This window comes from Mesorhizobium sp. WSM4847 (assembly GCF_055811335.1).
Genome location: NZ_JBVVPY010000008.1, coordinates 226,072 through 282,249, shown reverse-complemented (window position 1 = coordinate 282,249; position 56,178 = coordinate 226,072). Strand labels below are relative to the sequence as shown.

Genomic DNA, 56,178 nt, shown 5'->3' with positions numbered 1-56,178 from the left:
CCTGACCGGCGACGATTTCAAAGCCGGTTTCGACGGGACGATCGCCAGCGCGCCACAAGGCGCCACCGCCAAGGGCAAGATCAGCCTGGAAGCCGCCGATATCGAGCCGTGGCTGATGACGACAGGCGTCGGACTGCCGGGCCTGGGGACAGGCATGTCGACTTGGCTTGCGGCCGACGCCGACTTCGGCAACGGCCGTCTGGTGCTGTCCAGCCTCAGCGGCGCCATCAACGAGGCTGCGGTTTCCGGCGACCTCAATGTCGGCGTCGCCGACGGGCTGCCGCATCTTGCCGGCGCGCTGGCGCTCGATGATCTGGATCTCGACCCGATGGCGGTGGCAGTGTTTGGCGACCAGGCCTTTCTGGGCTCCGGCAAGGCTTGGCCGGCCGCCCCATTCAGCCAGAAACCCATCCTGCCGTTCACCGCCGAACTCGAGTTGACCACGGCGTCGCTGGTCGCCGGCCCGTTGGCCACGGCCTATGACGCGGCGCTTTCGCTGAAGCTCGACCACGAAGGCATCCGCGTTTCGGACCTCAAGGCAAAGTTCGCCGGCGGCGCGCTTTCCGGACTGTTCGAGCTGAAGAACAATGACGGCACCGGGTTTTTCTCCGGCCAGCTGAAACTTGCCGGCGCCGATCTGGCCACCGTGCTGCCAGAGACTGGCATCAGCGGAGCCGGCGATTTCTCGGCGGCGCTCTCGACCAGTGGCAAATCGGTCGATGCGATGGTTGCGGCGTTGTCCGGTTCCGGCACGGCGGCGCTGAAAGGCTTGACCATTGCCGGCGTCAATCCCGCCGCCTTTGGCGCCTTCATCGCCAAGGCCGACGCCATTGGGCGCGATATCGACGCGGCCAAGACCGCCGGCTTCGCGCCGCAGATCGCCGCGGACGGCAGTTTTCCGGCTGGGGATGCCGACATCGCCTTCACAATCGCTGGTGGCACGCTGAGGGCGCCGCCGGTCAATCTTGAAAATCCGGCGGCGACGCTGTCGGCCGACATCATGGCGGACCTGAAGGCCAGCATGGTCGCTGCCATTGGTTCGATCACTTATCAGCCGGGCGACGAAGCGCTGGTCGGCTCCGATCCGACCGTGAATTTCAGCGTTGACGGGCCGTTCGGCGCCGCGAAGCGGCGGTTCGACAGTGAGCCGCTGGCGCAGTTCCTGACCCAGCGCGCGCTGGAAAAGGAGCAGCAGCGGGTCGAGGCGATGCAGGCAGCGCTGCTTGAAAAGCAGCGGTTGCGGCGCGAGGTGCGTTACTACGCGGCCCTGCAAGCCGAGCGCGACAGGGCAGCCGAAGAATTGCGCAAGCAGCAGGAGGCGGCGCGGCTGAAAGCCGAGGCAGATGCCAGGGCGAAAGCCGAAGCCGAGGCAAAGGCTAAAGCCGAAGCGGAGGCGAAGGCCAAGGCGGATGCGCAGGCGAGGGCTGAAGCCGAGGCTAAAGCCGAAGCCGAGGCGCAGGCGAAGGCTGAAGCCGAGGCCAAGGCTAAGGCGGATGCCGAAGCGAGAGCCAAGGCGGCGCAAAAAGCGGCGGACGAGGCGGCGAAGGCCGAGGAACAGCGACGTCGGAAAGCGGAAGAGGCGAGGCGGGCGGAAGAGGCGAGGCGGATCGCTGCGGAACAAAAGGCAAGGCTCGACGCCGAGCGCAGGGCCGCCGCCGAGCAGGCGCAGAAAATCGAGCGGGCGCGTCAGCCGCCGACCAATGACAACCCGCCGCCATCAGGATCCGCGCCAAAACCCACGCTTGAACCCTCGTCGATCGACAATCTGCTGAAGTCGCTCGGCGGCGGATAGCCCCTAGCTAACCATCCGGGCTAGACCGGTTTCATCCCTCGCTTCGCCCAATCCAGGACGTAGAGCCTGAGCGCCGAGGACAGGTTGGCATCGCGCGGCCGGGCCTCGTCGATTTCGGCGACGAGGGCGGCGAGAGTCAGTTTGCGTGCGGCGGCGATGGCGACGAGATCGTCGAAAAACGGCTTTTCGAGCGAATAGCTGGTGCGATGGCCGCGTATGGTCACCGAGCGTTTCTCGACCGGGCTCACCGGACCTGACTCATTTCACTTCAGGCATCGGACTTGTCCGAAAACCCCGCCGCATTTTTCGGTCTGACTTCAGGGCAATCCGCATCGCCCGAGGTTTCGCGGCGATGGCCGGCGACAAACCTTTCTGCCTTGTCGGCGATCGAACGGTCACGCTCCCGGTCGGCCTTGGAGCGGCCGTACAGCGCCCGGTTCTGTTCGGCCAGGCGCTCCTGCTCGGCTCGTGCCTTCTGCTTGCGGGCCTGGCGGAGGTTGACGATGTCGGCCATGTCGCGCGGCCCGTCGGATCACTTCTTGCGGAAGGCGTCGAGCGATACCACTTCGGCGCCCTTGGCGGCGGCGTCGGCTGCGGCCGGCTTCTTTTCGGCCTCAGCGGTCTTCTTCTTCTCGGGCTTTTTCTCGGCGACGACCGCCAGCGGTTCGGAAGCGGGCTTGCCGGTCAATTCTCCTTCTGCCGAGGTTTCCGTCTTCACGTCGAATTCGAGCTCGAAATTGACGGACGGGTCGTAAAAGCCGCGCACGGCCGAGAACGGGATTTCCAGCTTTTCCGGCACGTCGGAGAAAGACAGCCCGACCTCGAAGCCGGTGTCGGTCACCTTCAGGTCCCAATACTGGAACTGGATGACGATGGTCATCTGTTCGGGATAGCGCTCCCGCAAGCGGGAAGACACGCGCACGCCGGGGGCGCCGGTCAGGAAAGTGATGAAGAAATGATGGTTGCCGGGGAGGCCGGTGCGCGCGACTTCGGCCAGGACCTTGCGCATGACGCCGCGCAGTGCCTCCTGGGCCAGAATGTCGTAGCGAATGTGGTCGTCGGCCATGTCGCTGTCGGGTTCCGTTGAATCGTCCGCATAGCTGTAATCAAGCTTGAGCGCGGCGTAAACCGGATATACATGCCGGCAGCACAGATGCGAGAGGGCATGCCTCAGATTTTATCGCTTAGGCGCCAGCGAGCGCGCTGTGCTTTTGCGCATCGGCCGCCGGCTGCCGCTTGGCGAAGGCGCGCAGGAAGGTGCGCACGCCATGTGTCGCGGATTGCAGCACTTCATCATCGGTCGGCGTGCCGCCGAGCATGAAGGTCGTCTGCAATTCGGCATTGGCGAGGGCCTGGAACTGGCGCGCCGCGACATCGGGGTCCTCGATGTCGAGGAAACCGGCATGGGCGAGGCGGGCGAAACGGGCGGCGATCGCCGGCCATGTCCTGCCCGGTCCCAGTTCGCGCCATTCGGCAAACAGCTCGGGATAGCGCTCGCCCTCGGTCTGGATCAGCTTGCGCAGGAACTTTCCGTCGCGGCTGCAGATACAGTTGCGGGTCATGCGCACGGCGAAGGCGATCAGATCGGCCTCGAGATCCTTCGGCTGGTCGGGAAAGGTTGAAATGGTGGCGAAGATGCCGGCATTGCAGCGCTCGGTGAGGTCGCGGACGATGGCGACGAAGAGTTTCTCCTTGTCGCCATGGTGATTGTAGATCGTCTGGCGCGACACGCCGGCCTCGGCGGCAATCATGTCGATATTGGCGCCGGCGAAGCTTTCGCGGCAGAACACCTCGCCGGCAGCGTCCATGATCGAGGCGCGCTTTGCCTCATGGCCGCGTGGCGGGATGCTGTCAGGAGAAACGTCGTGCTTCATGAAAACTATATATAGGTGATTGACGAATTAGACAAGAGTGTCTAAATTTATGGACTTAGATTTAGAGGAATTCCCCCTGCAGGAATTCCACGGGATGGGACGTCCCAGGATTACACGCCGGTCGGCAAACCAGATTGAAAGAAGCCCGCTATCATGAATCCCCAATTCCTCCGCATCGCGGTTGTGCTCGGCCTGTTGTCGGCCATCGGTCCGTTCGCCATCGACATGTATCTTCCGGCGCTGCCTTCGATCGGCGCAGATCTGCAGGCCAGCACCGCAGCCGTGCAGATGAGCTTGCTGATCTTCTTTCTGTCCATGGGTTTTGGCCAGATCGTCGTCGGACCGATCTCCGACATGGTCGGGCGCAAGCTGCCGCTCTATGGCGGCCTCGCCCTGTTCATGGTCGGCGGCATCGGCTCGGCGCTGGCGCCCTCGGTCGAATGGCTGATCGCCTTCCGTTTCCTGCAAGGGCTCGGCGCCAGTGCAGGCATGGCGGTGCCGCGCGCCATCGTGCGTGACCTGCACACCGGCACCGAAGCTGCCAAGCTGATGTCGCTCCTGATGCTGGTGTTTTCGGTGTCGCCGATCCTGGCGCCGCTGACCGGCAGCGTCATTATCGAGAATTTCGGCTGGCGTGCCGTGTTCTGGACGGTGACCGGTGGGGCGGTGCTCGCCACCATCCTGCTGGCGACCTCGCTGAAGGAGACGCGGCCGGTCGAGGCGCGTGCAGGCAGTTCGTTCGGCACCGCGCTGTCGGCCTATCGCTTCCTGATCGGCGACCGCAACTTCCTTGGCCTGGCGGCCATCGGCGGCTTCGGGCTGGCGAGCTTCTTCGTCTATCTGTCGAGCTCCTCCTTCATCCTGATAGAACACTACGGGCTGTCGCCGTCGGTCTACAGCGTGTTCTTCTCGATCAACGCGGTCGCCTTCATCGGCATGTCGCAATTGACGGGAACGCTGTCCGAAAGGTTCGGGCTGAGGCCGGTGGTGCGCGTCGCGGTGGTCGGCTATGCGACGACGATGGTGGTGCTGTTCGCGGTGATGGCGTCCGGCGTCGATCGGCTCGACGTCATGGCGGCGCTGCTGTTCGTCGGCTACGGGTTCCTCGGCCTGGTGATCCCTGCGACTTCGGTGCTGGCCATGGAGGAGCATGGCGCGATCGCCGGCACGGCCTCGGCACTGATGGGCACCCTGCACTTCGCCATCGGCGCGGTCGCCATGGGCATCGCCGGGGTGTTCTTCGACGGCACGCCGCTGCCTATGGTGGCCGGCATCATGCTTTGCGCGGTGATCTCGTTCACGCTGGCCAAGGTGACGCTCGGCCGCGGACGGCAGGTTGTCGAAGCGCCGGCAGAATAGATGCTTTCCAGTGAGAGCAATGAAAAAGGCCGGGTCAGTCCCGGCCTTTTTCGCGTCTGGGCGCGGCCGCGCGGCCAGCAAGCCTGCTGCCGTCACAGTATCGAGGTGAGATGGGGATCGGAGGGAAAGTTGGAATCGAAGCAGGAGAAGTGGAGGTTTCTGTTGCCAGGTACCTCCGAACCCCGCCTAGAAGTGCGAACCACTAGGGCTTGATTTGAAGCTGTCGCACCGCTTACGCGGCGAGACGTGCTTCCGCATAGTTGTCGTTGGCAACTATAAGTTCAGCCCGATAACGGTGGTACAATGCCGGGCAAAAGTACGATCTTTACACCTTCGTCGATCCTATTTCGCCCCCAGCAAAAGCCGCTCTTCGCAGAGCGGTTTTTGGTGGAGGCGCCGGGTACCGCCCCCGGGTCCGAACGGCTTATTTCATCGCCTGTTTATCGCCATAGTCGGTCGAGCCGACGAAACAGATATAGGGACCGATCGTGAAAAATGAAAGGCCTCAATGATGCTTTGTCCGCTGTCTCAAACAGCATCGCCAAAGGCTTGACTTGTCAACGCTCTCAACCGAAGCTTTGCGGCGGTGAGGAGTTACCGACTAGCGCACATTTTGCGGCAGCGCGCCACAACCCTCATCGACTGGATCTCGTGGCGCCGACGAGGGGAAAATTTGATGGCCGATTATCTCGCAGACGTGAAGAAGTACGACGCCGCGGCGGATGCCGACGCGGTCGCCAAGATCGTGAAGCATTTGGGCATTGCGCTCAGGAATCGTGATTCCTCGCTGGTCTCCTGCACGGATCCCGACGAACTTGGTCGCGTCAAGGCCAGCTGGGTTGCCAAAAAGCTTGGCGTCGACGACGGCAGCAAGGCGGGCGCCGCCATCGAAAAGACCTGCAAGGCGATGGAGGCCGATAACACCAAGAGCCGGGTGACCTTTTATTACCTGGTTGCCAAGGAGCTGGGCAAGCTCGCCAGCCTCTGAGGATCGCATGTCAATTTGCGGATGCTGACGCGGGCAGCTCTTTCTCCCCGTCACTATACGGGGAGAATTGCCCGGCAGGGCAATGAGGGGCGGCGCAAACGAGCGGTAAGAGAAAGCGACTCTGGTGCCGTTTTGACATATTCGGCCGGCAGCCAGTCGGTTATGATTGCCTAACCCGAATCGAGCCCCCGAATCGCCGATGCGCCAATATCTCGACCTCTTGAAGCACGTGCTGGAAAACGGCGCCGATCGCGGTGACCGCACCGGCACCGGAACGCGCTCGGTGTTCGGCTACCAGATGCGCTTCGACCTCGCGCGCGGCTTTCCGGTCACCACCACCAAGAAGCTTCACCTGAAGTCGATCGTGCATGAACTTCTGTGGTTCCTGGCCGGCGACACCAATATCAAATATCTCAACGACCACGGCGTCTCGATCTGGGACGAATGGGCCGACGAGAATGGCGACCTCGGCCCGGTCTACGGCAAGCAATGGCGCTCCTGGCCGGACGGCCATGGCGGCGCCATCGACCAGATTGCCAATCTCTTGAAGGAGATACGCAAGAATCCTAATTCCCGACGGCTGATCGTTTCGGCGTGGAACCCGGCCGAAGTGGAAGCCATGGCGCTGCCACCCTGTCATTGCCTGTTCCAGTTCTATGTCTCGGAAGGCAGGCTCTCCTGCCAGCTCTACCAGCGTTCCGCCGATATCTTTCTCGGCGTGCCGTTCAACATCGCTTCCTATGCGCTGCTCACCATGATGGTGGCGCAGGTCACGGGGCTGAAGCCCGGCGATTTCGTCCATACGCTGGGCGATGCGCATCTTTATGCAAACCATTTCGAGCAGGCGCGCGAACAGTTGCAGCGCACGCCCAAGGCGCTGCCGACGCTATGGATCAATCCGGAGGTGAAGGACTTTTTTGCCTTCCGCTTCGAAGATTTCCGGCTGGAAAACTACCTCGCCGATGCGACGATCAAGGCGCCCATCGCGGTGTGAGCCGCAACATCGGGCTTTTTGCTTTGTCTCAAATTGCTCGCCGGTGCTGTGTCGTCCGCCCGCGAGCGGTGGCGGTGTCATGCAGTGCCGTCGGCGGGCTATTGGGCTAAGTCAGGCAAAAAGCCTTCCCTTGTTATATTCAGGCGGATATATCGACTGGCAGGGTCGCGCCGATCGGATTTCAAGCTCCGGGAGAGTTTCATGCTGGTGCGCAAGGGTTTCGGATTGAAGGCGGCCGCCATTGGCGGTCTTGCGATATTGATCGCCGCCATGCCGGTTGCCCATGCCGATGACAGGCTGATCGTCTTTGCCGCCGCAAGCATGAAGAACGCACTGGATGCAGTGAACACCGCCTGCGCCGCCGATGTCGGCGAGGCGGCGACCATTTCCTATGCGGCAAGCTCCGCATTGGCCAAGCAGATCGAGGGCGGCGCGCCGGCCGACGTCTTCGTCTCGGCCGATCGCGACTGGATGAACTATCTGTCCGACAAGAAGCTGACCAAGCCGGGTTCCGAAGTGAAGTTGCTCGGCAACCAGATCGTGCTGGTGGCGCCGAAGAATTCGACGGTCGAAACCAAGATCGAAAAGGGTTTTGATCTTGCCGGGCTGATCGGTGACGGCAGACTTGCCATGGGCGATTTCAAGGCGGTGCCGGCCGGCAAATATGGCAAGGCGGCGCTAGAATCGCTCGGCGTCTGGTCCTCGATCGAAGGCAAGTTGGCACAGGCCGAGAATGTACGCGCAGCGCTCAAGCTGGTGTCATTAGGCGAAGCAGCACTCGGCATCGTCTACGCCACCGACGCGCATGCCGAGCCCGGCGTCAAGGTGATCGGCACCTTCCCGCAGGATTCGCACCCGCCGATCGTCTACCCGGTTGCCCAGATCGCGGATTCGAAGCACAAGCATGCGTCGGCATTCCTAAAGTGCCTGCAATCCGCCAAGGCAGGCGACCTCTTCAAGGCGCAAGGTTTTACGGTCCTCACGCCGAGCAACTGAGGCACGCCAAAGGATGGATTGGTTGCTGGACCTCACTCCCGACGAATGGAACGCGGTCCGGCTGTCGATCAAGGTGGCGACAGTGGCGATGGTCGCCAGCCTGCCGCCCGGCATATTGATCGCGCTTGTGCTTGCCCGTGGCCAATTCTGGGGCAAGACGCTGCTCAACGGGCTGGTGCATCTGCCGTTGATCCTGCCGCCGGTGGTTATCGGCTATCTGCTGCTGCTTTCCTTCGGCAGGCGCGGCCCGGTCGGGGCGTTTCTGGCCGAGCATTTCGGCATTGTCTTCTCCTTTCGCTGGACAGGTGCCGCATTGGCCTGCGCTGTCATGGGCTTTCCCCTGATGGTGCGGGCGATCCGGCTGTCGATCGAGGCGGTCGACCGCAGAATTGAGGCGGCGGCCGGGACGCTTGGCGCCAATCCGTTGTGGGTATTCGGGACGATCACGCTGCCGCTGATCCTGCCCGGCCTGATTACCGGCGCGATCCTGTCTTTCGCCAAGGCGATGGGCGAATTCGGCGCAACGATCACTTTCGTTTCCAACATCCCCAACCAGACGCAGACGCTGCCGTCGGCGATCTACACGTTCACGCAGGTGCCGGGCGGCGATGCCGGCGCGCTCAGGCTGACGCTGATCTCGATCGTCATCTCGATGGCAGCACTTGTCGCATCGGAGGTGCTGGCGCGGCGCGTCGGCAGGCGGATGGATATCGAATGACCGTTGTGGTCGACATCAGCCATCGGCTTGGCGACTTCGAGGTCGACGCCCGCTTCGAGAGCGCCGGGCGGCTGACCGCACTGTTCGGGCCCTCGGGCTCCGGCAAGACGACGCTGATCAACATGATTGCGGGCCTGATCCGGCCGGACAAGGGGCGGATCGAGGCCGACGGCCGCGTGCTGGTCGATACGGATGCGGGTCGGTTCGTGCCGAAGCACAAGCGCCGCATCGGCATGGTGTTCCAGGACGCGCGGCTGTTTCCGCATATGAGCGTGGCCAGCAATCTGCGCTACGGCCGCTGGTTCACGCCGACGGCCGAACGCTATGCGGACATCAAAGCGGTGGTCGACCTTCTCGGCATCGGTGCTTTGCTCGACCGGCGGCCGGCAAAGCTTTCCGGCGGCGAGAAACAGCGCGTGGCGATCGGCCGGGCGCTGCTCGCCAGCCCGAAACTGTTGCTGATGGACGAGCCGCTGGCTTCGCTTGACGAGGCCCGCAAGGCAGAAATCCTGCCTTACATCGAGCGGCTGCGCGACGAGACGAAAATCCCGATCGTCTATGTCAGCCATTCGGTCTCGGAGGTCGCGCGGCTGGCAAGCGACGTCGTTGTGCTGGCGCAAGGCAAAGTCGCTGCTTGCGGCCCGACCGGGGCGATCATGCAGCGGCTCGACCTGTTGCCGGCGGAGGAGCGCGGCGAGGGCGGCGCGGTGCTGGATACCGCGGTGCTGCGCCACGACAATGTCTTTGGCATGACCGTGCTCGGCTCGGTGGCGGGCGAGATCCGCGTGCCGCTTCTGGCCGTGCCGGTCGGTGCGCCGATGCGCGTTCGCATCCGTGCCCGCGATGTGATGATCGCCACCGAACAGCCGACGGGTCTCAGCGCGCTCAACATCCTGCAGGGCACGATCGTGACGATGGCGCCGGGCGAGGGTCCCGCAGTCGAGATCGGCATCGACTGCCATGGCGCAACCGTGCTTGCCCGGATCACCGAGCAATCGCGACAGACGCTGAAACTCCGGCTTGGTCGAGTGGTCTACGCCGTGGTCAAGACGGTGAGCTTCGACCCGGCGAATATGAGCGCCGGCCTGCCAGTCGAGGCGGATGGATGACCCGCGGATGATCGTCGCTATATCATTTTGGAATAGCGGTATTGCCGGAGAGCTTCTAGGATGGATGACGGGACTGCGGAGGAGCGTATGCCGTCGCTGAGCTTGCGGATAAACCTCGATCCAGAAGGGCGCATCGGGCCGGGCAAGATCGAGCTTCTGGAGCAGATCGCCGCCTTCGGCTCGATCTCGGCGGCGGCGCGCGGCATGGAAATGTCCTACAAACACGCCTGGGATCTGGTCGAGGACATGAACCGGGTGTTCGGCAAGCCGCTGGTCGCGGCGCAGACCGGTGGCAAAAAGGGCGGCGGCGCCCAGTTGACTCCGGCGGGGCTTGCGGTGGTCAGCCGCTTTCGCGCCATCGAACGGGCAGCGGCTTCCGCGGCGGCGGCGCATCTGGAAGCTTTACAGGCGGAGATCGATGCCGGGTGAGGTCGGTGGAACCTGTATTGGCGGAGCCTACTCCTCCGGCTCGCCGGGCTTGCGCAGCAGATAAGTGTCCAGGATCCAGCCTTTTTTCCGGCGCGCCTCGTCGCGGGTCCTGACGATCTCGTCGCCGACGTCGCCAAGGCGGCCGGAAATGAGGATCTCGTCGGGCGTGCCGAGATAAGCGCCCCAGTGGATAAGGAGGTCGTTGTCGTCCAGCGTGTTGAAGGCGCACTTGCCGTCCAGCATGACGACGGTGCTGCCGGCATTGTCGGGCAAGCCTTCCTCGGTGAGCCGGCGGCCGGTGGTGATCTGAACCGCATCGCCGATGCGGTTCAGCGCCATCTTATGGCTTGCGGCGAGCGCCTGGACGGCAGTGATGCCGGGGATCACTTCGAGCTCGAACGCGACATTGCCTCTCATGCGCACCCGCTCCAGGATGCGTAGCGCGCTGTCGTAGAGCGAGGGATCGCCCCAGATCAGGAACGCACCGCAGCCATCTTGCGAAAGCTCGTCGCGGATCAGGCTTTCATAGATCGCGGCGATCGCCTCGTGCCAGTCATCGACGGTCGAGCGATAGGAGGGCGCTGGCTCGGCCCGCACCGGCACGTCGAATTCGACCCGGCGCGAGTTTGGATTGGTGACGAATCGGTCGCAGATCTGGCGGCGCAGTTCTGCGAGATCGTTCTTCCTGGCGCCCTTGTCGGGGATGAACAGCACGTCGGCGCGGTTCAAGCCGTCGACCGCCTGCACGGTCATGTGGTCGGGATTGCCGGCGCCGATGCCGATGACGAGAAGCTTGCGCATGGGCGATCTCCTGCCCCATCGGAACGTCGCTGTCCAGACTGGCCCGGCGGGTGGGCATGGCATGTGCGCAAGCGCGGAAGGGCTTTGAAACCCAACATTGAAACGGCTAGAGCGACGTGCGTCCACTTGGACGCACAAAGTACGCTCTAGCACCTTGAATCGTCGCATCGTGCTTTCCGAAAATCGATTCCGATTTTCGGGCCGATGCGATAGAGGGACGTGCGTCCACCTGGACGCACAAAGTACGCTCTAGCACCTTGAATCGTCGCATCGTGCTTTCCGAAATCGATTCCGATTTTCGGGCCGATGCGATAGAGTCATCGGCATCTCGCCCAGGGAGCTTCCATGTTCCGTTATGTCCTGACCGCCGCGCTGGCGCTTTCGGCCACGCCCGTGTTCGCCAATGATTCGATCGCCGAATTGGGGACGGGCGGCCTGATCCTGTCGCGCAGCGACGCGGTCGCCATGGAAAGCGAGGACCTCTACATCTCGCCGGAAAAGGTGACGGTCGACTATGTCTTCCGCAACAACACCGACAAGGATGTCGATGCGATCGTCGCCTTTCCGATGCCTGACATCGAAGGCGATCCGAACGAGATGCCGGCAATTCCCGACGGCCAGAGCGATAATTTCCTCGGCTTCGAGGTGACCATAGACGGCGTGGCGGCAAAGCCGCAGCTCGAGCAGAAGGCATTTGCGCTCGGCATCGACATCAGTGCCGATCTCGAGTCGCAGAACGTGCCGTTCTACCCGTTCGGCGATGCGGCCAGGGCGGCATTGGCGAAGCTGCCGCAAGCGGTTGCCGACGACTGGGTAGACCGCGGCCTCATCATCGAGGACACCGCCGACGACGGGTCTGGCATGAAAACCGTCTATGTGCCGTTCTGGCAATTGCGCTCGACTTATTGGTGGCGCTCGACCTTTCCAGCCAACAAGGCAGTCCGCGTCGCCCATCGCTACAAGCCCAGCGTCGGCGGCACCTCCTCGGTCAGCTTCTTCTATGACGGCCAGTTCCAGGGCCAATACGCCGCCTACAAGACCCGTTACTGCATGGACGGCACGTTCGAGAATGCGATTCGCAAGGCGGCGAAGGGCACTCCCGACGGCACGCCGAGATATTTCGAAAACCGCATCGCCTATGTCCTGACCACTGGCGGCAACTGGGCGACTGGCTCGATCGGCAAGTTCAAGCTGACCGTCGACAAGGGCGATCCGAAGAACCTGGTCTCGTTCTGTGGCGAAAACGTCAGCAAAGTCGGGCCGACGCGTTTCGAGATGACGGCAGAGAATTTCTACCCTGAGCACGACATCGACATAATGCTGCTGGTACCTTCGGGCGGGAGCGGCGGCTGATGGACGTCGCGATCTATGTCGCCATCGCCGAAAACGGTGTGATCGGGCGCGATGGCGGTTTGCCGTGGCGGCTTTCCAGCGATCTCAAGCGGTTCAAGGCCGACACGATGGGCAAACCTGTCATCATGGGTCGCAAGACCTATGAAGGCATCGGCCGGCCTCTGCCGGGCAGGCTCAATATCGTGGTGACCCGCGACAAGGCCTGGCGCGCCGAGGGCGTCGAAGTCGTGCATTCGCTCGACGAGGCGATCCGCCTGGCGAAGGTGCGCGGGCGCTGCATGGCCGGCGCCGACGAAATCTGCGTCATCGGCGGCGGCGAGATCTATGCCCAGGCGCTGCCGCTGGCCGACCGCTTGCATGTCACCCATGTCCTTGCCGCAGTCGACGGCGACGCGCATTTCCCGCCGATCGACCCGGATTTGTGGCGCATCGGCCGCTCGCAGGACGTTCCGGCCGGTGAAAAGGATAGTCATGCGACACGCTATTCGGTTTACGAGCGACGCCGCGACGTGCATTGAGAGACGGTAAAGGGTCGCGACGGTCCAAAACGGACGGTGACGACGACCGATCGCGTTGAAAGCGCGCCGTCGCATCCCTATAGAAGAACAACACCGGATTTTGCGTCGTCAGGCCGGCGCATGAGGGAGCGAAAGGACATTTATGCCCTGGAATGACAAAAGCGGCGGAGGCGGCGGCCCATGGGGCGGCGGCAACAATCCAGGACCCTGGGGGCAGGGACCAAAGGGGCCTAGCGGTCCGCAGGGCTCGCCTCCCGATCTCGAAGACATCATCCGGCGCGGCCAGGACAGGTTGCGGCGTGCTTTGCCGGGTGGCACTGGCGCCAGCCCAGCCGTGTTCGGATTGATCGCGGCAGCGCTTATAGCGCTGTGGGCGTTCAAGGCGGTCTATACCGTGCAGCCCGACGAGGTTGCGGTCGAACTCAGATTCGGCGTGCCAAAGGCAGAGTTCTCCCAGCCCGGCCTGCATTTCCATTGGTGGCCCATCGAGACGGTCGAGACGGCCGTGATTGCCGAACAACTCGTCAACATCGGCGGCGGCACGGCCTCCGGCAACGGTTCAGGGCTGATGCTTTCGGGCGACCAGAACATCGTCAACGTCCAGTTCTCGGTGGCCTATCAGGTCTCCGATCCGAGGGCCTATCTGTTCGACGTGTCCGATCCCGACGGCATGCTGCGCCAGGTCGCCGAAAGCGCCATGCGTGAAGCAGTCGGCCGGCGGCCGGCGCAGGACATCTTCCGCGATGATCGCGAGGGCATTGCAGCGTCCGTGCGCGAAATCATCCAGACGACGCTGGACGGCTACAAGGCCGGCCTGAACGTCAACGCGATTTCGATCGAGGATGCCGCACCGCCGCGCGAAGTGGCCGACGCCTTCGACGAGGTGCAGCGCGCCGAACAGGACGAGGACAAGTTCGTCGAGCAGGCCAACCAGTATTCCAACCAGAAGCTCGGCCAGGCGCGCGGCGAGGCCGCACAGATCCGCGAGGAGGCGGCCGGCTACAAGAACCGGGTCGTGCAGGAGGCCGAAGGCGAGGCGCAGCGCTTCATCTCGGTCTATGACGAATACGCCAAGGCGCCGGATGTGACGCGCCAGCGGCTTTATCTGGAAACGATGGAGAGGGTTCTGAAGGATTCCAGCAAGGTCATTATCGAGCAAGGCAGCGGACCAGGGGTCGTTCCCTATCTGCCGCTGCCGGCATTGCAGCAGAAGGCGCCGGCGCCGGCGCCGGTGCTGGGAGGAAACCAGTGATGGCCAACCGTCTTCCCATCATCGCCGTCATCGCCGCGGTCGTCCTGTTCCTGCTCTATTCGTCGGTCTTCGTTGTCAATGCGCGCCAGCAGGCACTGGTGCTCAGGTTCGGCGAGATCGTCGACGTCAAGAGCCAGCCGGGCATCTATTTCAAGGCGCCGTTCGCCTTCTTCGATGCCGACAGCGTGCAGTTGATCGAAAACAGGGTGCTGCGCTTCGACCTCGACAACATCCGCGTCCAGGTTTCGGGCGGCAAGTTTTATGAGGTCGACGCCTTCATCGCCTATCGGATCTCGGATCCGCGCGTGTTTCGCTCCGCGGTTTCCGGCCAGATCGAGCTGGCCGAGGCACGCTTGAGGACGCGTCTCGACGCCGCCTTGCGCCGTGTCTACGGTCTGCGCGACTTCGAGGCGGCGCTCTCGGAAGAGCGAGCCGTGATGATGCGCGAAGTGCGCGATCAGCTGAGGCCCGACGCCACGTCGCTCGGCCTGCAGATCGAGGATGTCCGCATTCGCCGGACCGATTTGACGGCGGAAGTCTCGCAACAGACATATGACCGCATGAAGGCTGAGCGTCTGGCCGAAGCCGAGCGGCTGCGGGCGCGCGGCAACGAGGCGGCGCAGCGCATCAGGGCGCGCGCCGACCGCGAAGTGGTGGAGATCGTCGCCGAGGCACGGAGAGAGTCTGAAATCCTGCGCGGTGAAGGTGAAGCTCAACGCAGCGCCACCTTCGCGAACGCCTACCAGCGCGATCCAGCCTTCTTCGACTTTTACCGGTCGATGAATGCCTACGGTACGGCGCTGAACAGTACCGGGACGACGATGGTGCTGTCGCCGAATTCGGACTTCTTCCGCTTCTTCCGCAATCCCGCCGGCGCGGACACGCCGGCAGCGCCGGCTGCACCGGCAGCGCCTGGGCCAGCAGCTGGGCCCCGTGCACCCGCTGCACCGACAGCGCAGCCAGGCACCGGCCAGTAACGGCCGGTGCAGGACTTTCTGGCGGCAATAGGCCTGGTTCTCGCGCATGACCCCGAAAATCGGAATCGATTTTCGGAAAGGATCATGCGCCAAATCAAAGTGCTACAGCGTCCTTTGCGCGTCCAAAGGACGCGCGGCGCTGTAGTGTCGAGGGCCTGGTCTTTGGCGGCTTTCCCGGTCTCGCCAAGAAATTTGCCGGCGAAGTTCTGTCGATGCCGGAAAATACGCTGCGGGTCGCCGGGCTGATTGCAATCGCCGTTGGTGTCGGCCTGGTCTGGCTGGTGCGTGGTGGATGACGATGATTTCGGGATAACGGAGGATTTATCCTCTGCCGATAGCCATAGCCGCAAACGTGCCGTATTTCTTGCCAACATGGCTCGACGCAGCGTTTTCGGCGAGCGCTTTTCTTCTCAGAGACACCGGGAGACTTCTCGATGACATCCAACAGCTTTTTGCGCGCGGCGAGGCGGACATTCACCGCGGGTGCTGCAGCACTTCTTATCGGCGTCGCTACCGTCCCGTCGCTGGTGACGCCCGCGGCCGCCGACGACGGCCCGGCTTCGGTCGCCGATCTGGCGCAGGGCCTGCTCGGCGCCGTGGTCAATATATCGACCTCGCAGAGGGTGAAGGGCACGGAAGGCCCGGGCGCGGTGCCGATGCCGCAGCTTCCAGAGGGCTCGCCCTTCCAGGACTTCTTCGACGATTTCTTCAAGAACCGTCCCGGCGAACAGGGCAACCCCTCGCAAAAGGTGCAGTCGCTGGGCTCAGGCTTCGTGGTCGACGCCGAGCAGGGCATCGTGGTGACGAATAACCACGTGATCGCCGATGCCGACGACATCGAGGTGAATTTCTCCGACGGCGTGACGCTGAAGGCGACGCTGGTCGGCACCGACACCAAGACCGACGTGGCGGTGCTGAAGGTCGATCCGAAAGGGCACAAGCTGACGGCGGTGAAATTCGGCGATTCCAGCAAGATGCGCGTCGGTGACTGGGTGATGGCGATCGGCAATCCGTTCGGCCTCGGCGGCACCGTGACGGTCGGCATCGTCTCGGCCCGCAACCGCGACATCAATTCCGGCCCCTATGACGATTTCATCCAGACTGATGCCGCGATCAACCGCGGCAATTCCGGCGGGCCGCTGTTCAACAGCGCCGGCGAGGTGATCGGCATCAACACGGCGATCATCTCGCCGTCCGGCGGCTCGATCGGCATCGGCTTTTCCATTCCCTCGCAGCTGGCGTTGGGCGTCGTCGACCAGCTCCGCCAGTTCGGCGAGACGCGGCGCGGCTGGCTCGGTGTGCGCATCCAGCCGGTGACGGACGACATTGCCGAGAGCCTCGGCATGGCGACCGCCAAGGGCGCACTGGTCGCCGGCGTCATCAAGGGCGGGCCTGTCGACAACGGCACCATCCTGGCGGGCGACGTCATCATCAAGTTCGACGGCAGGGACGTCAATGAAATGCGCGACCTGCCGCGCGTCGTCGCCGAGAGCACGGTCGGCAAGGCTGTCGACGTGGTCATCGTGCGCAAGGGCGTCGAGCAGACCGTGAAGGTGACGCTTGGCCGGCTCGAAGATGGCGAAAAGCTTGCCAGCGGCGAGAACGGCAATACCGACAAGGACACTGGCGACGAGGCGCCTGCCGTCCCGACGGCCTCCGTGCTCGGCATGACCGTTGGCGACCTCAACGACGAGACGCGGACGAAATTCGGCATTGCCGCCGAAGTCTCCGGCGTGGTCATCACTGAAGTCGCCAAGGATTCGGCCGCTGCCGAACGCGGCATTCAGGCCGGCGAGGTGATCACCGAGATCGCGCAGGAATCGGTCGCCACGCCCAAGGATGTCATGGACCGGATTGCTGCGTTGAAGGAGCAGGGACGCAAGAATGCGCTGCTGATGCTGGCGTCGAAGAGCGGCGAATTGCGGTTTGTGACGATCCGGATGGACTGAGTCCCGGAGGCACGTGCTGATGGTGTGTCGCTGAACCAGTGGATCGCGTCGGCGGTGGCGCAAAAGGTTGGAGCCATGAAGACAGCGGCCGATTTCCTGCGCCGACGGGCTGGTAATGCATCGGGCGACGATTTCGCGAAAGTGCTCGATCGGGTCGGCGTCAAACCGCCGCAACCCGGCGACGAGCTTCCGTTTGAAAAGCGCTGATCAGGGCCGGCGCTGATCAGCGCCGATTTGCTCGCCAATCCGTGGCTGTCAGCCTGTAGAACACATGCCGCTTGAGCCTGGCGTGGCTGTCCGGAATGCCGGGGTGGTCGAAATCCCTGGCCGGGTCGGCGGTCATGCCCAGGCGTTCCATGACGGCGGTGGACCGGCTGTTATCCCTGACGGCGAAAGAAACGATTTCCTCGAGGCCAAGCGTTTCGAAGCCATAGGCGAGCCAGGCTTCGGCTGCCTCGGTGACATAGCCATGGCCCCAGAATTCGGGCGCCAGCCGCCAGCCGATCTCGACGGTGCCGGCCGGCAGGAACGGCAAATGATCGGTGTCGAGGAGGCCGACGAAGCCGATGCATTGGCGCGTTTCAACTATCTCGGCGGCAGCGAAACCGTAGCCATCCTCGGCAATCCAGGCGCGGAACTCGTCCATCTTGGCGTCGGCCTGCGCGCGGTCGCGGCGAAACGGAAAGAACTCCATGACGCGCTCGTCGGAGTTGATGCGGTAGAAGAGGTCGCGGTCGCGATCCTCCCAGTTGCGCAGGATCAGGCGCTCGGTGCGGATTGGCGTCACTCCACAAACTCCTCCCGCCGGTAGCCCTGCAGATAGAGAAGCGCGGTCAGGTCGCCATGGTCGATGCGGAATTTTGCCTCCGCCGCCACGACCTGCTTGGCATGAAGCGCCACACCGGTGCCGGCAAGGCGGATCATGTCGAGGTCGTTGGCGCCATCGCCGACAGCAATGGCGTCGGCGGTCGTCAGCCCGAGGCGCGCCGAAATCTCGAGCAGCGCATCGGCCTTGGCGGCGCGCCCCAGGATCGGCTCGGCGACCAGCCCGGTGAAGCGGCCATCCTGCTCGATCAGGCGGTTGGCGCGATTCTCCTGAAAGCCGAGCATGCCGCCGATGCGTGAGGTGAAGACGTTGAAGCCACCCGACACGAGTGCAGTCCAAGCGCCGTTGGCCCGCATGGTCTGGACAAGCGCGCGGCCACCGGAAGCCAGCGTCAGGCGATTGGCGATGATGCGGTCGACCACGGCAGTGTCGAGGCCTTTCAGCAGCGCCACCCGCTCGCGCAAGGCCGGCTCGAAAGCGATCTCGCCATTCATCGATCGCGCCGTGATGGCGGCGACGTAATCCTTGACGCCGATCTCGTCGGCGAGTTCGTCGATGCACTCCTGGTCGATGACAGTCGAATCCATATCGGCGATAAGGATTTTCTTTCGCCTGCCCTCGGGCCGCTGAACGATCACGTCAACCGGTTCGGGTGCAAGCACGGCGCGCAGGCTGGCGGTCGTTTCAGCGGCTTCGGCCGTCTCGGGCAGGGCGATTTCACAAGCGATGCCTTCGGCCAGCCAGCGAACAGTGCTTGCGCCGACCGACCGCGACGCCATATTCGCAAGCGCCGGCGACAATGCGCGACCGGCGGGATGGGATACAAGCGTGGCGATCAGCGGCATAAAAAATTCCGGCGGGCAGGCGGGCGAGGGCCGCGTTAAGAACGCGATCCTGATAGCCGGGCCGACCGCCAGCGGCAAGTCCGCCCTTGCGCTCGCCCTCGCCGAGCGCAACGGCGGCGTCATCGTCAACACCGATTCGATGCAGGTCTATTCGGTGCTCGACGTGCTGACGGCGCGGCCGACTGCTGCCGAACTCGCTCGCGTCCCGCATTTCCTCTACGGACATGTCCATCCCTCCACCGTCTATTCCACTGGCGCCTGGCTGCGCGACGTGATGAATCTCATCGACGACGGCGCGTTCGTCGAACGTCCGGTCGGCACGTTCTTCGAACGGCCGGTGATTTTCGTCGGCGGCACCGGGCTTTATTTCCGGGCGCTTGCGGAGGGCATTTCGGAAATGCCCGACATTCCGCAGTCGATCCGTGATCGCTGGCGCTACGAACTCCAGGAGCAGGGCGCAGCCAAGCTGCACCGTATCCTGCTGCGCAGGGATTCTGCAGCCGGCATGATGCTGAAGCCGACCGACGGCCAGCGCATCGTGCGGGCGCTGGAGGTGCTCGACGCATCGGGCCGTTCCATCCTGGAATGGCAGGCGGCGCGCGGCCGTCCACTGATCGACAGAGCCAGCACGCGCTTCCTTGTGATCGAGCCGGACCGAGCGGAGCTGGTGGAGCGGATCGAGGCGCGGTTCGACCGCATGCTGGAGAAGGGCGCCCTCGACGAGGTCACGCAGATCACCGATCTTGGCCTCGATCCCGACTTGCCTGCGATGAAAGCCATCGGCGTTCGCGAACTCCAGGCCGCAATGGCCGGCGAGCTGAGTTTTCCCGAAGCGATCGAGCGCGCGAAGATCGCGACGCGACAGTATGCCAAGCGCCAGGCGACCTGGTTCAGGCATCAGTTGGGTCCGGAATGGCTGAGATTGCGCCCTGGTGATCGTGTGGAATCCACGATCTTGGATACCTTTTCGAGTGCAACCTGAAAAGTTGACTTTAAGGGAAGACCTCCCGTTGAAGTTGTCCTAATTAACCCTCCGTAAGGCCGTCGATGCCATAACGTCTTTAGGGTTTTGCAACGGGGAGCAGATGCGTTTTCACAAGGCGGAATCAGCCTTTTTCGTCTTCATCTTCGTAATCCTGGCCGCCGGCCTGGTGACGCTTCACGCCTATGGGCTTCTGCAGGCGCTCGCGGCGGAGATCACTACGCCTGCCGCGATTGAGAAGACCACTTATCTCAACAAGCTGTTGTTTGGGACCGGCGTCCTTTTGGCGACTGCCCTGTTCTTCGGGATTTTCTTCATCTACCCGCTGATCCGCAAGCAGGCGACGGAAGAAGGCAAGCTGCGCGCCATGACGGTTTCGCTCAGCGCCCGTTCGGAAACGCTGGAGCATGCGGCGCTGACCGACGGCCTGACCGGCATGCAGAACCGGCGTTATTTCGACGATGCACTGAAGGAATATCTCGAGGAATTCCGTCGCATCGACAAGCCGGTCGGGCTGATGATCCTTGATCTCGACCATTTCAAGCAGGTCAACGACACCCACGGCCATGATGTCGGTGACCAGGTGTTGCGGGCGGTCGCCAGTTGTCTCAAGGACATGACACGCTATCACGACGTGGTGGCGCGCCTGGGTGGTGAGGAGTTCGCGGTGGTCACGCCCAACATGGATGCCGAACTGCTGTCCAGGTTCGCCGAGCGCATCCGCAAGGCGATCGCCAACATGTCGATACTATCGGGCAATGTCCGGCTGAAGATCACCACCAGCGTCGGCCTTGCCATCTGGGACCGCAAGGAAACCGCCGAAGAGTTCTATCGCCGCGCCGACCGCCAGCTCTACGAAGCCAAGAGGCAAGGCCGCAACCGCGTCTGCGCCTGAAATCCCGGAGAAGAATTCATGAGGCCGGCCGACTGACGCAGCTTTCTCGACTTCCGGTGCTCATGAACTCAAATGTCCACTCCGCGCCGGGTTCTCGAAAGCCACCTCATTCGATCCGGCCTGATGAATTCCCTTCCGGGATTTGGCCCTGGTTTCCCAGGGTGACATAGTTTTAACTTTGGAAGCGCCTTAGCCTCACAGGCTAAAGCCGTCCGGCTCAATCGTTCTGCGAGCGCAGGCCGAAGGTTGCGGGTTTCAGGCCATAACGCATGTCGAAATCGTCGTCCGGCTGGGCGCGTGCGACAGTCGGGGCGGGCGGCTTGCGATAGTCGGGATCGCCGGCCTGCCGGCTCGAATCCACGACTTCGGCGAAGACCATCGCCTGCTGCGGTTTTGGAACGTTGCGAAGCCTTTCGACGATCGCCACCAGATCGACATCATGGCCAAGCTCGGACGGCAAGGCTTCCTCGCGCTTGGCTGTGCCCGGGATCAGGCCATCGGACAGTTTTTCGAATTTCATTCGCATGGTCGTCGCCACGCCTTCACCAAAGGCGATGGCTTCGCGCTGGCCCATCGAAGACAGGAACGCCAGTGTCGAGGCCGAGGAATCGGCGATCGCCGAGCGGATGATCGCCTGGTCCTGCTCGTTGGCGAGCCGCATCGCAAAAAAGGTCGAGCACTGCGACAGGATGGTGGGGTCGAGTTCGCCCGGGCGCTGTGTGACGATGCCGAGATAACAACCATATTTGCGGCCTTCCTTGGCGATGCGCGACAGCGCGTGCCGGGTCGGCGCGAAACCAAGGCGCGGATCGGCCGGCATGTAGCGGTGCGCTTCCTCGCACAGCAAAAGCAGCCGCAGCCGGCCTTCGCTCCACAGCGCCAGGTCGAAGGCCAGACGCGCCAGCACCGAGCAGACGGAATTGACCACTTCCGAAGGCATGCCTGCCATCTCGAAGCAGGTCACCGGGCGGCCGTGATGCGGCACGCGGAAGATGTTGCCGATCGTCTCGTGGATGGTGTCCTCGATCAGCCGCGAGTTGAACATGAAGCGGTAGCGCGGATCGGAGGCTGCCGATTCGATGCGCGTCTTCAGCGATTTGAGGGTGGGGCGGTCGTTCTTGCTTTCCAGCAGTCCCATGCGCTCGTCGATCTGCTTGATGAGATCGACAATGCGATAGGGCACCGGCGTGTCCGCGGTCAGCGCATCGCTGCCGCGCCTGAGATACGTGCCCGAATTCGGGTTGCGATAAAGGTTTTTGGCCGCGGGAATAAGATCGCGCAAGGCGTCCACCTCTTCCGGCACGATCTCTCGACCGCGAAACAGCACTTCGGCAAACTCCTCGAGCCTGAACATCCAGAAGGGCAGGTCCAGCGTCGCCGAATCGACCCTGACGCAGTGCTCTGGCAAGGACGCGGCGAACTCGTTGTGCGGATCGAGGATGAGAACGCGCAGGTCGGGTCGAGCGGCGATCGACTTGCGCAAAAGCAGCGAGACGGCGGTGGATTTGCCGACGCCGGTGGTGCCGACAATGGCGAAATGGCGCGCCAGCGTGTCGTCGATAGCGATGTTGGCGTCGATCTCCTCATCCTGTGACAGCGTGCCGATGGTGATCGAGTGACGCCCGGCCAGGTCATAGACCGCCTGCAGGTCGCGGCTGCGGATGCGGTGGGCAATGGCGCCGATATGTGGATAGGTGGTGATACCGCGGTCGAAAACCGGTTTGGCGCCGGGCTCGGCGCCGTCGCGCACCTCGCCGATCAGCTCGATACTGACCTCGATCGGGTTCTGGCCCTCATCGTGCCAGGCGCGATCCGACTTGCCGACCGCGTAGACCAGCCCGACGGTTCGCGTGTTGCCAAGGTTGATGGAGATCATCTTGCCGACGCTCCAATGGCCGGTGACCGTGCCTAGGATATCGGCGGCATGGGCGCTGATGGTGGCGCGCGCGCCGTCGCACTGGACGACATTGCCCAGAACGCGCTTGTCGCTCTGCTCCGCCTTGCGGCGCTCCTGCAATGTCGGCTCTCCAACGGAGGCGTCGCGGTCGACGAACATGGACAGGCTGTTCCCCATTTCCCTTTTCCATTTTCCCCAAGGCGATCGACCTTACGCCGACGCGGTTAAGGGGGGGTGAGGTCGGATGGTGTAGGGACGATTAAGCCGGTCGCGAAAATTGAACCGACCGGCGGCGAGTCCCGGCGACAGCCTCGAACCTCTATCCTGTGTGATGGACCTGCTGCAGCCCGTAGACCGGCGTCGCGATGCCCTCGTGCCGCGCTTTCAACTGCAGCGACAGGAACTGCGAATAGTGGCGTGACTGGTGCAGATTGCCGCCGTGGAACCAGAGCGCTTCCTGTTGCGTCGGCTTCCACATGTTGCGCTGCTCGCCCTCCCAGGGACCGGGATCCTTGGTGGTGTTCGAGCCGAGCCCCCAGCATTTCCCGACTTTGTCGGCGACCTCTTTCGAGATCAGCTCTGCCCCCCAGCCGTTCATCGAACCGTAGCCGGTGGCATAGACGACGACATCGGCCGGCAGCTCGGTGCCGTCGCTGAGCAGGACCGAATGTTCCTTGATCTCGGTCACGTCGACGCCGCTCTTCAGCTTGATGGCGCCGTCGATGATCAGCTGGGAGGCGCCGATATCGATATAGTAGCCGGAACCGCGCCTGAGATATTTCATGAACAGGCCCGAACCGTCGTCGCCCCAGTCGAGCATGAAGCCAGCTCTTTCCAGGCCCTCGTAGAAGGCGGCATCACGCTCCTTCATCTTCTCGTAGAGCGGGATCTGGAATTCGTGCAGGATCTTGTAGGGCAGCGAGGCGAAGAGGAGATCGGCCTTGGCCGTGGTCATGCCGTTTTGCACGGCCTGCTCCGAATAGAGGGCTCCGAGCCCGATATCCATCAGCGTGTCGGATCTGACGATGTGCGTGGTCGATCGCTGCACCATGGTGACGTCGACGCCGGCTTCCCAGAGTGCGGCGCAGATATCATGCGCGGAATTGTTCGACCCGATGACGACGACTTTCTTGCCAGCGTAGCTGTCTGGACCGGGATGTTTCGAGGAATGGTGCTGATCGCCCTTGAAATTCTCCATGCCTTTGAACTGCGGGATGTTGGGCCGGCCCGACATGCCGGTGGCCAGCACCAGCTGCTTCGGCTTCAGCGTGATGTCCTTGCCGTCGCGACGGACGACGACCGTCCATTCCTTCTTCTGATCGTCATAGGTGGCGCTCTTGGCCTGCGTGGAGGACCAATAGTTCAGCTCCATGACCTTGGTGTACATTTCCAGCCAGTCGCCGATCTTGTCCTTGGGCGAGAAGACCGGCCAGTTCCGAGGAAAGTCGATATAGGGCAGATGGTCATACCAGACCGGATCGTGCAGGCAGAGCGACTTGTAACGCTTGCGCCATGAATCGCCGGCACGCTCGTTCTTCTCGACGATAATGGTCGGCACGCCGAGCTGCCTCAGCCGGGCACCGAGCGCGATGCCGCCCTGGCCGCCGCCGATGATCAGCGTGTTGGGCTGATTGACAAAGCCGAGTTCGGCGGCTTCCTTCTCGCGCTCCTCCTTCCAGGTTGGCCGGTTTTTGCCGTGACCGTGCTTGGCACCCATCGGCCGGGCGAAGCCGGCGGGTTCCTCATGGTCCTTCAGCTCGACCATGGTGGTGAGCAGCGTCCAGATCTTGCCGTTCCTCAGCCTGATATGGCCGAAGCCGCGCGCAACCTCCGTTTCGAAACTGATCCAGCCTTCGAGCAGCCCATCGCTCTCCGTGGCGTCTTCGCTTTTCGCAAGCGCCCAGTTCGATGGCTTTATCGTCGCCAACTGGCTCATCAGCATATCGCGGACCTGGTCGCGACCTTCCATGGTCTTGATGTTCCAGGTGAAGGTCACCAGGTCGCGCCAGTAGCAGTCTTCCTGAAAGCACCCGACCGATCGGTCGATGTCGCCGGCGGCGAGCGCTGCGCTGAATTGGTCGAGCACGTCGGATAGTTTCTTGGCTGGGGCCTTGTCGAGCATCAAACTTCCTCCCGTGAAGTGCTGGTCGTCATCGCGGCTTGCCGGCCGTCCCAGGCCGGTCGACCGGAGTATCGCGGCAAACGGCGTGCCGCGTCACGTCGTCAAATAGTTTGGCGCGGTTTCAATGGCTTATCTGGATGATCGCGGACACTGATCCTGCCGGCGATCATGCGGAACGGTGGTTCGAGGCGATGGGTGCAACCGGGCTGCCTGGCCCGAACCGTCTGGCGTCTTTCATATTCGCCGTTGACAGCGGCGCAAAACCAATTCTATTGTCCGCCACCATGAAAACGGCACTCATTCTCGTAGTAGGAAAGCGTGTGGGCAAGGCGGTGTAACCGCCGGGCGAAAACCCCCCATGCGCAGATACAGGCTCCCTCGGGGGCCTTTTTTATTGCCCGAAACACGACTAAACGACCAGCAATCGCCCGATGGCGGACAATACGGGACCAGACCGATGAGCAGTGGACAGAACGAACGGCGCGAAATGACCGGAGCCGAAATGGTGGTGCAGGCGCTGAAGGACAACGGCGTCAAGCATGTCTTCGGCTATCCGGGCGGCGCAGTTCTCCCGATCTATGATGAAATCTTCCAACAGGACGAGGTCGAGCACATCCTCGTCCGTCACGAGCAGGGTGCCGGTCATGCGGCGGAGGGCTATGCGCGGTCGACCGGCAAGGCCGGCGTCATGCTGGTGACATCGGGGCCGGGCGCCACCAACGCGGTCACGCCGCTGCAGGATGCGCTGATGGATTCGATCCCGCTGGTCTGCCTGACCGGTCAGGTGCCGACCTCGCTGATCGGCTCGGATGCGTTCCAGGAGTGCGACACGATTGGCATCACGCGGCCCTGCACCAAGCACAATTGGCTGGTGAAGGACGTCAACGATCTCGCGGCGATCATCCATGAGGCCTTTCACGTCGCGACGACAGGACGCCCCGGTCCGGTCGTCGTCGATATCCCGAAGGACGTGCAGTTCGCCAAGGGCATCTATGTGCCGCCGCAGACGGCGCCGCGCACCAGCTATCAGCCCAAGGTCCAGGGCGACCTGGACAAGATCAAGGCGGCGGTCGAGCTGATGGCCAACGCGAAAAGGCCGATCCTCTATACCGGCGGCGGTGTCATCAATTCCGGCCCGGAAGCCAGCCATTTGCTGCGCGAACTGGTCGACCTGACCGGCTTCCCGATCACCTCGACGCTGATGGGCCTTGGCGCCTATCCGGCTTCGGGCAAGAACTGGATGGGCATGCTCGGCATGCACGGCACCTATGAAGCAAACATGGCGATGCATGATTGCGACGTCATGGTCTGCATCGGCGCGCGCTTCGACGACCGCATCACCGGCCGGCTCACCGCGTTCTCGCCGAATTCGAAAAAAATCCATATCGACATCGATCCGTCGTCGATCAACAAGAACGTCCACACCGATGTGCCTGTTATCGGCGATGTCGGCCGGGTGCTGGAGGATCTGGTGCGGCTGTGGCGGGCGACCGCCAGGGCCGACAAGAAGGCGCTCCACCCATGGTGGGAGCAGATCGCGAAATGGCGGGCGCGGGATTCGCTTGCCTACCAGATGAACCACGACGTGATCATGCCGCAATATGCCGTCCAGCGGCTCTATGCGCTGACCAAGGACATGGACACCTACATCACCACCGAGGTCGGCCAGCACCAGATGTGGGCGGCGCAGCACTATCATTTCGAGAAGCCGAACCGCTGGATGACCTCCGGCGGGCTCGGCACGATGGGCTACGGCCTGCCGGCGGCGCTTGGCGTGCAGATCGCGCACCCGGATGCGCTGGTCATCGACATTGCCGGCGACGCCTCGGTGCAGATGACGATGCAGGAGATGAGTGCCGCGGTGCAGCACGAAGCGCCGATCAAGATCTTTATCCTCAACAATCAGTACATGGGCATGGTGCGGCAGTGGCAGCAGCTTCTGCACGGCAACCGGCTGTCGCATTCCTACACCGAGGCGATGCCGGATTTCGTCAAGCTCGCCGAAGCCTATGGCGGCCACGGCATCCGCTGCGAGAAGCCGGACGAGTTGGACGATGCGATCAGGGAGATGATTTCGGTGAAGAAGCCGGTGATCTTCGACTGCCGGGTCGCCACGCTTGCCAACTGCTTCCCGATGATCCCGTCGGGCAAGGCGCATAACGAGATGCTGCTGCCGGACGAGGCGACCGACGAAGCGGTGGCCAACGCCATCGACGCCAAGGGCAGGGAACTGGTGTAACCCCTAACGCCCGAGCCGAGGCAGGGCTGTCGGAAGAAGCCGTGCGGAAACAGAAAAACAGCTCAAAGTTGAAAACGAGATTCATGTCATGAACGCACAGCACCTTCAACCCACCGGTTCCGCCTACTTCATCGCCAAGGAGACGGAAAGACCGGAAATCCACACGCTTTCCGTGCTGGTCGACAATGAGCCGGGCGTGCTTGCCCGGGTCATCGGCCTGTTTTCCGGACGCGGCTACAATATCGAGAGCCTGACCGTTTCCGAAACCGAGCACGAGAAGCATCTGTCACGCATCACCATCGTGACGCGCGGCACGCCGCATGTGCTGGAGCAGATCAAGCACCAACTCGAGCGCATCGTGCCGGTGCACCGTGTCGTCGACCTCACCGTGCGCTCGCACGAGCTCGGCCAGGAACGGCCGCTGGAGCGGGAACTCGCGCTGGTGAAAGTGGCCGGCACCGGCGAGGGCCGCGTCGAGGCGCTGAGGCTGGCCGATGCCTTCCGCGCCAGCGTCATCGACGCCAACACCGAGCATTTCATTTTCGAGATCACCGGCAAGGGCTCCAAGATCGACCAGTTCATCGCCATCATGAAGCCGCTCGGCCTGGTCGAGATCTGCCGCACCGGCGTGGCGGCGATGAATCGCGGCCCGCAAGGGATGTGATCATCCGGCGCTTTGGGTCCAGTGCTCTGGCACCGCCTGTATTTCTGTCGGCTTGGTCCTGACCTTCTGGCCCGGCTGCCGCCGTAAGCTGGCCTTTGTGCGTCTGAGGTAAAAGGACAATATTGCTGACCTGCTTGGGAGAAGCCAATGACCCTCGATGCGTTCCTTGCCCTGCTGGTCTATGCCTTCGTGACTTCGATCACACCGGGTCCGAACAACTTCATGCTTCTGGCTTCCGGCGTGAATTTCGGTTTTGCCAAAACCATTCCGCACATGCTGGGCATCAGCATCGGCTTCCTCGTGCTGTTGTTTGCCGTCGGCTTTGGCCTTGGCGCGGTGCTGACTGCGTTTCCGGTTCTCCACACCGCATTGAAGATCGCTGGCGGCGTTTATCTGCTCTATCTCGCCTGGAAGATCGCCATTTCGCGTTCGTTCAGCAGCAAGGGCGAGACCAAGGCGCGACCGATGCGCTTCATCGATGCGGCAGCGTTCCAGTGGGTCAATCCCAAGGCGTGGGTGATGGCGATCACCGCCATGGCCGTCTATGCCGTTCCGGAGCATCCGTTTCTGTCGGTGGCGCTGGTTTCGATAGCCTTCACCGTCGTCAACCTGCCGAGCGTTTCGGTGTGGGCAGGTTTCGGCACGGCGCTGCGCGGTTTTCTGTCGGACCCGGTGCGGCTGAAATGGTTCAACATCGCAATGGGCGTGCTGCTGGCAGCGACGTTGTGGCCGATGCTGCGGTAGCTGCCGTTTTACTGTGCAATGCACATTAAATCTTCGTAATCCCGGGTTTTGGCCCTTTTTTGCCCTCGGCACCCTCTATCTATTTGGTGAAACCGCGGCACGAGGCTGCGAGTTATACCCAGACATGACCACCGAACCACGGCGTGTCGGAGGGAAGGTCTTTGACGATGCGTGGAAAGATCGTGCTTGCGATGCTTGCGGTCGCTTGCCTTGTCACGGCTGGGCTCCATCTTTCGCCCGCGACAACGGGCAAGGCCCGGCAGATGCTGTCAGCGGGTCAGGCGCCTGACAAACCGGCGGCCGCCGCGAATGCCGCACGTGCGGCCGCGGTGGTTGCCGCCACCGCTTCGACGGCCGATTTCCCGATCCGGCGCTACGCTATCGGCTTTGTATCCTCGCCCGCCGTGGTCAGCGTGAATGCGCGGATCTCGAGCCAGATCGCCGTCAAGGACGGGCAGATGGTGAAGGCCGGCGACCTTCTGTTCTCGCTGGACGACCGCGCGCTGAAGGCGCAACTGGCCCGTGACCAGGCGACGCTCGCCAAGGACCAGGCGCTGCTTGCCAGTGCGACGGCCGATCTTGAGCGTGCCAAGGCTCTTGTCGCCAGGCAGGCCGGCACGCAGCAGACCTATGACCAGGCGATCGCCGCGCAGAAGTCCGCTGCGGCCACGGTCGATGCCGACAGAGCAACGATCGAAGCGGACGAGGTCCAACTCGACTTTGTCACGATCACGGCGCCGATTTCCGGCAGGCTGGGTGCGGTCAGCGTCGCGATCGGCGATCTCGTCACCACCAACAGCGGCAGCAGCACGTCGACCCCGCTGGTGACCATCACCCAGATGGACCCGCTGCGGGTGAACTTCAATCTTCCGGAAAGCGATCTTGCCCTTTTGCACAAGGCGCTGGCGGCGCCAGGGCAAGGCGCAGTCACGCTGACCAGGGACGGCGACCCGACACCGATCGGCAAGGGGACCCTCGATTTCGTCGATTCCAGCGTCGACACCGCCTCCGGCACGATTGCAGCGCGGGCCAGCGTGCCCAACCCCGATCTTTCGCTGTGGCCGGGCCAGTATGTCAATGTCGTGCTCGATGCCGGCATCACGCCGCAAATGACCTCGGTTCCCACGGTTGCGGTCCAGCCAAGCCAGAAGGGGCCGTTCGTCTATGTGATCAAGCCCGACAACATGGTGGAGGTGCGGCCCGTGCAGGTCGCACTGACCGAAGGCGACAACAGCGCTATCGGCGAGGGGCTGAAAAGCGGCGAAAATGTCGTCGTCGAGGGCCAGGCAAAGCTGAAGGACGGCGCGCCGGTCCGCGAAGGCGATGCCGTTGATCGGGCGCCTCCCAGGGTTGCCGAGGCTGGCAAGGCGGCCGGGACGCGGCCATGATCTCCGAATTCTGCATCCGCAGACCTGTCGCCACCCTGCTCATGTCGTTTGCGCTCGTGCTGGGCGGGCTGTTCGCTTACAGGTTCCTGCCGGTGGCCGCTCTGCCGAGCGCCGAGTTTCCGGTGGTCAATGTCTCGGCCTCGCTGCCCGGCGCCTCGCCGGAAACCATGGCGACCTCGGTGGCAACGCCGCTGATCAAGCAGTTCACCACCATCGCCGGCATCGATTCGATCTCGACCACCAACGCGCTCGGCTCGACCTCGATTGCCATCCAGTTCGTGCTTAACCGCGATATCGATGCCGCCGCCGCCGACGTGCAGGCGGCGATCGCGCGAACGCAGCGGCAATTGCCGCCCGAGATGACCAGCCCGCCGAGCTACCGCAAGGTCAATCCGGCCGAGCGCCGATCCTGCTGATGTCGCTGGTCAGCGACACGGTTCCGCTGACCGATCTCGATGCTTTTGCCGAGAATGTGATCTCGCCGTCGCTGTCGACGATCGAAGGCGTGGCGCAGGTCTCGATCTTCGGCCAGCAGAAATACGCGGTGCGCGTCCAGATCGATCCGACGGCACTCGCCGCACGAGGCATTTCGATCGACCAGCTGCAGACGGCGATCGCCTCGGCCAACAGCAACACGCCGCTCGGCGTGCTGCAGAACGACAAGCAGCAGCTGACGATCACCGCCAATACCCAACTGAACAACGCGGCGGGATTTTCCAACATCATTATAGCCACCAGGAACGGCCGTCCGGTGCGGCTCGGCGAGGTGACCCGCGTCATCGATTCGGTCGAGACCACGACGACGGCAAGCTGGTACGACGGCACCCGCGCGATCATCATGGCGGTGCAGCGTCAGCCCGATGCCAACACCGTCGACGTTGTCGACCGGGTCAAGGCGATGCTGCCGTCCTTCCAGGATCAGATGCCGGCGGCGGCCAGCATCCGGTTGCTCAACGACCGCTCGACGTCGATCCGCGAGGCGGTCGACGACGTGCAGTTCACGCTGCTGCTCACCATCGCGCTGGTGGTGATGGTGATCTTCCTGTTCCTGTGCCGGGTAACGGCGACGATCATCCCGGCGGTGGCGGTGCCGATCTCGCTGATCGCCACGCTCGGCGCCATGTTCCTGTTCGGCTTTTCCATCGACAACATCTCGCTGATGGGGCTGACGCTGGCGGTCGGCCTTGTCGTCGACGACGCAATCGTCATGCTGGAGAACATTTTTCGCCACATGGAGGGGAGGGACTCTCGGCCTTCGACGCGGCCCTCAAGGGTGCGCGCGAAATCGGCTTCACCATTGTTTCGATCTCGATCTCGTTGGTCGCTGTGTTCATCCCCGTGCTTTTGATGGGCGGAGTGATCGGGCGCATCTTCAACGAATTCGCGGTGGTGGTGACGGTCGCCATACTGGCCTCGATGTTCGTGTCGCTGACGCTGACGCCGATGCTGTGCTCGCGGCTCTTGTCGGTTTCGAAGGCTAAGCGCGAAGCAGCGCGGGGCGAAGGTCACAGGCACAATTTCTTCATGCGGGGTTATGACTGGCTGCTGACAGTTTGCCTGCGGCACAGTTTCCTGGTTCTTCTCGTCTTCATTGGGACGGCCGCACTGTCGGCCTGGCTGATCCAGACCTCGCCGAAGGGCTTCTTCCCCCGCAGGAGGATATCGGCCAGATTTCGGTGACGACCACCGCGCGCCAGGACATCTCCTTCGACGCCATGGTGAAGCTGCAGGGGCAAGTGGCTGATGTCTTTACCCATTCCCCTATGTCTCGCATGTCGGGTGGTCGGTGGGCAGCGGCGACAACGCACTCAACCAGGGCCGGCTCTATGTGCAATTGAAGGACAAGGACCAGCGCCCCGATATCGACATGGTGCTCTCGGATCTGCGGCGGCAGCTGGCCAATGTCCCCGGCATCGAGACCTTCATGCAGCCGGTGCAGAACCTGCGGCTCGGCGCGCGCGCTTCGGCCAGCGTCTATCAACTCGTCGTGCACGGCCTCGACATCGGCGCGGCGGACAACTGGGCGCAGAAGCTCACCGACGCGATGGCCGCCGACCGTAGCGCCTTCACCGACGTTGCCAATGACTTGCAGAACAACGCCCTGCAGGCGTCGCTGGTGGTCGACCGCGACAAGGCGGCGACGCTCGGCGTTGACACCGATACGTTGCGCTCCAGCCTCTATGGCGGTTTCGGCACCGAGCAGGTCTCGACCATCTTCGGTTCGGCCGACAGCTACGAGGTGATCATGGAGCTCGACCCGAGGATCGAGTGGTCGCCAGAAAGGATGCTGGCGATCAAGGTAAGGACGGCCAGCGGCAGCCTGGTGCCGCTCGGCGCCTTTGCCCGCGTCGATCGGACCGCCGGCGCCTTGACCGTCAATCAGCTCGGCCAGCTTCCGGCGGTGACCATTTCCTACAACCTGCCGCAGGGCGTCGCGCTCGGCGACAGCGTGAGCCGCATCGATGCGCTGAAGGAGAAGATCGGCATGCCGGCGACGATCTCGACCACTTTTTCGGGCACGGCGAAAACTTTCCAGGATTCGCTTGCGAACCAGGGCCTGCTGATCGCCGGCGCGATCCTGACCATCTATATCGTCCTCGGCATCCTCTACGAGAGTTTTATCCATCCGCTCACCATCCTGACTGGACTGCCGTCGGCGGTGCTCGGCGCGCTTGTTGCACTGCGGCTTGCGGGGATGGACCTGTCGGTGATCGCGGTCATCGGTATCCTGATGCTGATCGGCATCGTCAAGAAGAACGGCATCATGATGATCGACGTCGCGCTCGAACTCAGGCGCGAGGGGATGTCGCCGCTCGAGTCCATTCACAAGGCCTGCCTGATGCGCTTCCGGCCGATCATGATGACGACGCTGGCGGCACTGATGGGCACGATCCCGATCGCGCTCGGCACCGGCGCCAGCGCCGAACTGCGCCAGCCGCTCGGCGTGGCGGTGGTCGGCGGCCTCGTCGCTTCGCAAGCGCTGACGCTGTTCGTCACGCCGGTCATCTATGTCTACATGGAGCATTTTTCGGGCTGGCTTGTCGGGCTGTGGCCAAAGCGCCGGCACGAGCAGCCATCTGTCGAGGCCGTCGACCAGCCGTCGCTGTTCGAGAACGGAGAAGCGTTGCAGGGCGAGCCGCACAAGGCGGCGGCCGAATAGAAGCCGACAGGCTGGCCCAAGCCGCGGCGCTTGCGGTGGAACGCTTGCAGCCGTAATTTACGGCCATGTCCCACGATCATAATCACGACAACGAGCTTGATCCTTTTGCCGCCCGGGTGCGCGCACTGGAGACGATCCTCACCCAGAAAGGGCTGATCGATCCGGCCGCGATCGACGTGATCGTCGACACCTATGAGACAAAGATCGGTCCGCGCAACGGCGCCAAGGTGGTGGCGAAGGCGTGGGTCGAGCCGGACTTTGCCGTTTTGCTGAAACGCGACGCGACGGCGGCGATCGGCTCGCTCGGCTACACCGGCCGGCAGGGCGAGCACATGCAGGCCGTGTTCAATACCGCGGACACGCACAACCTCGTCGTCTGCACGCTGTGCTCCTGCTACCCGTGGTCGGTGCTCGGCCTGCCGCCGGTCTGGTACAAGGCGCCGCCCTATCGTTCGCGCGCGGTCATCGATCCGCGCGGCGTGCTCGGGGAATTCGGGCTGACCTTGCCGGCAACGACAAAGATCCGGGTGTGGGATTCTACCGCCGAGCTGCGTTACCTGGTCGTGCCGATGCGGCCGAAGGGCACCGACAGCTGGAGCGAGGAGCGGCTGGCGGATCTGGTGACGCGCGACGCGATGATCGGCACCGGACTGGCGCGGGAGCCGGCATGAACGGGCCGCAGGATCTCGGCGGGCAGATGGGGTTCGGGCCGGTCGCACCCGAAAAGGACGAGCCCTGTTTCCATGCCGCCTGGGAAAGGCGGGCGCTTGGCGTGACCTTGTGCGCGGGCGCCATGGGCGCCTGGACCATCGACGAGAGCCGGCATGCGCGGGAATTGCTGCATCCCGCCGACTATTATGGCTCCAGCTACTACGAGATCTGGATCAAGGCGCTCGAAACCTTGCTGAAGCGACATGGTTTTGTCAGCGACCGCGATCTCGCCGCGAGCAAGGCGGTCGACCCTGCCGCGACGCCAAAGCGGGTGCTGAAGGCCGAAAACGTGCCGGCAGTGTTGGCCAAGGGCGGCCCATGCGACCGGCCGATCGCCGCGCCGGCCCGGTTCAAGGCAGGCGATATGGTGCGCACGAAGAATTTCCATCCGACCGGCCACACAAGGTTGCCACGCTACGCACGCGGCAAGCAAGGCGCCATCGAGGCGGTGCGCGCTGGTTTTGTCTTCCCTGACACCAATGCACATGGCCAAGGCGAAAACCCGCAATGGGTCTATACGGTGGTTTTTGACGGCGCCGAGATCTGGGGCGAGGGCGCCGACCCGACGCTGACCGTGTCGATCGATGCCTGGGAGAGCTATCTTGAGCCGGCGTGAGGCGAAGTCAGCCACCGCCACGCTGCCGGCGGGCGTCGAGGCGCCGGTTTTCGCCGAGCCATGGCAAGCGGAAGCCTTCGCCATGACGGTCGCACTGCACGACAGCGGCCTGTTTTCCTGGAGCGAATGGGCGGACGCCTTGTCCGTCGAGGTCAGGAAGCCGGGTGCCACCAGCGATGGCCACGATTATTACGAGCACTGGCTGGCGGCGCTGGAGAATCTGCTGTCGGCCAAAGGCGTTGCCGGCAAGGGCGACGTCGATGCGCTCGCTGCCGCCTGGGAACGCGCCGCGCATGCAACGCCGCACGGCAAGCCGATCCTGCTCGAGAACGATCCCAGCCCGACCGAAGGTCGTGGCGGCCCGACCGGCTAGTGGTATCGGCCTAACATAAGAGTCCGGCTTGGATTCCCTTTGGCGAAAGCGCATGCGAGTCTGGCGCATGCGCACAGGAATATCCTTCACCGTTTCGCCGACCGATCGCTAGCGACTGATGGCTGTCGTCAAAGACCGCAATGCGCCGCAGAAGCACGTCTGGCGCGCCGAGATCATGTTACTGAGTGCCGACAGCGCCGGTACCGTCGAGATCATGCGGCAGACCGGCAAGTCGAAGACCTGCGTGTGGCGCTGGCAGGAGCGCTTCGCCGCGGCAGGCTTCGAAGGACTGTTGCGCGACAAGACGCGGCCATCGCGCATTCCGCCTCTCAGTCCCGAAGTGGCGGAGCGCGTGGCGGCGCTGACGTTGCAGGACCCACTTGGCGAAACCACGCACTGGACCGCCGATATGATGGCCGAAGCCGCCGGCATCAGCGCCAGCGCGGTACGCCGCATCTGGAAGGCGCACGGCCTTCAGCCGCACCGCTGGCGGCAGTTCAAGCTGTCCAACGATCCACAGTTCGTCGACAAGCTGCGTGACGTCGTCGGCCTCTATGTCGACCCGCCAGCCCACGCCATCGTGCTGTCTGTCGACGAGAAGAGCCAGATCCAGGCACTCTACCGTACGCAGCCCGCCCTGCCCATGAAGAAGGAAGGCTCGGCACCATGACCCACGACAACCACTCTGTTGCCGCCCTCAACGTGCTCGACGGCACCGTCTTCGGCAGGAACATGCAGCGACATCGTCACCAGGAGTTCATCCGCTTCCTCAACGCCATCGATGCCGAGGTGCCGGCCAGCAAGGCCATCCACGTCGTCATCGACAACTATGCCGCCCACAAGCATCCTAAGGTGCGTGCCTGGCTCGACCGCCATCTGCGTTTCACCTTCCACTTCACGCCAACCTCGTGCTCGTGGCTCAACGCGGTCGAGGGCTTCTTCGCTAAACTGTCGAAGCGGCGCCTCAAGCGCGGCGTCTTCCACTCTGTCGTCGACCTCCGGGCTGCCATCAACCGCTACCTCGCAGAACACAATCAGCAACCCAAACCGTTCACTTGGACCGCCGACCCCGACAAAATCATCGCCGCCGTCAAAAGTGGGCATCAAGTGTTAGATTCCATCCACGTGGTGAAAATCTGACGCTTGGCACCGGAGCCGAAATTCCGGTTTCGACCCCTCTTAACAGGTTTGAGCCCGATGCGGGCATTTAGTCAGTTTGCCTCCACCCGTAGTGACATCGAGCTGACTTGAGTCACCTCAGGGTGTCGAGAAACGCCTTGGCTTCTCTCAGGTCGGGGGTCTCGAAGCCCTCGGAGAACCACTCATTCACGGGCACGAGCAGGGTGTGGGCATCGGCAGGCTTGCCTTGGTCGCGCCACAGCCGGGCAAGACCGGTGGCCGCACGCAACTCCCAGGACTTCGCGGATTGACGCCGGGCGATTTCGATCGCGTGCTCAAATGCGGCGCTCGCCTCATCTGGTCTTCCGTCCGGTAGGGCTGCCAGAAGCTGCCCGCGCAAGCAATACAGTTCGGCCTCCGGCCAACGCTCCCCTGTCCCCTCGACCACTGCCAGAGCCTCATCCAGTGCACCGAGCCCCCGTTGCATGTCCCCCGAGAGGGCACAAGCCTCGGCCAGCAGGCCCAGGAAGAACGGACGCATCCACGCCGCGCCGCTCTTCCCCCAATCCGCAAGCCCGCGCTGGATCGCTTCTATCCCGGCGGCCTCCTGACCGTGACGAGCCATGGCCCAGCCCTGGACCACCGTCGCGCTGGCGGCCCATAGATCCAACTTGTGTTCCCGGGCCAGCTCCAGCAACGCCGCCGCATGCCCCGCGGCCGCGCTGTCGTCGCGGCCGAAAGCCCCCACCAGCGCGCTGTACATCAGGGCAAACCCGAGGGTGTTCTTATGGCCGACCCGGTGGGCTACGGCCAATCCCTCGGCTTGTCGGCGGGATGCCTGATCCGGGTAGCCCAGCAGCCACAGCACCCAGGTCAGGTGGGCGAGCGCGGACACGCCAAGGTCCTGGCCAAAAACAAAGGCCGTCGAACCATGCCGTTCCGGGTCGTACAGCGCAACGGCACACTCGAGGTGCTCGCGGGCGGCGAGCAGCTCGCCCCCCACCTCATCTGTCGCGCCGCACATTCGGTGCGCCAAGCACAGCCGCTCCGGGTCTGGGTGCAGCTCGGCCAAGGCGAGAATTTGCCTGGCCAGCTTCTGCTGCTCGGGAAGCGCCATGCGTACGAATTGGACAGCCCAGAACCCATACAGCACAGGAAACTGTTGTGATGCGTCGCCTACGGCCTCTACCAACTCCTGCGCCCGGGCGAAAGCGGAGGCGGTCTCAGGTGCTGCGTGGCCGTACCGGGCAATGCACGCCTGACCAAGCATAGTCTGAAGATGAAGTTCGCGCTCTGCCCGGGCGCGGCTCTCGGGCAAGGTCCGCACGAGGTCAATGCTCCGGGTGAGATGGCCGATGGCTTCCGCAACGGCCGAGCGCCGGAAGGTGCGTTCCCCGGCCCGCTGCCAGTAGTCCGCAGCCCGCTCGGTCAGTTCCGCCTGGGTAAAGTGATGGGCCAGCAGCTCAGGTTGGGTTTCGACCACCTCCGGCCAGCGCTCTTCCAGTACCTGGGCGATCCGGGCGTGCAACTTCTGGCGTGTGCCACGCAGGAGGCTCACGTAGGCGGTGTCCTGCACGAGCGCGTGCTTGAACGTGTAGGTCGCCTCGGGCGGCGTGCCGCGCCGGAACGCGAGACCAGAATTGACGAGCTCGTCCAGTCCCTGCGCCAACGCTGCCTCGGGTAGTCCCGCCACGGCAGCCAGCAGCTCATGGTTGAACTCCCGGCCGAGTGCCGCGCCGATCTGCGCCACCTGCTTGGCGGCCGGCAGCCGATCCAGCCGAGCGGTCAGTGAAGCCTGCAAAGTGCTCGGGATCGGAAGCGCCGAGACAGCAGCATCGGGCTGGCTGGCACTCTCCAGCACGGCTTTGGTCAATTCCTCGATGAACAGGGGCACACCGTCGGTCTGCGCCACGATCCGATCCAGCATTCCGGCCGGTAATGCTTGGCCCACGACCACCTGAGAGGCGAGCGTCGCGGCTTGACGCGGACTGAGACGGCTCAGCGCCATCAAGGTCACGCCCGCCAGACCGACCCAGGGCGCCTCAAACTCCGGCCGGAAGGAGATGACCACCAGCACTGGCAGCGAGGCCAAGCGCATGATCAACCTGTCCAACAGCTCCAGCGAGCTTGGATCGGCCCAATGCACGTCCTCGAACAGCATCAGCACGGGGGATCGGCGGGCCCGTTCATCGAGGATGTGAAGCAGTGCCCCGAAGGTCTGCTCCTTCTTGCGCTCCGGGCTGAGAGCCAGTGGCGGGTACCGCTCGCCACCCGGCACGCCGAGCATCTCGGCAATGAGCGCCAGCTCATGCGAGGCGGCGAGTGGGTGTAGCAGGGTTTCCAACTTGACGAGCCGAGCCTCCGCAGGCTCGCCGTCCACGAAGCCTACCTCGTTCTTCCAGCGTGCGATGATCGGTTGGAGGGCGCTCTCACGGTGATGGGGCGAGCAGAAGTACTTGAGTTTGAGATGCACCTTTCCAGCTACGTGCTCCTCAAGCGCAGCGATCAGGCGGGACTTGCCGATGCCGGGCTCGCCGGCGATGAGCACGACCTGCCCTTCGCCGCCCTTCGCCTGCCGCCAGCGGCGCAGCAGCAGATCGAGCTCGTCATCGCGCCCGACCAGCGGCGTGAGGGCGGCCGGATGCATCGCGTCGAAGCGGCTCTGAACCATGGCCTCGCCAAGCACCTGCCAGGTGCGGACAGGGCCGGTTAGCCCTTTGAGGTGAACCGAACCAAGCTCGCGGCACTCGAACAGGCCGCCGATGCGCCGCCGTGTTTCTGCGTCGATCACTGCGCATCCAGGATCAGCAAGGGATTGTAGCCGCGCGGCAACGTTCGGGGTCTCGCCGATTACAGCCTGCTCCTGTGCGGCCCCGGCCCCCAGCAGGTCGCCCACGACGGCGAGGCCACTGGCGATGCCGACGCGTGCGGACAACCGCTCATCGGCGGGCGCAATCTGGCCAACCGCTTCCAGCGTGGCCAAGGCGGCGCGTACTGCGCGCTCGGCATCGGCCTCGTCGGCCTGGGGCCAGCCGAAATAGACCAGGACTCCATCGCCCATGTACTTCGCGACGAAGCCGCCGAAGCGACCAACCGTCTCGGCAATGCGGCGGTGGTAGGTCCCGATCACCTCGCGCATGTCCTCGGGGTCCAGGTGCGCGGCGAGCGCCGTGGAGCCGACGAGGTCGACGAACATCACACTAAGTTGGCGCCGCTCCGCCTCAGGGGACGGCAGGGCCACTGTCCCGGAGATCGTGCTCTGTGGCTGGATGGATGGGGACATGGCTGGAGGCGAGCCCGCGCGCACGGCGGCGATGGCGGCGAGCAACTTGCGGCGGTGGCCGATCGAGACGACGCCAAGTCCGCTCAGATCATCGGCGGTGAGGTCGGCTAGGACGCCGCCATCGATGTCGTTCTCGCGGAACGCCTGTTCGTACTGTCCCAGCCCCAGATCGCGCAGCCACGCGCCAATGTCCATGGCCCTCTCCCGGGTTCGTGGCGACCAGAACGCTAAGGTCTTCAATCTACCCCAAAATCGCGGAGAGGGCATGATGAAACGTCACGAGCTACCTTCGGATTAAGGGCAGCTCGTGGCAGCACCAAGCAGACTTTCGCCGCTCTGTCGGCCAGCTTCCGCTTTCCACCTAAAACCGAAGTCTGTATCGGGTACTAAGCGTCAGGTTTTCACCACAAGGTCGTGGCGGCTCGACTTCGTTCTCTTTAGGTCCGTCTTCTGCCTGACTTGCGCCATCGGAAGCGGTGCGGCCCGCCGCCGATGATCGTTGCGCCTTGTCTTTCCCTCGCGAATCCGGTCTCTCGCGCTGATGGAATTCTCTCCTCAACAGGACGATGCGCTGAAGGCGGTCGCCACCTGGCTCAAGACCGGAAAGCCGCAGCTGTTCCGGCTGTTCGGCTATGCCGGCACCGGCAAGACGACGCTGGCGCGCTATTTCGCCGAGCATGTCGACGGCCAGGTGCAGTTCGCCGCCTTCACCGGCAAGGCGGCGCAGGTGCTGCGTTCCAAGGGCGCGGTCAATGCCCGCACCATCCATTCGCTGATCTATCGGCCGAAGGGGGAGGAATCGGTGGCGGACGAGGTGACCGGCAAGACGTCGATGTCGCCGACCTTTTCGCTCAACCGGCAAAGCCCGATCTCGCGGGCCAAGCTCGTCGTCATCGACGAATGTTCGATGGTCGACGAGCAGCTTGGCCGCGACCTCTTGAGTTTCGGCACGCCGATCCTGGTTCTAGGCGATCCCGGCCAGTTGCCGCCGATCTCGGGCGGCGGCTTCTTCACCGAGCATGAACCGGATATTCTGCTCACCGAGATCCACCGGCAGGCGCGCGACAACCCGATCATTCGGCTGGCGCTCGACGTGCGCGAGGGCCGCGAGTTCATGCGCGGCGACTATGGCGCGGCGCAGGTGATCGGCAAGGAAGACGTCACCCAGGAACTGGTGCTGAAGGCGGACCAGGTGCTGGTCGGCACCAACAGGACGCGGCGTCGCTATAATCAGCGGCTGCGCGAGCTGAAGGGGTTCAATGCCGACTATCCACAGGCCGGCGACAAGCTCGTCTGCCTGCGCAACGACCCAGCCAAGGGACTGCTCAACGGTTCGCTGTGGAAGGTGATGACCTCGTCGCGCGAGACGGTGAAACCCGGCATCAATCTGCTGGTCTCCCCGGAGGAGGACGATCCGGACCGCGGCGTCGCCAAGATCAAGCTGCTCAAAGCGGCGTTCGAGGACCCGGACGCCGACATTCCCTGGCAGCAGAAAAAACGCTTCGACGATTTTGACTATGGCTACGCGCTGACCGTGCACAAGGCGCAAGGCTCTCAGTGGAACGAGATCGTGCTTTTCGACGAAAGCTGGGCGTTCAAGGAAACCCGCCAGCGCTGGCTCTACACGGCAATCACGCGCGCGGCGGAACGGCTGACGATCGTCAGATAGGCCGGTCGAGCTGCTCCCATGGACCAGGAATCCGGGACTGGCACGGGGTCGACCTGCGTCAGCGTGGGGCCAGCGGTGTGGCGCCGAGCCATTCCCAGGCGGATGCTTCGTCCTCTGCCTCGAAATGCCTGAGCTCGACGGATGAGGAAGCAGGCAGCAAGCTCTGCGCGCTGGGTACCCAGTTCGGCTCGCCGAGCGCAGCGCAGCGGCCGACATGCTCCACGGCATGGGCCGTGCCCTGTTCAAGCGTTTCGTCCGACACATCGGCCCAATCGACGCCTTCATGGTCGATCAGGCGCACCAGCACGTCGATCTTCGGGTGCAGCGCGTAGGCCGCCTCCAGCAATCCGAACAGGTTTTCGGCGTCGGCAGCCGTGACATGGCCGACGACGTCGATGGCGAACAGGTCGTCGCGGTCGGTGTCGATGCGGCGAACCGCCGGCACGTCTTCAAGATAATTCACGGGTCTTCCTCTTGCTGGATATTATACGTCCCTCTGGAACACCGAAAACCCCCTGTCTGTTCCGGCCAAAGGCGGTATAGATGGCCGCGATTATGTCCGGACCCGAGAAGCCATGCCTGCAAAACTCTCCGTCAATCTCAATGCCATCGCCATGCTGCGCAACCGGCGCGACCTGCCGTGGCCAAGCCTCATCGGGCTCGGGCGCCTGGCGCTGGCCGCGGGCGCGCATGGCCTGACCGTGCATCCGCGGCCCGACGAGCGGCACACCAGGCATTCCGACCTGCCGCAGATCAGGGCGCTGATCGACGACGAATTCCCCAAGGCAGAGTTCAACATCGAGGGCTATCCGAGCGAGGATTTCCTGGTGCTTGTGGAAAAGCACCAGCCGGAGCAGGTGACGCTGGTGCCCGACGACCCTGCCCAGGCCACCTCCGACCATGGCTGGAACTTTGCCGCCGAGGCGGCGTTCCTGACACCGATCGTCAAACGGCTGAAGAAAGCGGGCTTGCGCGTGTCGTTGTTTTCCGACCCGGATCCGGCAGGGATGAACGCCGCGCGCGACACCGGCGCCGACCGGATCGAGCTCTACACGGGGCCGTATGGCAGCTTTCATTCCGATTCGGCAAAAGCGGCGAATGAGCTGGAAAGATTGGAAAAAACCGCGGATGCAGCACTTGCCGCCGGGCTTCAGGTCAATGCCGGCCACGATCTGGTGGTGAACAACCTGCCGGCATTGGCAAAACGCATCCCGGCATTGGCCGAAGTGTCGATCGGACATGGGTTGACAGCCGATGCGTTGGAGTATGGCATGGCCGGTACGGTCAAAAGATTTCTGAAGGCTTGTGGGTGGTAGAGATGGAAGCCTCGCTTTGCGGACATGGCAGCCATCACGTTGGGGCACTTGATATTGCATCGCAGCAAGCGTAGAGCACCGCGCGCTTATCGGAGTGTCGTCCATGGCCCTTACCAACAGTGGTAGTGAGGCAGAACCAGTCGAACAATCCAGCCATCCTGAGGTCGAAAAGCACAGCACCAAGGTCCTGATGCTGGGCGCTCTCGGCGTGGTCTATGGCGATATCGGCACCAGCCCTATCTATGCGCTTCGCGAAGCACTGCATGCTTCGTCGGGCACCGATCCGCGCAGTGCCGTTCTGGGCATTCTGTCGCTGATCGTCTGGGCACTGACGATTATCGTGACCATAAAGTATGTCGCCTTCGTGCTTCGGGCGGATAACAAGGGTGAAGGCGGCACCCTGTCGCTTATGGCGCTGGCCCGGAAAGCCTATCCGGCTGGTTCCGGCCTCATTCTTGTCATCGGTCTGTGCGGAGCCGCACTGTTTTTCGGCGACGCGATCATAACGCCGGCCATTTCGGTGCTTTCAGCGGTGGAAGGGCTGAGCGTCGTGACCCCGGCGTTCGATCCATACGTGGTTCCCATTACATTGGTGATTCTTGCCGTCCTGTTTGCCGTGCAGCGCTTCGGGACCGGCAGGGTGGCCTCGGTTTTCGGGCCGGTGACGGCGCTCTGGTTTCTGGCGATCGGCATTGCCGGATTGGTGCATATCCTCGACGATGTCTCCGTCCTTCTGGCAATCAATCCCTATTATGCGGTGGCCTACCTTGCCGAGGCCAAAGCGGGCGCGTTTCTCACCGTCGGCGCGGTTTTTCTGGCGGTTACCGGTGCCGAAGCGCTTTACGTCGATCTCGGACATTTCGGTCGCCGTCCAATCGTGCTGGCCTGGTTCTGGATCGTCTTTCCCTGCCTGCTGCTCAGCTATTTTGGGCAAGGCGCATTCGTTCTTGCTCACGGCGGCGTGCCCGACAATCCGTTCTTCCAGATGCTGCCGGATTGGGCACTGATACCGATGGTCGGGCTCGCAACAGCAGCGACTGTGATCGCCAGTCAAGCCGTTATCTCCGGGGCGTTTTCGCTGACCCGGCAGGCGGTGCAGCTCAATCTTCTGCCCAGAATCGAAGTTCAGCATACTTCCGAGATGCAGCTTGGCCAGATTTACATGCCACGCGTGAACCTCATTCTCGCGCTCGGCGTGATGCTGCTGGTCGTCGGCTTTGGCAGTTCGAGTTCGCTGGCGTCCGCCTATGGGATTTCGGTGACAGGCGAGATGCTGATGACGACGATCTTGCTGTTCGTGGTGATGCGGTGGCAATGGAAATGGCAGACCGCGCTCGCTGCGGCGCTGGCGCTGCTGTTTGGCACGATAGACACCGGCTTCTTCCTGGCGAATATCGTGAAATTCGTAGAAGGCGGATGGGTTTCAATCGCCGTGGCCTGCATCATGGGGCTGATCATGGGGACCTGGATACGCGGCAGCCGATATCTGTTCGACAAGACGCGCAGGAACGAGATTCCACTCGATTTCCTTGCCGCCAATCTGTTGAAGAAGAAGCCGCAGCTGGTGTCCGGCACGGCCGTGTTCCTGACCAGCGATCCGGTCAGCGCGCCGACCGCGCTGATGCACAGCCTGAAGCACTACAAGGTGCTGCACGAACAGAACGTCATCCTCTCGGTGGTGACGGCGCAGCAGCCCGTCGTGCCTGACAGCGACCGGGTCAAGATGGAGACGATCAACGATCTGTTCATGCGGGTGACGCTGACCTTCGGCTACATGGAACAGCCCAACATCCCGCGTGCGCTGGCGATCTGCCGCAAGCAGGGCTGGAAATTCGACATCATGACGACCTCCTTCTTCCTGTCGCGGCGCTCGCTCAAGGCCTCACCCAATTCCGGCATGCCGGTGTGGCAGGACAAGCTGTTCATCGGCTTGGCGCGCACGGCAGCCGATGCGACCGAGTATTTCCAGATCCCGACTGGACGTGTGGTCGAGATCGGAACGCAGGTGGCGATTTAGAGCCGCTTCGTCGCGATCCTTCGCGCCCCCTCTGTCCTGCCGGACATCTCCCCCACAAGGGGGGAGATCGGCAGCTTCGGCCTTACAGCCTTCCTGCGACGCTGAAGATTGGCGAAAACCTCGTGACGGCCAATCTCCCCCCGTGTGGGGGAGATGTCCGGCAGGACAGAGGGGGGCGCTGTCCCGCCGGCTTCGGAAGTCCGGCACTCTATTCTGGCTCAGCCGGCCAGCGCTGCCTTGTTCGCTTCAAGAAACTGCTTCAGCGATTGCGGCTTCCTGCCTGAAAGCGTCTCGATCGCGTCGGTCACCATGCCGATGCGGCCGGAGCGCGTGTTGGTGTCGAAGGACGTGACGATTGGGGCAAAGCCCTCGGGAACGCCGGCAGCCTTCAGGCCCTCGGTCAACGCCTCGTCCGAAAGCTGGACGACCTCGATCGGCTTGCCGGTGACGTCGGTCACCAGGGCCGCGATCTCGGCGACGGTATGGGCCTGCGGACCGGTCAGCGTGTATGACGTGCTTTCGGTGGCGCCCGAGGCAAGGCCGGCGGCGATCGCCGCGGCCATGTCGTCGCGAGCGCCATGGGCGATGCGGCCGTCACCTGCGGATGTATACCAGTGTCCCGCGGCAATGGCGTGCGGCAGCGACATGAACAGGTTCTCCTGATACCAGCCGTTGCGGAAAATCGTGTAGGCGATGCCGCTCGCCTTGATCGCCTGCTCGGTCCCGTAATGATCGCCCGCAAACAGCACCGGCGATCCCGGCTCAGGATTGGGCATCGAGGTGTAGAGCAGATGCGAAACGCCGGCCTGCCGCGCGGCTGCGACGGCATTTTCGTGCTGCTTGAGGCGCTTGCCCCCAAGGTCGAGCTCGCCGGTCGAGACGATCAGGATCCTGTCGGCGCCCTTGAATGCTTCGACAAGCGATGCCGTGTCATCGAAATCGGCTTGCCTGATGATGACGCCGCGCGCTGCCAGCTCGGCGAGGTTTTCCGGATTGCGGGTGGCGGCGATGATCCGTGCGGGCGGAACCTTGAGCGTGTCCAGCAGATGATCGACGACGCCGCGGCCAAGCTGGCCGGAGGCGCCGGTGACGAGAAGGGTATCGGTCATGGGAAGTCCTGTCGTTGCGCCGGAGCGGCGGGTGCTTATATAAGTCTCAAAAAGAGACCAGCACTAAAATAGGAATTGACCGACCCTCGTAAAGAAGGCAGTTTTGCGGGAGGTAGGCAGGCGCAGGGAACCAGCGATGGACAGCAAGGTCGTCAGTCTGAAGTCGAAGCTCGAGATTTACAAAGCGTGCAGCGGCGGCGGCAACATTGCCGACTGTCCGGTGCGCGATGTGATTCAGGGCATCAGCAACAAATGGAGTTCGCTGCTGATGATGGCGCTGGCCGAAAAGCCGTACCGGTTCGGCGAATTGCGGCGGCTGGTGCCCGACATTTCCCAGCGCATGCTGACCCAGACGCTGCACGATTTGCAGCGCGACGGTTATGTCCATCGCGAGGTCTTCCCGACCAAGCCGCCGAGCGTCGAATACAGTCTGACCGATCTCGGACGCTCGATGTTCGGGCCGCTGCATCAGTTGCTCCAATGGGCCGAGCTCAATCATGGCGCGGTGCGCGCCGCGCGGAACGCTTTCGACGCTGCCGAGACCTGACTCATCGATACCAGGAGCGACGGCTTGAAGCCGATGGCGCTGAAGGATTGTCCGGCCTGGGCAAGATGATTCGGCGGCAATGGGCAATTCTCTGGACTTCGCGATTGCCGGCGCCGGCCCGGCCGGGCTGGCCGCGGCGCTCTATCTGAAGCGTGCCGGGCATCGGGTCACCATCTTCGAGCGCTTCGACGAGCCAAAGCCGGTCGGGTCCGGGCTGATCCTGCAGCCGACCGGGCTGACGGTGCTTGCCGATCTTGGTGTGCTCGACGACATCCTGGCGCTGGACAGCCGCATCGACCGGCTGCATGGCGCCGATGCGAAAACCGGCCGCATCGTGCTCAGTCGTTTCGGGCTGGCGGTGCACCGGGCGGCCCTGTTCGGCGTGCTTTTCGGTGCCGTCCGGCGCGAGGCGATCACCATCGAAACCGGCGTCGAGCTCGAGACGCTGGAAACCGGCGAACGGGCAACGCTGATCTGCGGCAACGGGCGAAGGATAGGGCCGTTCGATCTGGTCGTCGATGCCAGCGGTTCGCGCTCCAGATTGCGGCAGCGCGTAGGGAGCCCGGGGGAGCCGCGGCCGCTCGCCTATGGCGCGTTCTGGGCGTCGCTCGGCTGGCGCGGCGACGGTTTTGACGAGCACGCTCTGCTGCAGCGCTACGACAGAGCAAGCGTGATGATCGGCGTGCTGCCGATCGGCAGGCCGGAACCGGGCGCCGAGAAGATGGCGGCGTTCTTCTGGAGCCTGAAGCCGGCGGACGCAGAGCAGGTCAGGGCGACAGGCCTCGACGCCTGGAAGGCGAGGGTGGTTCGGCTGTGGCCCGAATGCGATGCGATCACGCGCCAGATCGACAGGTTCGATCAGCTTTCGCTGGCGCGCTACGGCCATCACACGCTCAAGGTGCCGGCCGGACGGCGATGGGCGATCATCGGCGACGCGGCGCATTCGACCAGCCCGCAGCTCGGGCAAGGGGGCGAACATGGCGCTGCTCGACGCGGCGGCGCTCAACTATGCGCTCATAGGAACGGATCGTGTCGATACTGCGCTGGAGGTCTATGTCCAGGCGCGGCGATGGCATGTCCCGGTGTTTCAGGCGCTGTCGCTGATGCTGACGCCGTTCTACCAGTCGGATTCGACCGTGATGCCGTTCGTCCGCGACAGGCTGGTGGCGTCGGTGGCAAAAATCCCGCCGGCGCCAAACATCCTTGCCTCGATGGTGGCTGGAACCGTGGTCGATCCGTTCAGGCGGATCGGTATCAAGGAAGCGCGGTGGCCGCCTGGTTGCGGCGGATGAGTTTCGAAAGGTGCGAACCCTTCGCTTGCAGGAATGCATGAAGCCGCTGTGGATAGTCCGGGGTGACGGCGTCCATCACCGACTTGCGTTCGTGCAATCGCTTTCGCCAGGCCTCGACACGCGGCTTTCCGCTCAGGATGCCGAACGCGCCGATCCGATCGAAGGCGTCGAAATAGCGGAAGACTGGCCCATAGACTGTATCGACCAGTGAAAAGCGCTCGCCAGCAAACCATGGCCCAGCCCAGCCAGCCGCCAGTTCCGCTTCGAGACGATCGAACATTGCCGACAGAGCTTCGCTTTCGGCAAGAAAGGCGGCCTCAGTCGGTGCGGAATAGAACCGACCAATGGCGTTGAGGATGGCCGAGCCGAACTCGATCCAGGCGCGATGCCGGGCGCGGGCCAGCGGGTCGGCAGGATGCAGTGGGTTGGCCAGCGTTTCCTCGAGAAATTCGAGGATGACCGCCGATTCGAAGATCACGGTTTCCTCGCCATTCTGCGGCACTCGCAGCAGCGGTACCTTGCCGAGCGGCGATATCGCCTTGAACCAGGCCGGTTTTTTGGCGAGATCGATGGTGAGGCGTTCGAACGGCACGTCCTTTTCGGCGAGCGAGATCGCCGCGCGCTGCACATAGGGACAAAGGTGGTGGCTGACGAGAACGAGCTTGTCGGTCACCGGGCCGCCCGTCTCCGGGATGTCGGCGATCTCCGAGATTACATGTTTCATGGCAGTGCCTTCCGATATAAATGCATTTGCATCTATATAGATGCATTTGCATTCACTGGCAAGCTTGATGCAATTGCATCTATCGCCTATGCTGCATCATGACGGAGAATCCTTCGCCGGCGGTCATCAAAGCCTGGGCGCGCCTGATGCGCGTTTCGCGCCAGCTGCTGGAAAGAGCCGAAGACGCGCTGAAGGACGCCGGCTTGCCGCCGCTTGCCTGGTACGACGTGCTGCATGAGCTTGCCGAAGCCGGCGAGGGCGGCTTGCGGCCGTTCCAGCTGATAGAGCGCACGCTGTTTGCGCAGTACAACGTCTCGCGGCTGCTGGCGCGGCTTGAAGCGGACGGGCTGGTCGAGAAGCTCAGGGTTGCCGATGACGGTCGCGGACAGACTGTCCGCATCACCAGCAAGGGGCGCGAGATGCGCCGCCGGATGTGGGCCGTCTACGGGCGATCGATTGCCGAGCTGGTCGGCGCCAGGCTCGCCAATGATGACCTGCAAACCTTGTCGGCTCTGCTCGGGCGGCTGCGTCATCCGGCCATATCGGAGTGATGTGGTCCCGCTGGCGCCGAAGATCGTTGCAGCGACGTCAGACACTTCCCCGGAGGAATGCCAGTGCCGCCAGCACGCCAAGCATGACGCGAACCAGATGCAGATTGCCCCATTTGACGATCAGCGCCCTCGCTTGCAGATTGACGGCGGCCGCGTCCATCGCCTCCAGCAACCGGTTTGTCGGCATCATTGCGATCAGCGTCCATGGCCATGGCAGGATGATCAGCACCGCCCCAGTGAGATAGGCGAGACTGCCGGTCTGCCACCAGGCAACGACACCAAGGACACAGGCGACGACGGCGATCGATGCCTGCATGGCGGCGCCGCGCTTGTAGGAAGGCTGCCATTCCTGCAGCAGTGCACGGTCGTCGAGGCGAAGCCGCGCCGGCTGCTCGGCAACGCTGATATAGATGGCGGCGCCCGCGAAAGCGGCGGCAACGGTCAATGCAAGCAGGCCGACAAGCATTTTTCTCTCCGCGACAAGTCGTTCGAGCGGTGGCCGTTCGAGCGGTGGCCGTTCCGGCCCAGAAGCGTCAAAAAGCGGAGATAGGGCTTGCACCGGGCCCGGCAATACGTCATAGACACGCCGAACCGTAACGTACGGTACGGCCCTGGCCGCCGCTTTTATCGAGCAGGAAAAGAGTTTGTTGCAGGCAAGCGTCGACATCGACACCAGCGAAGCGCTGACCGAGCGGCAGAAAGCCGTGCTCGACGCCGCGCTTCGCCTGCTGGTCGAGGAGGGCGATCAGTTGACCATGACCGCTGTGGCGCGGCGGGCAAGCTGTTCCAAGGAAACGCTCTACAAATGGTTCGGCGATCGCGACGGGCTGTTGACGGCAATTGTGCAATGGCAGGCCTCCAAGGTGCGGGTGGTGCCGGTCGACGGCAAGGGGCTTACCCTTGCTTCGCTGACGGTGAGCCTCGCACGTTTCGCTTCGGACTGGCTCAAGGTGATTTCGAGCGACACATCGCTCGCGCTGAACCGCGTCGCCATTGGCCGTGCTGGCGCAATCCGGCGCAAGGACGGGAACGATGATCTTGGCGCCATCGTGCTGGAGAACGGGCGTTTCGCGCTGGCCCGGCGCCTGAAGCCGGTGCTGGAGGCCGGTCGGCAGGCCGGGCTTCTTGAGTTCTCGGATGCCGAAGCGGCATTCCGCACCTTCTTCGGGCTGGTCGCCCGCGACGTGCAGATCCGCCTGCTGCTCGGCGACCGGCTAAAATTGACTGATGCGGCGATTGGCGGCGATGCCGTCCGGGCGACGCAGCAGTTTCTCGCTCTTTACGGAGCAAAAACCGGGCCGCAAGGCCCCTAGAGCCGGATGATTTCAGGTCAAGTCGACCTGAAATCTGAATCCGGCTCTAAATCAAAGAGATAGAGCATGATGTCGTCCGAAAACCGCTTCACACTTTTCGGCATCATGCTCTGAATTCAAAAACGGGAAGGAAGAAAAATGCGTGTCTACTACGATCGCGACGCCGATCTCAACCTGATCAAGGGCAAGAAGGTCGCCATCATCGGCTATGGCAGCCAAGGCAGGGCGCATGCGCTCAATCTCAAGGAATCCGGCGTCAAGGATATCGCCATCGGCCTCAAGGCCGGCTCGGCGACCGCCCAGAAAGTCGAGGCCGACGGGCTCAAGGTGATGAGCGTGGCGGAAGCCGCCAAATGGGCCGACCTGATGATGATGGCGACGCCGGACGAGCTGCAGGCCGACATCTACAAGTCCGAAATCGCGCCGAACATCCGCGATGGCGCGGCGATCGCCTTTGCCCACGGCCTCAACGTGCACTTTGGCCTGATCGAGCCGAAGGCCTCGGTCGACGTCGTCATGATCGCGCCGAAGGGGCCCGGCCACACGGTGCGCGGCGAATACCAGAAGGGCGGCGGCGTGCCGTGCCTGGTCGCGGTCAACAAGGACGCTTCGGGCAACGCGCTTGATCTCGCTCTGTCCTATGCCTGCGGCGTCGGCGGCGGCCGTTCGGGCATCATCGAGACCAATTTCCGCGAGGAATGCGAGACCGACCTGTTTGGCGAGCAGGTGGTGCTGTGCGGCGGTCTGGTCGAGCTGATCCGCGCTGGCTTCGAGACGCTTGTGGAAGCCGGCTACGCACCGGAAATGGCCTATTTCGAGTGCCTGCACGAGGTCAAGCTGATCGTCGACCTGATCTATGAAGGCGGCATCGCCAACATGAACTACTCGATCTCGAACACCGCCGAATGGGGCGAATATGTTTCGGGCCCGCGCATCATCACCGCCGAGACCAAGGCCGAGATGAAGCGCGTGCTGAAGGATATCCAGACCGGCAAGTTCACCTCGGAATGGATGCAGGAGTATCGCGCCGGCATGTCGCGCTTCAAGGGCATCCGCCGCAACAATGACAGCCATCAGATCGAGGAAGTCGGCGCCAAGCTGCGCGCGATGATGCCGTGGATTTCGAAGAACAAGCTGGTCGACAAGGCCAAGAACTGACCGAAATCCGCAATTTTATCGTTGCACAGGAAAAGCCGGCGGAGCGCTCCGCCGGCTTTTACATGAAGGCCGTGTGGTTGGGTGGTTGGAGAATGCGGTTCAGGGGATTTAGCCGTAGTGCCAGGGGGGCTTTGGCTCGGTGCCGGTGAACATCACGCCGATGCGGTCCTCGCGGCGCCAGCGGACCACTGCCTTGTAGGCGATGCCGTCGGTCGGCACATAGAGCAGGAACTCGTCGGGCACGCGAGCGTCGATCGAGACCATCAATTCGGCGCCGCCGTCATGCATGTTGCGCACCGTGCACGTGACCTCGGACCTGGTGATGCCGGTCAGGATCGTCGCGCCCTTGAAGACGCGCTGCCTGCGTTTGTCCCTGTTTTCGTCTTCAGCCATCGCGCATAATCCCTGGTGCGATCGGCAGGATAATTAGGCCCGCCTGATAAACATAGCGTTATCGTCGGTGGCGAAACGATTTCGTGGTGCTCTGGCCGGACAAAGAACAGTTCAGAAGAAGGCTGAGCCAGACGGAAACGGCGCCGCGAGGGGCGGCGCCGCCTGGAATGCATCAGTCGATCAGCTATAGGGCGACCAGCATTGCTGGCGCGGGCCGTTATAGGGTTGGAACGTGTTGTCCCAGGTGCGATACGACCGGTAACGATTGTAGCACCACCGGACGTGAGCGCTGGAAAGCCGCCCGGCACGATAATAGCGGCGCGGCGCATAGTAACCGTTGTTGTAGTAGCCCCGGTTGTAGTAGCCTTGGTTGTAGTAGCCCTGGTACAGGCTGCCAAGGCCGAACCCAAGGCCCAAACCGAGAAGCGCGGCGGCGCCGTTGTCGTCGTCGTCGTAGTAACGGCCGTAATAGCCGCCACCGTAGTACCGGCCGTAATGGCCGCCACCGTAGTACCGGCCACGATTATGGCGCCAGTGCCGCCCACCGTTCCAGTTGCGGCGCCAGTGCCGCCCACCGTTCCAGTTGCCACGGTTCCAATTGCCACGGTTCCAGTTCCGGGAGAAATTACGGCCACGCATCCAGACGTTATTATTGCCGCCAGCCCAGCTCTCGCGCACCGGCACGATTTCGCGTGCCGCGGCAGCAGTTGGGAGCGGGACGTCAGGCTGAATGGGCCCGGCCATGGAAGGCGCCGAGAGGCCGGAAACAAGACCCAAGGTCAACATGCCCGATCGAATGGTAGTCAAAAAGAGCGGTTTCATTTCACTCTCCGAAGATTCAGGCCCCACTCAGACTAACCCTTAATCATGGACCTTTGCGTCTGAACGGAAGATGAACGGAAACGTTCCATCAACCATGAATGGGCATCGCCCAGCCCCCTTGTTTTCGGCTGCGCTTGTGGGCAAAGGTCACCGCCATGTCCCTGCGCCTCGCCACCTTCAATGTCGAAAACCTGATGAACAGGTTCGATTTTTCCGGATACCGCAACCAGCTCCATGAAGATCGCACGCTGGCGCTCTTCGATATCCAGAGCGAGGCCGAATACAAAATGCTGGAACAGGCGCGGGCGATCGCGCTATCCGACGACACGCGCCAGCTGACGGCACTGGCCATCGCAGCCACCCGCGCCGACATCATCTGCCTGCAGGAGGTCGACAATATCGAGGCGCTGAAGGCTTTCGAATACGGCTATCTGTTCAAGATGGTCGGGCATGGCTACCGCCAGAAATACACCACAGCCGGCAATGATTCGCGCGGCATCGATGTCGCCGTGATGATGCGCAACGAGACCGCGCAGGGCCAGCCGATCGAATTCGTGCGCATGACAAGCCACGCCTATGTCACGTTCGAGCAGTTCGGCCTGCACACGCCGGAGCTGGCAGCGTTCGGGCATCAGGCCAACCAGCGCATCTTCAGGCGCGACTGCCTGGAAATCGACCTGACCGTCGGTGGCGTGCCGCTGACGCTCTATCTGGTGCATTTCAAGTCGATGGGCACGCCCCGCAACGGCCTCGACGGCCGCCAGGCGACGATGCCGCTGCGCATCGCCGAGGCGCAAGCGGTGCGCCGGATCATCGAGGAGCGTTTCGGTGGGGATCACGCCGCCGACAATTGGGCGATCTGCGGCGACATGAACGACTATCGGCAGCGCGTGAAGATCTCCGGCGACGCCTTTGACGGCTACCGCTTCGAGGTGATCGACGAGAGCCAGTCCTGCCTCAACGTGCTCACCGCCGGCGGCTTTTGCGAGAATGCGGTCGAGCGGCGCCCGGAAATGGACCGTTGGACCTTGTATCATACGCGCGGGCCGCAAGAGCGGCATCTGTGCCAGCTCGACTACATCCTGTTGTCGAAGGCACTGGCAGCCAGGAACGCGACCGCCGTTCCCGACATCATCCGCAACGGCCAGCCCTGGCGCACGATCTTTCCGGCAGGCCAGGAGGTGGACCGGTTTCCGCGTTGCGGCTGGGACCGGCCGAAGGCGTCGGACCACTGTCCTGTGGCGACCACCCTTGAAATGACCTGAGGATCGTTTTCGTTGAGCTTCGACCTGCCGCGCAACATCATCCTTCCGGTCGACGCCGTCGATGTCAGGCTCGACCCCGGCCCGCATCCGTTCGAACGCGATAATGCGCAAGCGATCGCCGAGAATTGGCGGCGCGAGACCGCAGCCAACCCGGCGCTGTTCGACGGCACCGTGGTGCTGCTTACGGCGCTCCGCTATCGCGACAGCAGCCTCGTCGGCCGCTGCCATGCGGTGCGCTACTCGACCTTCATGCTTTGGCGCGGCAATCGCCAGGTGGCGGGGGCCGAGCACGCCTATGCCCATGCCATGCTGGTCGCCGGCGACAATGCGCTGGTGGCGATCCGCATGGCGTCGCACACCGTCAATGCCGGTCGCGTCTACTTCGCCGCCGGCTCGTTCGAGCCAACCGATTTCCGCGACGGCCTTGTCGATGTCGACTTCAACATGATCCGCGAGGTGCGGGAAGAAACCGGCCTCGACCTTGCCGGCGCGGCGCGCGGCAGGCGCTACTATGCCCTGTCGACGGCAACCGGCACGGTGATCTTTCGCCGCTATCGCGAAGCGGCATCCGCCGACGAGATCGCGCAGCGCATCAGTGCCTTTGTCGCCACCGAGGCAGAGCCGGAAATCGACGGGCCTGTCATCATCCGCAGTGCCGATGACCTGCCGGACGGGCTGATGCCGCACATGAAGCCACTGATCGAGTGGCATTTTGCCGGCAAGGACTAACGCATCGGGCCGAAAATCGGAATCGATTTTCGGAAAGCACGATGCGCAGATTCAAAGTGTTAGAGCGTACTTTGTGCGTCCAAGTGGACGCACGTCGCTGTTTCGAAGTGTTAGAGCGTACTTGTGCGTCCAAGTGGACGCACGTCGCTCTAATGACGCATTTTGTTTTCGATGGTTTTACGGTCGTTGCGGGCGGCGACGAAAAACAGCATGACGCCGATACCCAGCAGCGCACCCATCGTCGTTCCCATCGTCTGACCGACAACCTGCTGGAAATCGGCGGTGACATGATCGGGGTTGGCCATGCCATAGCTGGCCAAATACCACCACAAGCCCGCCAATGCGGCCTCGATGATCACCGTCACCAAAGCCACTCGCTCTTTCTTGCTCATCCCACTATCCCCCCTATCCCCAAGGCGATTGCTAGCACCGCGGGCTGTTCCGCGACAGGGGCAGGGCGACGGCCGCGTCAAAATTTTGGGGACATCTGAAGGCGGCGCACGCTGCGTCGTGCTATTCATGCCTCAGCGCGTCGATCGGATCGAGCCGCGCGCCGCGCAGCGCCGGGAAGAAACCGAACACCATGCCGATCAGCGCCGAGAAGCCGACGGCGAGCAGGATCACCGCCGGGCTTGGCGCAAACGGGATCGCCAGCGTCAGCGAGGCGAGGCCGGCCAGCGCCAGGCCGATCAGGATGCCGATGATGCCGCCGAGCAGCGACAGCACGGTGGCCTCGACCAGGAACTGGATGAGGATGTGCTTTTCATGCGCGCCGATGGCCAGCCTTATGCCGATCTCGCGGGTGCGCTCGGTGACCGACACCAGCATGATGTTCATGATGCCGATGCCGCCGACCAACAGGCTGACGCCGGCGACCGCGCCCAGCATGCCGGTCATCGTCGTGGTGGCGCTCGCCATGGCGTCGGCGATCTGGGTCATGTCGCGTATCGAGAAGTCGTCTTCGCGGTCCGGCGGGATGCGGCGTGCATCGCGCAAGATGTCCTCGACCCGCGGCAGCAGTTCGGTGGTCGGCGTCCTGTCGTCGGCGGCGACGTAGATCGAGTCGATGTCGCGGTTGCCGGCGATGCGGCGCTGGTAGGCGGCGAGCGGCATCAGCACGACATTGTCCTGATCCTGGCCGAAGCCGGTATAGCCCTTCGGCTCGAGCAGGCCGATGATCTTGCACGAGGTGCGGTTGACGCGAATGATCTCGCCTTCGGGGTCGCCGGCGCCGAAGAACTGCTGGCGCACGGTTTCGCCGATCAGGCAGACGCCGGTGCCCGAGCGGATTTCCGAATCGCTGAACGGTCGGCCCGAGACCAGCTTCCAGTCGCGCGCATCGAGATAGGCGCTGTCGGTGCCGGTGACACCCGACGTCAGGCTTTCGGTGCCGAAGATGATGCGGACCTGCTTTTGCGAGGCGGGCGAGATGGCGCGGGCGCCGCTCAGATGTGCGACAAGCGCGGCAAGTTCCTTGCTGCCGAGCGGACGTGTGGCCTGATCGAGCCCTCCCGGTCCGCCGGGCCCGGCCGGTCGGCCGGGGCGGACAACTAGCAAATTGCTGCCGAGCTTGGAAATGTCGGCCTTTACCTTTTCGGTGGTGCCCGAGCCGATGGTGAGCATGGCGATGACGGCGGCAACGCCGATGACGATGCCGAGCAGCGTCAGAAACGAGCGCAGCACGTTGCGGCGCACTGAAAGCAGCGAGAGGCGGACGGTTTCCCAGATCATGGTTACACCACCTCAAGGTTCATGGCATCGGAGGCGACGTGGCCGTCGAGGAAGCGGATCGTGCGCGCGGCATAGGCAGCGACATCGGCCTCGTGGGTGACCATGGCGATGGTCAGGCCAAGCTCGGTGTTCAGCCGCGTCAGCAACTCCATGATCTCGTGCGTGCGTGCGGTGTCGAGATTGCCGGTCGGTTCGTCGGCGACGAGCAGGGTCGGCCTGGTGACGATGGCGCGCGCGATCGCCACGCGCTGCTGCTGGCCGCCCGAGAGCTCGGCCGGCGTGTGGTGCTCGCGGCCGACAAGGCCGACCTCGGCCAGCGCCTTCATCGCGAGGTCGTGACGCTCGCGGGCGGCGACGCCGCGATAGATCAGCGGCAGTTCGACATTCTCCACCGCGGTGGTGCGCGGCAGGAGATTGTAGCCCTGGAAGACGAAGCCGAGATAGAGATTGCGCAGCATGGCGCGGCGGTTGCGGTCGAGGCGGCCAGCATCGATGCCCATGAAGCTGTAGGTTCCGGCCGTCGGCGTGTCGAGGCAGCCGATGATGTTCATCGCCGTCGATTTGCCCGA

The 56,178-nt window shown here is 63.3% G+C and carries 52 protein-coding genes, 1 other RNA gene and 4 pseudogenes (2 of these 57 cut by a window edge); 37 read left to right on the top strand and 20 right to left on the bottom strand.

Annotated elements, in window-relative coordinates; all coding sequences use genetic code 11:
• On the top strand, nt 1-1,792 hold the 3' portion of the coding sequence (locus AC0L28_RS14630; RefSeq protein ID WP_473478231.1) for an AsmA family protein. It extends 2,207 nt beyond the left edge of the window; the window shows 1,792 of its 3,999 coding nt (coding positions 2,208-3,999); its start codon lies off the left edge, out of view; it ends in the stop codon at nt 1,790-1,792.
• Between the two features lie 20 nt (nt 1,793-1,812).
• Here the strand turns inward: AC0L28_RS14630 and AC0L28_RS14625 are convergent, their stop codons facing one another.
• The 4 genes from AC0L28_RS14625 to AC0L28_RS14610 all read right to left on the bottom strand — a co-directional run bounded on the left by AC0L28_RS14625 (nt 1,813) and on the right by AC0L28_RS14610 (nt 3,666).
• A complete protein-coding gene (locus AC0L28_RS14625) occupies nt 1,813-2,040 on the bottom strand; it encodes a ribbon-helix-helix domain-containing protein (protein WP_023798778.1) in 228 nt (75 codons plus the stop codon).
• 20 nt (nt 2,041-2,060) lie between these two features.
• Complete coding sequence (locus tag AC0L28_RS14620; protein WP_023798779.1) at nt 2,061-2,306, bottom strand: DUF4169 family protein; 246 nt, start codon at nt 2,304-2,306, stop codon at nt 2,061-2,063.
• An 18-nt stretch (nt 2,307-2,324) separates the two neighbouring features.
• Nucleotides 2,325-2,858, bottom strand: coding sequence for an SspB family protein (locus tag AC0L28_RS14615; RefSeq protein ID WP_023798780.1), 534 nt, complete (start codon nt 2,856-2,858; stop codon nt 2,325-2,327).
• A gap of 118 nt (nt 2,859-2,976) precedes the next feature.
• Nucleotides 2,977-3,666, bottom strand: coding sequence for a TetR/AcrR family transcriptional regulator (locus tag AC0L28_RS14610; protein WP_023798781.1), 690 nt, complete (start codon nt 3,664-3,666; stop codon nt 2,977-2,979).
• Between the two features lie 153 nt (nt 3,667-3,819).
• Between AC0L28_RS14610 and AC0L28_RS14605 the strand changes: the two genes are divergently transcribed.
• Nucleotides 3,820-5,025 carry a multidrug effflux MFS transporter gene (locus tag AC0L28_RS14605; protein WP_287228234.1) on the top strand — a complete coding sequence of 402 codons (1,206 nt, stop codon included), beginning with the start codon at nt 3,820-3,822 and terminating at the stop codon, nt 5,023-5,025.
• A gap of 148 nt (nt 5,026-5,173) precedes the next feature.
• Here AC0L28_RS14605 and ssrA read toward each other — a convergent pair.
• Nucleotides 5,174-5,530, bottom strand: a transfer-messenger RNA (tmRNA) gene (gene ssrA, locus AC0L28_RS14600).
• A gap of 171 nt (nt 5,531-5,701) precedes the next feature.
• Here ssrA and AC0L28_RS14595 point away from each other — a divergent pair.
• From AC0L28_RS14595 to AC0L28_RS14570, 6 genes are all read left to right on the top strand, one after another.
• The gene (locus AC0L28_RS14595; RefSeq protein WP_473478228.1) at nt 5,702-6,013 is read left to right on the top strand and encodes a DUF2853 family protein; all 312 of its coding nucleotides are present in this window, start codon (nt 5,702-5,704) and stop codon (nt 6,011-6,013) included.
• A gap of 199 nt (nt 6,014-6,212) precedes the next feature.
• Nucleotides 6,213-7,007, top strand: a complete 795-nt coding sequence (locus AC0L28_RS14590; protein ID WP_023798784.1) for a thymidylate synthase — start codon at nt 6,213-6,215, stop codon at nt 7,005-7,007.
• A gap of 201 nt (nt 7,008-7,208) precedes the next feature.
• A complete protein-coding gene (gene modA / locus AC0L28_RS14585; protein WP_473478225.1) occupies nt 7,209-8,003 on the top strand; it encodes a molybdate ABC transporter substrate-binding protein in 795 nt (264 codons plus the stop codon).
• Between the two features lie 13 nt (nt 8,004-8,016).
• Entirely contained in the window at nt 8,017-8,721 is a 705-nt protein-coding gene (gene modB / locus AC0L28_RS14580) for a molybdate ABC transporter permease subunit (protein WP_027153742.1), read from the top strand.
• Complete coding sequence (modC, locus tag AC0L28_RS14575; protein WP_128174128.1) at nt 8,718-9,830, top strand: molybdenum ABC transporter ATP-binding protein; 1,113 nt, start codon at nt 8,718-8,720, stop codon at nt 9,828-9,830. Before modB ends, modC begins: the two co-directional genes overlap by 4 nt.
• An 87-nt stretch (nt 9,831-9,917) precedes the next feature.
• The gene (locus AC0L28_RS14570; protein WP_023798788.1) at nt 9,918-10,259 is read left to right on the top strand and encodes a winged helix-turn-helix domain-containing protein; all 342 of its coding nucleotides are present in this window, start codon (nt 9,918-9,920) and stop codon (nt 10,257-10,259) included.
• 27 nt (nt 10,260-10,286) lie between these two features.
• On the opposite strand, the gene cobF is transcribed toward AC0L28_RS14570, so the two are convergent.
• On the bottom strand, nt 10,287-11,060 hold the full coding sequence (gene cobF, locus AC0L28_RS14565) for a precorrin-6A synthase (deacetylating) (RefSeq protein ID WP_473478222.1): 774 nt from the start codon (nt 11,058-11,060) through the stop codon (nt 10,287-10,289).
• A 345-nt stretch (nt 11,061-11,405) separates the two neighbouring features.
• On the opposite strand from cobF, the gene AC0L28_RS14560 reads away from it, so the two are divergent.
• From AC0L28_RS14560 to AC0L28_RS14530, 7 genes and pseudogenes are all read left to right on the top strand, one after another.
• Entirely contained in the window at nt 11,406-12,413 is a 1,008-nt protein-coding gene (locus AC0L28_RS14560; RefSeq protein WP_128167093.1) for a DUF4424 domain-containing protein, read from the top strand.
• Nucleotides 12,413-12,931: a dihydrofolate reductase gene (locus AC0L28_RS14555; RefSeq protein ID WP_023798791.1), complete on the top strand. Its 519-nt coding sequence runs from the start codon at nt 12,413-12,415 to the stop codon at nt 12,929-12,931. Before AC0L28_RS14560 ends, AC0L28_RS14555 begins: the two co-directional genes overlap by 1 nt.
• Nucleotides 12,932-13,073: 142 nt before the next feature.
• Nucleotides 13,074-14,183, top strand: coding sequence for an FtsH protease activity modulator HflK (hflK, locus tag AC0L28_RS14550; protein WP_027154960.1), 1,110 nt, complete (start codon nt 13,074-13,076; stop codon nt 14,181-14,183).
• Nucleotides 14,183-15,160: a protease modulator HflC gene (gene hflC / locus AC0L28_RS14545; protein WP_128167091.1), complete on the top strand. Its 978-nt coding sequence runs from the start codon at nt 14,183-14,185 to the stop codon at nt 15,158-15,160. Before hflK ends, hflC begins: the two co-directional genes overlap by 1 nt.
• 146 nt (nt 15,161-15,306) lie before the next feature.
• Nucleotides 15,307-15,456, top strand: a pseudogene (locus AC0L28_RS14540) (DUF2065 domain-containing protein); the annotation flags it as partial.
• 138 nt (nt 15,457-15,594) lie between these two features.
• Entirely contained in the window at nt 15,595-17,109 is a 1,515-nt protein-coding gene (locus tag AC0L28_RS14535) for a DegQ family serine endoprotease (RefSeq protein WP_128167087.1), read from the top strand.
• 75 nt (nt 17,110-17,184) lie between these two features.
• A complete protein-coding gene (locus tag AC0L28_RS14530; RefSeq protein ID WP_287180751.1) occupies nt 17,185-17,316 on the top strand; it encodes a hypothetical protein in 132 nt (43 codons plus the stop codon).
• A 16-nt stretch (nt 17,317-17,332) separates the two neighbouring features.
• Here the strand turns inward: AC0L28_RS14530 and AC0L28_RS14525 are convergent, their stop codons facing one another.
• Together AC0L28_RS14525 and serB are read right to left on the bottom strand one after the other, a co-directional pair.
• Nucleotides 17,333-17,896, bottom strand: coding sequence for a GNAT family N-acetyltransferase (locus AC0L28_RS14525; protein WP_128167085.1), 564 nt, complete (start codon nt 17,894-17,896; stop codon nt 17,333-17,335).
• Nucleotides 17,893-18,780, bottom strand: coding sequence for a phosphoserine phosphatase SerB (gene serB, locus AC0L28_RS14520; protein ID WP_128167083.1), 888 nt, complete (start codon nt 18,778-18,780; stop codon nt 17,893-17,895). The genes AC0L28_RS14525 and serB overlap by 4 nt, the downstream gene beginning before the upstream one ends.
• Between serB and miaA the strand changes: the two genes are divergently transcribed.
• Together miaA and AC0L28_RS14510 are read left to right on the top strand one after the other, a co-directional pair.
• Nucleotides 18,770-19,762, top strand: coding sequence for a tRNA (adenosine(37)-N6)-dimethylallyltransferase MiaA (miaA, locus tag AC0L28_RS14515; RefSeq protein WP_023798798.1), 993 nt, complete (start codon nt 18,770-18,772; stop codon nt 19,760-19,762). The genes serB and miaA overlap by 11 nt on opposite strands.
• Before the next feature lie 103 nt (nt 19,763-19,865).
• Nucleotides 19,866-20,657 carry a GGDEF domain-containing protein gene (locus AC0L28_RS14510; protein WP_023798799.1) on the top strand — a complete coding sequence of 264 codons (792 nt, stop codon included), beginning with the start codon at nt 19,866-19,868 and terminating at the stop codon, nt 20,655-20,657.
• A 217-nt stretch (nt 20,658-20,874) separates the two neighbouring features.
• Here the strand turns inward: AC0L28_RS14510 and AC0L28_RS14505 are convergent, their stop codons facing one another.
• The gene (locus AC0L28_RS14505) at nt 20,875-22,713 is read right to left on the bottom strand and encodes an ATP-binding protein (RefSeq protein WP_128177748.1); all 1,839 of its coding nucleotides are present in this window, start codon (nt 22,711-22,713) and stop codon (nt 20,875-20,877) included.
• Between the two features lie 160 nt (nt 22,714-22,873).
• Entirely contained in the window at nt 22,874-24,676 is a 1,803-nt protein-coding gene (locus tag AC0L28_RS14500) for an NAD(P)-binding domain-containing protein (protein WP_473478218.1), read from the bottom strand.
• A 137-nt stretch (nt 24,677-24,813) separates the two neighbouring features.
• Between AC0L28_RS14500 and AC0L28_RS14495 the strand changes: the two genes are divergently transcribed.
• The 10 genes and pseudogenes from AC0L28_RS14495 (at nt 24,814) to AC0L28_RS14450 (ending at nt 35,711) form a co-directional block, all read left to right on the top strand.
• Nucleotides 24,814-25,014, top strand: a complete 201-nt coding sequence (locus AC0L28_RS14495) for a hypothetical protein (RefSeq protein ID WP_091594240.1) — start codon at nt 24,814-24,816, stop codon at nt 25,012-25,014.
• A 119-nt stretch (nt 25,015-25,133) separates the two neighbouring features.
• Nucleotides 25,134-26,915, top strand: coding sequence for an acetolactate synthase 3 large subunit (locus AC0L28_RS14490; protein ID WP_128167079.1), 1,782 nt, complete (start codon nt 25,134-25,136; stop codon nt 26,913-26,915).
• 88 nt (nt 26,916-27,003) lie between these two features.
• On the top strand, nt 27,004-27,579 hold the full coding sequence (ilvN, locus tag AC0L28_RS14485) for an acetolactate synthase small subunit (protein WP_091594244.1): 576 nt from the start codon (nt 27,004-27,006) through the stop codon (nt 27,577-27,579).
• 147 nt (nt 27,580-27,726) lie between these two features.
• Nucleotides 27,727-28,323, top strand: a complete 597-nt coding sequence (locus AC0L28_RS14480; protein WP_473478215.1) for a LysE family translocator — start codon at nt 27,727-27,729, stop codon at nt 28,321-28,323.
• A 167-nt stretch (nt 28,324-28,490) separates the two neighbouring features.
• Nucleotides 28,491-29,711: an efflux RND transporter periplasmic adaptor subunit gene (locus AC0L28_RS14475; RefSeq protein WP_473478212.1), complete on the top strand. Its 1,221-nt coding sequence runs from the start codon at nt 28,491-28,493 to the stop codon at nt 29,709-29,711.
• Nucleotides 29,708-32,871, top strand: a pseudogene (locus AC0L28_RS14470) (efflux RND transporter permease subunit). Before AC0L28_RS14475 ends, AC0L28_RS14470 begins: the two are co-directional and overlap by 4 nt.
• A gap of 65 nt (nt 32,872-32,936) precedes the next feature.
• A complete protein-coding gene (gene nthA / locus AC0L28_RS14465; RefSeq protein ID WP_023798807.1) occupies nt 32,937-33,542 on the top strand; it encodes a nitrile hydratase subunit alpha in 606 nt (201 codons plus the stop codon).
• Entirely contained in the window at nt 33,539-34,198 is a 660-nt protein-coding gene (gene nthB / locus AC0L28_RS14460; protein ID WP_473478209.1) for a nitrile hydratase subunit beta, read from the top strand. Before nthA ends, nthB begins: the two co-directional genes overlap by 4 nt.
• Nucleotides 34,185-34,571, top strand: coding sequence for a nitrile hydratase accessory protein (locus AC0L28_RS14455; RefSeq protein ID WP_287175123.1), 387 nt, complete (start codon nt 34,185-34,187; stop codon nt 34,569-34,571). Before nthB ends, AC0L28_RS14455 begins: the two co-directional genes overlap by 14 nt.
• 118 nt (nt 34,572-34,689) lie before the next feature.
• Nucleotides 34,690-35,711: pseudogene (locus AC0L28_RS14450) on the top strand (IS630 family transposase).
• Between the two features lie 112 nt (nt 35,712-35,823).
• Here the strand turns inward: AC0L28_RS14450 and AC0L28_RS14445 are convergent.
• Nucleotides 35,824-39,168, bottom strand: coding sequence for an adenylate/guanylate cyclase domain-containing protein (locus AC0L28_RS14445; RefSeq protein ID WP_473478206.1), 3,345 nt, complete (start codon nt 39,166-39,168; stop codon nt 35,824-35,826).
• Between the two features lie 346 nt (nt 39,169-39,514).
• On the opposite strand from AC0L28_RS14445, the gene AC0L28_RS14440 reads away from it, so the two are divergent.
• Entirely contained in the window at nt 39,515-40,642 is a 1,128-nt protein-coding gene (locus tag AC0L28_RS14440; protein WP_128246456.1) for an ATP-dependent DNA helicase, read from the top strand.
• Nucleotides 40,643-40,700: 58 nt separating this feature from the next.
• Here AC0L28_RS14440 and AC0L28_RS14435 read toward each other — a convergent pair whose 3' ends face one another.
• Nucleotides 40,701-41,105 carry a SpoIIAA family protein gene (locus tag AC0L28_RS14435; protein WP_023798813.1) on the bottom strand — a complete coding sequence of 135 codons (405 nt, stop codon included), beginning with the start codon at nt 41,103-41,105 and terminating at the stop codon, nt 40,701-40,703.
• Between the two features lie 112 nt (nt 41,106-41,217).
• Between AC0L28_RS14435 and AC0L28_RS14430 the strand changes: the two genes are divergently transcribed.
• Both AC0L28_RS14430 and AC0L28_RS14425 read left to right on the top strand, forming a co-directional pair.
• Nucleotides 41,218-41,958 (top strand): pyridoxine 5'-phosphate synthase, encoded by a 741-nt coding sequence (locus AC0L28_RS14430; protein WP_473478203.1) that lies wholly within the window; start codon nt 41,218-41,220, stop codon nt 41,956-41,958.
• A 103-nt stretch (nt 41,959-42,061) separates the two neighbouring features.
• A complete protein-coding gene (locus AC0L28_RS14425; RefSeq protein WP_128177778.1) occupies nt 42,062-43,975 on the top strand; it encodes a potassium transporter Kup in 1,914 nt (637 codons plus the stop codon).
• A gap of 218 nt (nt 43,976-44,193) precedes the next feature.
• Here AC0L28_RS14425 and AC0L28_RS14420 read toward each other — a convergent pair whose 3' ends face one another.
• On the bottom strand, nt 44,194-45,084 hold the full coding sequence (locus AC0L28_RS14420) for an SDR family oxidoreductase (RefSeq protein ID WP_473478201.1): 891 nt from the start codon (nt 45,082-45,084) through the stop codon (nt 44,194-44,196).
• A 136-nt stretch (nt 45,085-45,220) separates the two neighbouring features.
• Between AC0L28_RS14420 and AC0L28_RS14415 the strand changes: the two genes are divergently transcribed.
• Both AC0L28_RS14415 and AC0L28_RS14410 read left to right on the top strand, forming a co-directional pair.
• On the top strand, nt 45,221-45,631 hold the full coding sequence (locus AC0L28_RS14415; RefSeq protein ID WP_287071492.1) for a winged helix-turn-helix transcriptional regulator: 411 nt from the start codon (nt 45,221-45,223) through the stop codon (nt 45,629-45,631).
• Nucleotides 45,632-45,710: 79 nt separating this feature from the next.
• A pseudogene (locus tag AC0L28_RS14410) lies at nt 45,711-46,923 on the top strand (FAD-dependent oxidoreductase).
• On the opposite strand, the gene AC0L28_RS14405 reads toward AC0L28_RS14410, so the two are convergent.
• Nucleotides 46,886-47,647 (bottom strand): glutathione S-transferase family protein, encoded by a 762-nt coding sequence (locus tag AC0L28_RS14405; RefSeq protein WP_473478199.1) that lies wholly within the window; start codon nt 47,645-47,647, stop codon nt 46,886-46,888. The pseudogene AC0L28_RS14410 and the gene AC0L28_RS14405 sit on opposite strands and share 38 nt — an antisense overlap.
• 98 nt (nt 47,648-47,745) lie before the next feature.
• Here AC0L28_RS14405 and AC0L28_RS14400 point away from each other — a divergent pair, with 98 nt between their 5' ends.
• Nucleotides 47,746-48,198, top strand: a complete 453-nt coding sequence (locus AC0L28_RS14400) for a MarR family winged helix-turn-helix transcriptional regulator (RefSeq protein WP_473478196.1) — start codon at nt 47,746-47,748, stop codon at nt 48,196-48,198.
• Nucleotides 48,199-48,235: 37 nt separating this feature from the next.
• Here the strand turns inward: AC0L28_RS14400 and AC0L28_RS14395 are convergent, their stop codons facing one another.
• A complete protein-coding gene (locus AC0L28_RS14395; RefSeq protein ID WP_473478193.1) occupies nt 48,236-48,664 on the bottom strand; it encodes an anthrone oxygenase family protein in 429 nt (142 codons plus the stop codon).
• A 181-nt stretch (nt 48,665-48,845) separates the two neighbouring features.
• On the opposite strand from AC0L28_RS14395, the gene AC0L28_RS14390 reads away from it, so the two are divergent.
• On the top strand, nt 48,846-49,511 hold the full coding sequence (locus AC0L28_RS14390; RefSeq protein ID WP_473478253.1) for a TetR/AcrR family transcriptional regulator: 666 nt from the start codon (nt 48,846-48,848) through the stop codon (nt 49,509-49,511).
• Between the two features lie 138 nt (nt 49,512-49,649).
• Complete coding sequence (ilvC, locus tag AC0L28_RS14385) at nt 49,650-50,669, top strand: ketol-acid reductoisomerase (RefSeq protein WP_473478191.1); 1,020 nt, start codon at nt 49,650-49,652, stop codon at nt 50,667-50,669.
• A 108-nt stretch (nt 50,670-50,777) separates the two neighbouring features.
• Here ilvC and AC0L28_RS14380 read toward each other — a convergent pair whose 3' ends face one another.
• Nucleotides 50,778-51,062, bottom strand: coding sequence for a PilZ domain-containing protein (locus AC0L28_RS14380; RefSeq protein WP_023798825.1), 285 nt, complete (start codon nt 51,060-51,062; stop codon nt 50,778-50,780).
• A 180-nt stretch (nt 51,063-51,242) separates the two neighbouring features.
• A complete protein-coding gene (locus tag AC0L28_RS14375; RefSeq protein ID WP_023798826.1) occupies nt 51,243-51,884 on the bottom strand; it encodes a BA14K family protein in 642 nt (213 codons plus the stop codon).
• 155 nt (nt 51,885-52,039) lie between these two features.
• Between AC0L28_RS14375 and AC0L28_RS14370 the strand changes: the two genes are divergently transcribed.
• Both AC0L28_RS14370 and AC0L28_RS14365 read left to right on the top strand, forming a co-directional pair.
• On the top strand, nt 52,040-53,149 hold the full coding sequence (locus AC0L28_RS14370) for an endonuclease/exonuclease/phosphatase family protein (RefSeq protein WP_473478188.1): 1,110 nt from the start codon (nt 52,040-52,042) through the stop codon (nt 53,147-53,149).
• A 12-nt stretch (nt 53,150-53,161) separates the two neighbouring features.
• Nucleotides 53,162-53,878, top strand: a complete 717-nt coding sequence (locus tag AC0L28_RS14365) for a hypothetical protein (protein WP_473478185.1) — start codon at nt 53,162-53,164, stop codon at nt 53,876-53,878.
• A gap of 149 nt (nt 53,879-54,027) precedes the next feature.
• On the opposite strand, the gene AC0L28_RS14360 is transcribed toward AC0L28_RS14365, so the two are convergent.
• The 3 genes from AC0L28_RS14360 to AC0L28_RS14350 form a co-directional block, all read right to left on the bottom strand.
• Entirely contained in the window at nt 54,028-54,270 is a 243-nt protein-coding gene (locus tag AC0L28_RS14360) for a hypothetical protein (RefSeq protein WP_287056225.1), read from the bottom strand.
• Between the two features lie 121 nt (nt 54,271-54,391).
• Nucleotides 54,392-55,609 (bottom strand): ABC transporter permease, encoded by a 1,218-nt coding sequence (locus tag AC0L28_RS14355; protein ID WP_473478182.1) that lies wholly within the window; start codon nt 55,607-55,609, stop codon nt 54,392-54,394.
• 2 nt (nt 55,610-55,611) lie between these two features.
• On the bottom strand, nt 55,612-56,178 hold the 3' portion of the coding sequence (locus AC0L28_RS14350) for an ABC transporter ATP-binding protein (protein ID WP_473478179.1). It continues 138 nt past the right edge of the window; the window shows 567 of its 705 coding nt (coding positions 139-705); the start codon falls outside the window, past its right edge; the stop codon is at nt 55,612-55,614.

Bases quoted from the DNA above. Each gene is read 5' to 3' on its own strand.
- AC0L28_RS14620 (WP_023798779.1), bottom strand. From the start codon at position 2,306: ATGGCCGACATCGTCAACCTCCGCCAGGCCCGCAAGCAGAAGGCACGA.
- AC0L28_RS14615 (WP_023798780.1), bottom strand. From the start codon at position 2,858: ATGGCCGACGACCACATTCGCTACGACATTCTGGCCCAGGAGGCACTG.
- AC0L28_RS14610 (WP_023798781.1), bottom strand. From the start codon at position 3,666: ATGAAGCACGACGTTTCTCCTGACAGCATCCCGCCACGCGGCCATGAG.
- AC0L28_RS14605 (WP_287228234.1), top strand. From the start codon at position 3,820: ATGAATCCCCAATTCCTCCGCATCGCGGTTGTGCTCGGCCTGTTGTCG.
- AC0L28_RS14595 (WP_473478228.1), top strand. From the start codon at position 5,702: ATGGCCGATTATCTCGCAGACGTGAAGAAGTACGACGCCGCGGCGGAT.
- AC0L28_RS14590 (WP_023798784.1), top strand. From the start codon at position 6,213: ATGCGCCAATATCTCGACCTCTTGAAGCACGTGCTGGAAAACGGCGCC.
- modA (WP_473478225.1), top strand. From the start codon at position 7,209: ATGCTGGTGCGCAAGGGTTTCGGATTGAAGGCGGCCGCCATTGGCGGT.
- modB (WP_027153742.1), top strand. From the start codon at position 8,017: ATGGATTGGTTGCTGGACCTCACTCCCGACGAATGGAACGCGGTCCGG.
- modC (WP_128174128.1), top strand. From the start codon at position 8,718: ATGACCGTTGTGGTCGACATCAGCCATCGGCTTGGCGACTTCGAGGTC.
- AC0L28_RS14570 (WP_023798788.1), top strand. From the start codon at position 9,918: ATGCCGTCGCTGAGCTTGCGGATAAACCTCGATCCAGAAGGGCGCATC.
- cobF (WP_473478222.1), bottom strand. From the start codon at position 11,060: ATGCGCAAGCTTCTCGTCATCGGCATCGGCGCCGGCAATCCCGACCAC.
- AC0L28_RS14560 (WP_128167093.1), top strand. From the start codon at position 11,406: ATGTTCCGTTATGTCCTGACCGCCGCGCTGGCGCTTTCGGCCACGCCC.
- AC0L28_RS14555 (WP_023798791.1), top strand. From the start codon at position 12,413: ATGGACGTCGCGATCTATGTCGCCATCGCCGAAAACGGTGTGATCGGG.
- hflK (WP_027154960.1), top strand. From the start codon at position 13,074: ATGCCCTGGAATGACAAAAGCGGCGGAGGCGGCGGCCCATGGGGCGGC.
- hflC (WP_128167091.1), top strand. From the start codon at position 14,183: ATGGCCAACCGTCTTCCCATCATCGCCGTCATCGCCGCGGTCGTCCTG.
- AC0L28_RS14535 (WP_128167087.1), top strand. From the start codon at position 15,595: ATGACATCCAACAGCTTTTTGCGCGCGGCGAGGCGGACATTCACCGCG.
- AC0L28_RS14530 (WP_287180751.1), top strand. From the start codon at position 17,185: ATGAAGACAGCGGCCGATTTCCTGCGCCGACGGGCTGGTAATGCATCG.
- serB (WP_128167083.1), bottom strand. From the start codon at position 18,780: ATGCCGCTGATCGCCACGCTTGTATCCCATCCCGCCGGTCGCGCATTG.
- AC0L28_RS14510 (WP_023798799.1), top strand. From the start codon at position 19,866: ATGCGTTTTCACAAGGCGGAATCAGCCTTTTTCGTCTTCATCTTCGTA.
- AC0L28_RS14505 (WP_128177748.1), bottom strand. From the start codon at position 22,713: ATGTTCGTCGACCGCGACGCCTCCGTTGGAGAGCCGACATTGCAGGAG.
- AC0L28_RS14500 (WP_473478218.1), bottom strand. From the start codon at position 24,676: ATGCTCGACAAGGCCCCAGCCAAGAAACTATCCGACGTGCTCGACCAA.
- AC0L28_RS14495 (WP_091594240.1), top strand. From the start codon at position 24,814: ATGATCGCGGACACTGATCCTGCCGGCGATCATGCGGAACGGTGGTTC.
- AC0L28_RS14490 (WP_128167079.1), top strand. From the start codon at position 25,134: ATGAGCAGTGGACAGAACGAACGGCGCGAAATGACCGGAGCCGAAATG.
- ilvN (WP_091594244.1), top strand. From the start codon at position 27,004: ATGAACGCACAGCACCTTCAACCCACCGGTTCCGCCTACTTCATCGCC.
- AC0L28_RS14480 (WP_473478215.1), top strand. From the start codon at position 27,727: ATGACCCTCGATGCGTTCCTTGCCCTGCTGGTCTATGCCTTCGTGACT.
- AC0L28_RS14475 (WP_473478212.1), top strand. From the start codon at position 28,491: ATGCGTGGAAAGATCGTGCTTGCGATGCTTGCGGTCGCTTGCCTTGTC.
- nthA (WP_023798807.1), top strand. From the start codon at position 32,937: ATGTCCCACGATCATAATCACGACAACGAGCTTGATCCTTTTGCCGCC.
- nthB (WP_473478209.1), top strand. From the start codon at position 33,539: ATGAACGGGCCGCAGGATCTCGGCGGGCAGATGGGGTTCGGGCCGGTC.
- AC0L28_RS14445 (WP_473478206.1), bottom strand. From the start codon at position 39,168: ATGGACATTGGCGCGTGGCTGCGCGATCTGGGGCTGGGACAGTACGAA.
- AC0L28_RS14440 (WP_128246456.1), top strand. From the start codon at position 39,515: ATGGAATTCTCTCCTCAACAGGACGATGCGCTGAAGGCGGTCGCCACC.
- AC0L28_RS14430 (WP_473478203.1), top strand. From the start codon at position 41,218: ATGCCTGCAAAACTCTCCGTCAATCTCAATGCCATCGCCATGCTGCGC.
- AC0L28_RS14425 (WP_128177778.1), top strand. From the start codon at position 42,062: ATGGCCCTTACCAACAGTGGTAGTGAGGCAGAACCAGTCGAACAATCC.
- AC0L28_RS14420 (WP_473478201.1), bottom strand. From the start codon at position 45,084: ATGACCGATACCCTTCTCGTCACCGGCGCCTCCGGCCAGCTTGGCCGC.
- AC0L28_RS14415 (WP_287071492.1), top strand. From the start codon at position 45,221: ATGGACAGCAAGGTCGTCAGTCTGAAGTCGAAGCTCGAGATTTACAAA.
- AC0L28_RS14405 (WP_473478199.1), bottom strand. From the start codon at position 47,647: ATGAAACATGTAATCTCGGAGATCGCCGACATCCCGGAGACGGGCGGC.
- AC0L28_RS14400 (WP_473478196.1), top strand. From the start codon at position 47,746: ATGACGGAGAATCCTTCGCCGGCGGTCATCAAAGCCTGGGCGCGCCTG.
- AC0L28_RS14395 (WP_473478193.1), bottom strand. From the start codon at position 48,664: ATGCTTGTCGGCCTGCTTGCATTGACCGTTGCCGCCGCTTTCGCGGGC.
- ilvC (WP_473478191.1), top strand. From the start codon at position 49,650: ATGCGTGTCTACTACGATCGCGACGCCGATCTCAACCTGATCAAGGGC.
- AC0L28_RS14380 (WP_023798825.1), bottom strand. From the start codon at position 51,062: ATGGCTGAAGACGAAAACAGGGACAAACGCAGGCAGCGCGTCTTCAAG.
- AC0L28_RS14375 (WP_023798826.1), bottom strand. From the start codon at position 51,884: ATGAAACCGCTCTTTTTGACTACCATTCGATCGGGCATGTTGACCTTG.
- AC0L28_RS14370 (WP_473478188.1), top strand. From the start codon at position 52,040: ATGTCCCTGCGCCTCGCCACCTTCAATGTCGAAAACCTGATGAACAGG.
- AC0L28_RS14360 (WP_287056225.1), bottom strand. From the start codon at position 54,270: ATGAGCAAGAAAGAGCGAGTGGCTTTGGTGACGGTGATCATCGAGGCC.
- AC0L28_RS14355 (WP_473478182.1), bottom strand. From the start codon at position 55,609: ATGATCTGGGAAACCGTCCGCCTCTCGCTGCTTTCAGTGCGCCGCAAC.